Origin of the sequence: Jeotgalibacillus salarius, from assembly GCF_004405125.1 — a bacterium.
GTDB lineage: Bacteria > Bacillota > Bacilli > Bacillales > Jeotgalibacillaceae > Jeotgalibacillus > Jeotgalibacillus salarius.
On the sequence record NZ_SORX01000004.1, the window covers coordinates 346,029 to 402,112 of the forward strand.

Consider the following 56,084-nt stretch of genomic DNA (forward strand, 5'->3'; position numbering starts at 1 on the left):
GACAGGGGAAAATAAGCCTGCAATGAAAAATTACTGGAAAACAGCCCCTGCCGGTGGAGAATTTGACCCGACTAAAAGCTGGGAAGAAATATTTGGAGAAAAACAGTTTCCAGACATTGTGAGGCAACTTGAACTGTCTCACCTCAGCTGGCTTGGTCCACATAATCCACTATATGAAGAAAATAGTATATACGATCATCAGATCGAGAAGTTTCTTGGTAAGATGGGCTATCACTTAAAAGTAACACAGATTAAATACCGTCCGCATCTTCGTTTTACAAGAAACTTAAAATTAAATATAGTATGGGAAAACAGCGGTACGGCACCATTTTATTTTAAGTGGCCGCTTGAGGTAATAATAATAGATGTTGAAGGCAATATTGTTCACCGGACAAATGTCGATACAGACATCAGAAAGTGGCTGCCGGGTGAAACAGCTGAAACGTATATGATCAATCTGCCCGCTCATCTGAGTAAGGGTGATTATTCTGTCCTGATCGCAATCAATGACCCATCAACCGGTGAGCCGGGGGTTGAACTCGAAATGGTTACGAACAGAGATGACAAGCGTTATAAAATAGCAGATTTTTCAATCAAGTGAGCTGTCTCTCTCCTGTAAATCCACCAGTGAAGAACAAATTGAAGAGGTGAAAATCATGGCACACACTATCCGCTATGCATAAAGCAGGGCGGTAAAGGGGAAATGAGAATGATTGGTCAAAAAATCAAGGTACTCAGGCAGAATAAGGGTTACTCCATATCACAGCTTGCAGTAAAAGCCCGGGTATCCAAATCCTATTTATCTAACCTTGAAAATAATAAAAAGAATAACCCTTCAATCATTGTCTTATCAAGAATTGCTACAACACTTGATTCAACAGTAGATGAACTGATTGCCGGAGAAGATTTGGAAAAAGCAATGATCGACGACGAATGGATTGAGCTGCTACAAAAGGGAGTTAACAGTGGTATGTCTAAAAAAGAATTTACTGAATTTCAAATCTACCTGCAGTACCGGCGTGATCAGGTTTGATAACAAGACAAAGCTCCGGTATAAACTGGAGTTCTTTTTAATTCTTTCTTGAAAAATCCTTTTTATGTTATATAATAATAAATAATTAAATAAACTGTTATATAACAAAAGGAGGCGCAATATGATTAATAAAGCAGGTTTGCAAGTGGATTCAGTCTTGTATGAGTTTATGGAGAAGGAAGTTTTGCCAGGTGCGAATGTGGAAAGTGAGTTTTTCTGGAAGGGATTCAGTGATCTTGTTCATGCGTTCACGCCTGAAAATCGCCGGCTGTTACATAAGCGGGAGACATTGCAGCAGAAAATCGATGACTGGCACAAGCACCATGATTGGCAGGGTGAACGGGCGGCATATGAAGCGTTTTTAGAAGAAATTGGCTACCTTGAAGAGAAAGTGGATGACTTTGAGATCCAAACACAAAACGTTGATCCGGAAATCGCTCGCCAGGCTGGTCCACAACTAGTCGTACCTGTGAACAATGCACGATACGCTATTAATGCAGCGAATGCGCGATGGGGCAGTCTGTATGATGCGCTCTATGGGACAGATGTGATCAGTGAAGATGATGGAGCTGAAAAAGGCACTTCTTATAATCCAAAACGCGGGGAACAGGTCATCGCTTATGCGAAGAAGTTTCTGGATGATGCTGTACCACTGGAAGAGGGGTCTCATGCGGATGTCACCCGCTATTTTGTTGAAAACGGAAAGCTTATTGCTGAAACACCGCGGGGAAAGACGGGTTTGAAAGATCAGGAAACATTCTCAGGACATCAGGGATCAGCGAATCATCCGACATCTGTTCTATTACAGCACAATGATCTGCATATTGATATTAGAATCGATTCGTCACATCCGATCGGGCAAACTGATCAGGCCGGTGTAAAGGATGTGTGCATGGAAGCAGCAGTTACCACTATTATGGACTGTGAAGATTCAGTCACTGCTGTTGATGCTGAAGACAAAGTGCTGGTTTACAGAAATTGGCTTGGCCTGATGAAAGGAACACTGTCTGAGCAGTTTATGAAAGGTGGAAAAGCGATTAACCGGACGCTGTCGGATGATCGTTTTTACACAGGCAGGGATGGTCAGGACCTCAGACTGAAAGGGCGATCACTGCTTTTAATCAGAAACGTAGGGCATTTGATGACCAACGGGATGCTGCTTGATCGTGATGGGAATGAAGTGCCTGAAGGAATTGCTGATGCTGTCATTACCAGTTTAATTGCGACTCATGATTTAAATGGGAATCAGTCACGTTCTAATTCTGAAGAAGGTTCTATTTACATTGTTAAACCAAAAATGCACGGCTCTGAAGAAGTTACTTTCTCCAATCTGCTATTTAATGCGGTGGAAGATCTTCTTAAGCTTGAACGTCATACGATTAAGATCGGTGTCATGGATGAAGAACGCAGAACGTCTCTCAATCTTAAAAATTGCATTCACGCTGTTAAAAACAGAATTGTATTTATCAACACGGGCTTTCTTGATCGTACTGGAGATGAGATGCATACGTCTATGCACGCAGGTGCGATGATTCGAAAAGGTGAGATGAAGCAGTCATTGTGGCTGAATGCATACGAAAAATCCAATGTGGATCATGGACTGTCGTGCGGACTTCCCGGAAAAGCACAGATTGGTAAGGGAATGTGGGCAATGCCTGACATGATGAAAGACATGATGGAACAGAAAACAGGTCATATTCAAGCAGGCGGAAACACAGCGTGGGTGCCATCACCGACTGCAGCAGCCCTTCATGCGATCCATTATCACCAGCACGGCGTTAAATCTATCCAGCAGGAACTGCGCTCACATATCACGAACCGTCTATCAGACCTGCTTACCATTCCATTAGCGAATCAAAAATGGTCACAGGAAGAAATTGAACAGGAACTTGAAAACAATGCTCAGGGACTGCTTGGCTATGTCGTGCGCTGGGTTGAACATGGTGTTGGGTGCTCAAAAGTGCCTGATATTCATGACATCGGCCTGATGGAAGACCGCGCGACACTGCGCATCTCAAGCCAGCACATCACTAACTGGCTCCAGCATGGCGTCGTTACAGAACAGCAGGTCATGCAGGTATTAGAAAAAATGGCTAAAGTCGTAGACCAGCAAAATGCAGAAGATCCAAATTACCAGCCAATGAGTAAAAACTACGAAGACTCAATCGCCTTCCAGGCAGCAAAAGAACTCATATTCGAAGGCACTAAACAACCAAGCGGCTACACAGAACCAATCCTGCACAAAAGACGTCTGGAGTACAAAGAAAAAATGCTGACAATTAAAAAATAAGATTTAAAACTGTAGCCATTCTCAATGGAGGATTTTATTTTCCGTACGCATCTTCATTAAAGGTAACAACTAGAGTGTAAATACATTACTATCACCTTCACAGTTTATAGCAAGTAATCTTCATCATTAACTTACTATGGTGTAAGATCATTAATTTATAATCCACAGCGTTGATTGCAGCGGAAGGCGGCGACTCCAGCGCGATAAGCGTGACAGCTGAGACCCCACAGGCGCGAGCGCCGAGGAGGCTCAGCGCACGCCGCGCGGAAAGCGTCCGCCTGGAGCGAAGATCAAACGCCAACGTCTTAAATTAAACCATTTAATCAATTTCAAAAAAATTTAAATTTTCTGTTATAAAACAGTTGCAAAATAAAATAAACTGTTATATATTAATATCAATCAAAGGAAAACAAAACCATTTTGGAGGGATGACAAATGCAAACACAAATGACAGGCACAACCAATCAGGAACTGATCGAAAAGTGGGTAACTCAGCAGCTGATGAACGGTAAAACCAACCGTGATATGGATGGCACGCTATTCGTTTACGGAAACGAAGCACACCGCCTTCATCACCACCCGACAGGCGAAATTGAAATTGTACCGGAACAGATTTCTGACGTAGTTGTATTCAGAAAGTTTGACGAGCCGGTTGAACTGAATCACTGCAGAGCTTGTGGGATGGAGTATGATACGTTCAAGGATGCAATTGAATGCTGTTCTGATGTAGATTAATTTTTTTGGACACTGTGTTATATAACAAATTAAAAATATATGTATTGTAATAATACAAAGGGGATGGAAAAAAATGACAAATAAACAAAATCAAATCGAAGAAATTCAACAAAACTGGCAGGGGGAGCGCTGGGAAGGGGTTCAGCGCCCTTATTCTCCGGAAGATGTCATTAAACTGAGAGGATCAGTTGTAATAGAACAGACGCTTGCAAGAATGGGAGCGGAGCGACTTTGGAGCCTGATCAAGGAAGAGGATTATATTAACGCACTCGGCGCTTTGACTGGTAACCAGGCAATGCAGCAGGTGAAAGCGGGATTAAAAGCTATTTATCTGAGTGGCTGGCAGGTTGCAGCAGATGCGAATCTTTCAGGTCATATGTATCCTGACCAAAGCTTATATCCGGCAAACAGCGTACCACAGGTTGTAAAAAGAATTAACCAGACCCTTCAGCGTGCAGATCAGATTCAGCAGGCTGAAGGAAAGGGCGATACATATTGGTTCGCCCCAATCGTAGCAGATATGGAGGCTGGCTTTGGGGGTAACCTGAACGTGTTTGAATTAACAAAAGCAATGATTGAAGCAGGAGCAGGCGGTGTTCATCTTGAAGATCAGCTTTCTTCAGAAAAGAAGTGCGGACATTTAGGTGGAAAGGTATTGCTTCCTACACAAACGGCAGTAAAAAATCTGGTTTCAGCAAGACTTGCAGCTGATGTAATGGGTGTGCCAACGGTGATTATTGCCCGTACGGATGCAAATGCAGCGAACCTGATTACAAGCGATGTTGATCCATATGATCATCAGTTTATTACGGGCGAGAGAACACCAGAAGGATTCTTCCGCACAAACGACGGTCTGGACCAGGCGATTGCAAGAGGGCTTGCGTATGCTCCTTATGCGGATCTGATCTGGTGTGAGACATCTGAACCGAATCTTGATGAAGCGCGCCGTTTTGCTGAAGCGATTCATGAGAAGTTTCCTGGTAAATTGCTTGCGTATAACTGCTCACCTTCATTTAACTGGAAGAAAAAGCTGGATGATGAAACGATTGAGACGTTCCAGCAGGAGCTTGGGAAAATGGGTTACAAATTCCAGTTCGTTACACTTGCAGGTTTCCATTCGCTGAACTACGGTATGTTTGAACTTGCACGCGGCTATAAAGCACGTGGCATGGGGGCTTACTCTGAACTTCAGCAGGCGGAATTTGATGCAGAAGAGAATGGATATACAGCAACACGTCACCAGCGCGAAGTTGGTACAGGTTACTTTGATGAAGTATCTATGGTGATCTCAGGCGGGACTTCATCAACAACTGCTCTGTCCGGTTCAACTGAAGCTGAACAGTTCCAGAAAGCATAAGAAGAGGGTTAAAGACCTATATGAAAAAAGACGTCCTGTACACTGGGGCGTCTTTTTTTGCAATCATAGATAAATGTGAGAAATATTTGAAAAAACACTTTTTTAAGCATATCGACACGCTTAACTTTTGTGTAATGGTGGTATGATAAAAGTACTATGTCAGATAGACGGAGGTTAATGATATGAAACAGCGATATGAAAACAGTATACATCCATTTATTACGATGATGGACAGGATATCTGACATTGTATTAATACTTGAAATTATGCCAGGGCCTGAGTTTATCTATGAATTTGTGAATGAACAGGGGAAAAAGATTCTCGGACTGGATGATACGATTCTTGGGAAGCAATTTGATGATATTTACGATAAAGATCGGGCAGATTATATAAGAGACAAATATATCGAAGTCATGAACACGAAAGCACATACACATTTCGAGCTCACTGGAGTAGACGGATGGATAGGGGAAACGACGCTTAATCCAATTTTAAATGAAGCGAATGAAGTCACCCACGTACTTTCGATTACTCGAGATGTGACAGAGCGGAAAGCGCTGGAGGAGAACCTCGCAAAAACGTCTGCTGAGCTTGGGCTTGTATGGGATCATGCGTCAGATGCAATTTTCTTTATGAATGATGATGGTTCAATTTACAGAGTGAACAGAGCGTTTGAAGAAATGCTTGGTTATGAAGAAAAGGAAGTTAAGGGTGTGCTGATCCCGCCTTTCTTTACGGCACATAACCAGCAAAAACACGAAGCTTTTTTATCAAAATTATTCAGCGGGCAGGCATTTGAGAATATGGAACGTCAGCGGCTGTGTAAAGATGGAAGCGTGATTGAGGTGCTGGCGTCTTATCGTCCGGTTCAATTCAATCAGCGATCGTACGCCATTGTGATGTATAAGGATATTACTCATTTAAAAGAAGTGGAGAGACAGTCGAGGGAGCGGGAAGAGCGTTTTAAGTCATTGTTTGATGCCAACCCTGATATCATCTGGTCAATTAATAAATATGGTCAGGTGGAAGATGTAAATGCATCTGTTACTGATATTTTAGGTTTTACAAAAGAAGAAATTTTACAGATGAACAGGCACCTTTTAGCGAATAATACAGATTCGCAGGCACTTAAGTATGAGGATGCTGTGAAAAGAACGCTTGAAGGAGAGTCTGTTGAGTATACAGCAGATGTTTTTCATAAATCAGGTAAGAAAGTAGAGCTGAAAGTTAAAACGCTTCCGATTAGAGTGAATGGAGATACGATTGGAATTTACGAAGTTGGTCAGGATGTGACGCTGCGTAATAAAGCACAAAGGGCATTGAAGAGAATGGCTTTCAGCGACAGTCTGACGGGACTCCCGAATCGCCGGTATATTACTGAAAAAATTGATGAAGCGATCTCTGCTGCAAAAGAGAATCGTACGCAGTTTGCTTTACTCTATATCGATATGGATCATTTTAAGGAAATTAATGATTCTCTGGGACATGATGCCGGTGATGATTTGCTTAAACTATTCGCCAATCGCATACGAAATGAAATGGACGCTGATCAGCTGGTTGCCCGCATTGGCGGTGATGAATTCCTTGTGTTATTACCTGAAATCGCAGATGAAGAGGATGCCATTAATAAAGGTGGAGAAGTTTTAACCTCTTTGAGAAAACCCTACAGAATCAGCGGACAGCAGTTGGATATTACATCAAGTATGGGCATTTCAATTTATCCGATTCACGGTAAAAACAAACGCGAGTTAATCAAACAGGCTGATGAGGCGCTATATAGTGCGAAAGATAATGGGAAGAACATGTTTAGACTTTTTGAAAAATAAGTACATCCCAGTGCTTATTTTTTTTAGGCTGTTTTGTTCCGGGGATGATGAGGGTATGAATAATAGACAGAGAGGAAGTGCCTGAAGTGACGGAATTACATAGCGGAAAATTGTATTGGCCGGAAACAGCAGAAAGAACAGTAGAATTTCCTGTTTTAAAAGAAGATATTTCATGTGATGTTGTCATTGTTGGTGGTGGCATGGCAGGGGCGCTTTGTGCTGAAGAATTGTCGCACACCCAATTAAAGGTTGCAGTGATCGATAAAGGTGAAGTTGGTAAAGGGAGTTCCTCGGCAAATACCGGACTGCTTCAATATTCTAATGACAAAATGCTTCATGAATTTATAGAAGAAATAGGGGAAGAAAAAGCGGTGGCTTTTTACAAGCTGTGTCTGGAAGCGGTTGAAGAGCTGCAGAAGGTAGCAGGAACATTGCCCGGGAAAGTGGACTTTGTCAGAAGACCGAGCCTTTATTATGCTTCTGACGAAGGAGATATTGAAAAGCTGAAGAAAGAATATGAAGCGCTGACTGAACATGGATTTGAAGTGGAATATCTTGATCGTGACCAGATTGAAGAGCTCTACGGGTTCAGTAAACCTGCAGCACTGATGACACATGGAGATGCAGAAGTTAATCCTTACCGTCTCATCAGGTCTTTATTTGAAAGTGCTGAGGCGCGTGGTGTGAGTATTTTTGAACATACATCACTGGAACATGTCCAGGCAACCGATGAAGGAAAGCACCTTTTTTATACAACGGAAGGGAGCATTACAGCTGAAAAGGTGATTTACTGTACTGGATATGAAGCGATGCCGCTTGCTGAAAAATTCGGCGGTGAATTAAATCGTACTTATGCAATTACCACGAGTCCGGTTGAAGATCTTGAATCATGGATTTACAGAGCAATGATCTGGGAAACGAAGCGTCCATATTTTTATATGAGAACGACTGAAGACGGCCGGATTATCGCAGGAGGTCTTGATGAGGATAAGATGGATGCTGATGTGAGTGATGAAAAGTTACATGACCGTGGTGAAAGGCTTATAAAAAGAATTAAAGAACACTTCCCTGACTACGAGTTCAGTGCAGAATACGTGTGGGCTGCAGCGTTTGGTGAATCAGAAGATGGTCTGCCATTTATAGGGGAGGACCCGAAGGAAAAAGGGATATACTATTGCCTTGGTTTTGGCGGGAACGGGACAGTGTACAGTAAACTTGGTGCTAAAATGCTGTGCGAAATGTTTCATGATGCACATAACCCTGAAGAGGCAGCAATTGTCGATCCTGGAAGGTCATAAATTGATAGAAGCGCTGCCCTCAAATAGAGGACAGCGCTTCTTTTAGGCTTGAGCAGCTTCGGCAACGACTTCGGCAGAGGCGACTTCATCATCTACCTTGGATGGACGCAGGCCGATGACAGTGACCATAATCAAGAAGGCAGCTGAGATTAGAATAATGACAGAAGGCGATGCCACGTCATACAGAAATCCAAATAACATAAGACCGATTGGTGAAATACCAGATGCAACCATTTCAAGTAATCCGAATACTCTTCCACGGTAATGCTCCGGCGTTGTTTTCTGCATGAGGACCATAATTGGCGTGTTGATGACGATCATAGCAGCCCCGAATAAAAAGTTAAGCGCCATATAATAGATCACAAAACCGGGTGACCCGAGTGGTATTAGTAATGGGAGAGCCAGCAGTGCAAACAGAAATCCTATGCTTAGCATGCCAAATCGCATCGTTCGGATCGGTTTTTGAAACTCTTTACGTGTGGAGATATAAATAGATAGTACAAGTGTACCAACGCCGATCATGGCTTCCACTAAACCAAGCTGGTTAGAAGTGGCACCAAGTACTTCGATAATGATATAAGGCAGTCCTACTATGGCGGCCATGAAAAAGAAGTTAATCCAGAGGGCGACAAGCATGATTGGCAGCAGGACTCGGTGTCCCTTCACATAAGCAGCTCCAGCTTTCAGGCTGGCGATCAGCGGTTCGTCTTTTTGGATGTCTGCAGCATTGGACTCTTTTTTATAGAGTGAAAAATCAATATTCATTTCGCAGATTAAAGCAGTTGCATATGCGATCGCGTGAATAAGAAAGAAAGCTTCAATGGATAAGAATCCGTACATGACTCCTCCGAGTACAGGACCTAAAATGCCTGCAAGAGAAGTGGATGACTGAGTAAGTGAAACTGCACGCTGGATCCGTGCATCATCTACAAAGTTTGGGATGGCAGCTGTTATTCCTATGCCTGCAAAGGTGGAAAATATTGCGAGCAATGCAGCTGTGATATAAATGATTGGCAGATTTAATCCGAATGAGAGTGTGTAAAAAAACACCAGCAGCATTGTTAAAGTCATTAAAGCATGTGCAACAATGACTATCTGTTTCCGTGGCAGACGATCAACAACATGGCCGGCAATTGGCGAAAGGATAATTCTTGGAACCATCGAACATAAAATCGTTAGCGCAAAACTTGAAGCGGAACCTGTTAACGTTAAAACAAAAAAGCTGATACCGAACATGTAAATATGCGCACCGATTGTTCCGATAAACTCGCCGCCTGTGAAGAAAAACATATTCCGGGTGGCTTTTTGCAGTCGCTGCTGGTCAGTCATACAAACCCCTCTTTTCAAAAGTTTAATTTAATTAAACAAATCATAGCATGCTTTTTCTTGGCAATCAACAAAAAGTTTAATATAATTAAACAAAAAGATCGACAAGAGGGTGAACAGCATGAGCAGTCTGGGTGAACGCATACGAAAGTTACGTAAAGAAAAGAAAATGACCCTTGTGGATGTTGCCGGAGAGGCAATGTCTAAAGGGATGCTGAGTCTGATTGAAAATGGGCGGTCCAACCCATCGATGGAAAGCCTTCAGCATATTGCAAAGCAGCTTGGTGTGAATGTGCAGGTGCTGCTGACTGAAGAATCAAGCGAAGAGATGAAGAAGAAACTTGTGGAGATAGAAGAAGAGATACGGAAGGCTTACAATGCCGTTTCGTTAGAGGAATATGAACGTCTAAATAAAGCGATTCAAAATGAGCTGGAGGAGACCCTTAAAAGAGATCTTCCGAAAACTTATGAGACAGCGAGGTTACGTGAGCTGGCCGGGAGAATTTATCAAAACAGACAGCAGATCGAAAAAGGGATGGAGTACCTGCAGATTGCAATGAATGATTACCAGGCACTCGGACTCAATCACAACGTTTATAAAGTGCAACTCAGAATGGTGATGGAGCACTTCAGAGCACACAAATATGAATATGCGCTTGAACAGTTGATCGCATATAAATATGAATATGAAAAGAAGGAGTTGCTTGCTGATCCACTTGTCCAAATCGAGTCAGATCACTTGGAAGCTGCCCTTTTATCTGCAGTAGGGAAATATACAGAGGCAGAAAACCTACTTGAAGAGATTATCTCCTTTTCAAAAAGGAAGAATATTTATTATCTGATGGATGATATCTACCGTCTGGCTTCTTTTCATGCATTATTAAATGGGGATGAAGAAAAAAGACAGTATACGCTTAAGAAATCGAGGCAGTTTGCTGAGTTTACAGAGCACCATGACGGTCTATACAGCAGTATATTTGTTGAAATTCATTATAGAAACTTCTATCTAAAGAAACATGAAGAAGCCCTCAAAATGACTGAAGAGCTTAAGAAGGCTGAGCAGTTCAGTGCAACAGAAGACGGTGGATATTTTCATTTGGAATGTGGAAGTGCGCTTTATGGTCTTGGGAAATATGAAGAAGCGTATGAAGAACTTATACAGTTTAAAGATACAGGGTTTGCCCACCATCCATTCGATTTGTCTATGATGGCAACAGCAGATGCTTATCTGGCACTTTGTCTGATCGAAAAAGGTGACCCGGAAGCGGCACTTGCATCTGCAGAAAAAGCAAAAGCAGCTGTAGCTGATTTACCGGAAACACCATACCGCCATTTTATTCAGGAAACATGGGAAAAAACGATAGAGTTAATGAGTGACAAATTATAAGATGATTATCATAATGAATAGCGGGAATACATGCAGAGGGCACTCTCGGGGTTTATACAGTGCTGCTCTGCTTTTAAATTGTGGGAAAATAGTGAATTTGTCACGTGCATGTCGTACAGCATCAAAATTTAAAAGGTGATATTTAGAGGGTTTAAGTGTATAATTACCTATGTGCATGATAGAAATATACATGACATATGAAGGGTGTAAAAAATGTATCTCACAACGAAAGAATTAGCAGCCTATCTGGAAATGTCTGAACAGCTGATTTTGCAGCTGATCTATGAAAATAAAATTAAAGCTGTCTATGATGGCCAGCAATATATAGTGAATAAAGAGCAATTTAATCAGCACTTGAAACAAGTGGAGAAGATGAAACAACTGCTTGAGGAATGGAAAATTGAACCGATTCCTGAAAGCTATGATGTAAAAGATGAAGACTGAGAGAAATGGAGGTGCCCAGATGATTCATTTTACTAGAAAACTTAAAGAAAAGCTGGAAACGGCAAATTTGGACTTGTTGTGGCCGGGGTTCAGACTGACTGCGTATGCGATCTATAGTCAGGAGTATGTTTATTTATTTAATCATCCAGTTTGCCAGGGAGAGGACGAGCCGCTGATTTTTGAATGGGATAAGCGCTTTGTGGGAAATACGCTGATCCTGTTTGAAGACGTGCCAACGGCGATTGTCAATGTGGAAAAACCAGATTCTCTGGAAGATACGTACCCTGTATTAGTGCATGAGCTTTTCCATGGTTATCAAACATTAATGAACGAAAAAAGGTTCCCTGATGAATTGCTGGGCGTACAGTATCCTCTTCTTGAAGAGAACATCGGTCTTCGTTTGGAAGAGCGCACTGCACTTCGTTCAACGCTGGATGCCTCTTCAATTGATGAAAAGCGTGCACATTTAAAACGCTTTATTACTTTAAGAGAAAAAAGAAAAGAATTACTCGGAGAATCTCTCGAATATGAAAACCTGATTGAAACGATAGAAGGCCCGGCCTGGTATGTTGAAATGAAGGCGTATGCATCACTTCATCAACAAAGAGATGCAGAAAACTGTTATAAAGAAAAGCTTCTACATCACGAGGAAGCCGGTCTGCATTTACGAAAAAGCTGTTATAGCTCAGGTCTGGCACTATGTTTACTGCTTGATGAGATATTTCCTGAGTGGAAGCAGAAGTATTTCTATGAAGATTGCACGCTGTATGACTGTTTAAAAGAAAAGGCTGGTCTGTGTGATGAGGTGCTCAATAATTCCGAGGGGGATATGAGTAACGAAGCAGCGAGGATTTATCAGCTTGTCCAGGAATCCAGACAGAAAACCATTCAGTCTTTTTCAGATTTTGATGGTTACCAGCTGACAATTGAAGGACCAATGAGGGCTGTATTCTTTGATCCGATGAATATGGTGAATGTCGATCATCAGCTGCTGCATCAGTATTTTGTAACGATGCAGATCCAGGAACAGGAGTACTTGATTAACCAGCCTGCATTGACTCATTATACAGAGTCAGTTTTGCATGCTGATAAATTACAGTTGAACCTGAATAAAAAGCCTGTCATGAATCAGGGAATAGTCAACATCCCGGGGATAGGCGATTTTAAAGGGGATTACAGTGAAGAAGGGAAGCAGTTGAAATTGCTTCTCTCATAATAAAACAAGCTGTCGGGTTCTGATCCCCGACAGCTTGTTTTATTTAATCCTCAGCAGCATCTTTTTTTACAAACTCATGTCCGCCTACAAATTTGTAATCATCCGGGTGACCGAATGCATCAGGAAGTTCCTCAAGGTATTCGTTGGCATCATCTACAGGTGCATAGCCGAGCGGGTTATCAGGATCTACGGTGAAGAAGCTCTGTTTATTATTTGAAATCCCGTAAATCGTCACCACTTCACTGATTTCAGCCGTAATGGATTTACGCACAAGCTGATCCAGATCTGCATAACTCAGCCAAATCATTAAATGCTCTCTCGAATCGGGCTGTTCCACACATCCGCAAATACGCAGGTTCACAACTTCCATGTTGAATTTATCGTGATAAAGCTTACCGAGATCCTCGTTATATACTTTACTCAGTCCATAAAAAGTGTCTGGACGCGTTTCAGTTGATGTATCATAAGGCGCACCATCTGAAGGAAGGAAGCCGACCGCATGAATACTGCTCGCATAAACCACTCTTTTCACACCGTGCTGTCTGGCAGCTTCATAAATGTGATAAGTCCCTCTGATATTGGCATCCAGAATATCTTCAAATTCATTTTCCACCGGTAATCCGCCAAAGTGCAAAACAGTTTCTATATCATGCTCTTTGAAAATACTTTCGATTGCCTCATAATTATTTAGATCTGCTTTAATAAACGGCAGTTCTTTCGGAAGTTCTTCAGAAGTAGAACGGTTTGTCAGCACTAAGTCGAAATCATCCTTTAATGAATGTGCCAGAACGGTCCCAAGTCCGCCTGAAGCACCTGTTAATAATACTTTACCCATCTTCTCTCACTGCCTTTCTGTATCAAGTCATGCTTGTACCTTTCCCTTTTTTAAACAATACAACCCGAATTTAAAAAAATATTATTTGTAAGCGTTATCAAATTAAATATTCAGCAAATAAGGGTGACATAGCAGTGTGAACATTGTATACTTGTCATTAAAATCTTTCCAGAAAAGACAAGTGTTTTTATGAAAAGGACATTTGTGTTTTTTATGAAATTAATAACTGGTAAAAGAAGTTTATTTATCAAAATGATTAAAGCCCATCATTCTAATATGCACAGCTGATGATCGAAGTGTAAGGGTATGACTCCTGCGGCAGGAAGGGACGTGTGAGGCTTATGGCGAAGCCTGCTGGCTCACCGCCCGGCCGCGGAAAGCGTCCCCCTGAAGCGGAGATCATCAGCTAATCTAACAGAGCTAAAACAAAAAGGAGTTTTGCCTTCATGAAAGTTGTAAAATTTGGCGGCAGTTCAGTCGCAAGTGCAGTACAGTATAAAAAAGTCGCCTCTATTCTGGCAGCAGATCCTGATCGCAAAGCAGTCATTGTCTCAGCACCTGGTAAAAGACATGAAGGAGATACCAAAACAACTGATTTATTAATCCGCCTTGCTGAAAGCGTTGGCAAACGTGACTTTGATGAATCTGCTTTTCAGGCAGTACTTGGCAGGTACCATGAAATCATTGAAGATCTGGAGCTTGATTCATCTTTAATGACTGAAGTTGAAGGTCACCTGCATGAAGTCATTTCGATGTACAGGCAGTCAAAAGATCGCTTGCTTGATGGTTTAAAAGCGAGTGGTGAAGACCTTAACGCTAAAGTAATGACTTCCTACTTAACATCACTTGGCAGAAAAGCGACTTATATTTCTCCTAAACAGGCTGGCATGATCGTCACGGATGAACCGGGGAATGCACAGATTTTACCGGAAGCCTATCCGGAAATTGCAAAACTGCGTGAAGTTGAAGGAATCCTTGTCATACCGGGATTTTTCGGCTATTCCTATGAAGGGAATATTGTCACTTTTCCGCGTGGCGGGTCTGATATAACAGGATCCATTATTGCTGCGGGCCTTGATGCGACTGAATATGAGAATTTTACTGATGTGGACTCGATCTATTGTGTCAGTCCGAAAATGGTGGATCAGCCACGCGAACTGAAGGAACTGACTTACCGTGAAATGCGTGAGCTTGCATACTCTGGCTTCTCAGTGTTTCACGATGAGGCCCTGCAGCCTGTTGTGCACAAAAAAATTCCGGTCTGCGTGAAGAATACGAATCGTCCGGAAGCAAAAGGCACAAGAATTGTTGACAGCCGTGAGCTGGACGGGCATCCTGTCATCGGAATCGCCAGCGATGAAGGATTCAGCAGTATTAACATGACAAAATATCTGATGAACAGAGAGCTCGGTTTCGGGCGGAAATTGCTTGCGATTTTAGAAGACGAAGGCGTTTCTTATGAACATACGCCATCAGGAATTGATAACATGTCAGTGATCCTGCGTTCACACCAGCTCTACAACGGTCAGGAAGCGCGCGTGCTGAATCGTATACGCGAAGAACTTCAGGTTGAGGATCTTTACGTTGAGCGTGATCTGGCAATGATTATGGTGGTAGGAGAAGGCATGAATCAGACAATCGGTATTGCATCAAAAGCAACACAGGCTTTGGCTGAAGCTGGTGCGAATATCAAGATGATTAACCAGGGTTCAAGCGAGGTCAGTATGATGTTCGGCGTGAATGTAGCTGATGTTGAAAAAGCGGTACGCAGTTTATATCATATTTATTTTCCGGCTGAGGTCAGTCAGGAGGCGTAGAAGGAAGGTTCGACGAAAAGCTGTTGTTGTTCGGCATTAGAGGTGTCATGTTCGATACTCCATCAGCCATGTTCGGCGTATAACCTGTTAACTTCGACGCTTAGCAGCACAACTTCGCTTTATAGCTGAAATGACTACTTCTGATAAACGATAAAAAGGAAACTGGTGCCCTACTAAACGGCACCAGTTTCCTTTTTTGAATTTAAATTTCATTATTCAGCCGGTAAAGCCCAAACTGACACGCTGCCTGCCTGAACTGGGAATGTTCCATAGCCCTCATCATCAATCACAACGGGCTCATCAATCGAGTTTGTGAAATCTGTCCACTCTTCTCCGGCACGATGTTCACCTACGAACATTCGCTTGTCGCCATCGTCTCCAACTGTTACGACAACCGCACAGCCTGAACCTTCAATTTCTTCAACACCGCGTCGCACCCAGCCGACTGTAGCCGGGTGATCAAAATAATCATCCTGCTCACCGTATGCGCGATGGAAACGTGCAAAAATCAATGGGTCAATGGCTTCCCGCTTATCTTCAATCGGATTCTCACCATCAATGCCGAAGTAGTCTCCATAGAATACACATGGATATCCGTCTGCACGAAGTAGTACAAGTGCATAGGCACTCTGCTTAAACCAATCCTGTACCCATGACTCAAGTGACTCACCAGGCTGGGAATCATGGTTATCAACAAATGTCACAGCATTCATCGGATATTCGCCGACAAGTGTTCTTTCAAACAGAGTTGAAAGATCCGCATCACGGCCTTCTTCTGAAATGCGGTGAAGCTTGTAATGCAGCTGGACATCGAACAAATCAAGCTGATAATCAGTTTCTTCAAGGAAGCTTCCGCATGCCTCAATGTCTTCGTTCCAGTACTCACCGACCATATAGAAGTTGCCGTCGCGGTGCTCCTTCACCTGTCTGATAAACTCATCAATAAATTCATGACTAATATGTTTAATTGCATCAAGGCGGTAGCCATCAGCATCCAGTGTATCTGACATCCATTTACCCCAATTGATCATCTCATCACGTACTTCAGGGTGATTGTAATCAATGTTTGCGAACATCAGGTAATCATAATTTCCAAACTCATCATCGACCTGATCATTCCAGTCTTTTCCTTCGCCGACAATTTTGAAAAAGCCTGTCCGTTCTTCTCTGGCATCATAATCGGTACCGTTAAAATGATTGAAGTTCCACTTAAAGTCAGAGTACTTGTCATCGCGGCCAGGAAATGTGAACTTAGTCCAGGCATCGATCTCAAACGGCTCAGAAATCTCTTCAAGACGATTTTCAGAATCTACTTCAATCACCTCAAACGTTTCTGTTTCGTCAGCTCCGGCTTTGTGATTCATTACCACATCTACATATACCTGAATGTCATGATCATGACAGGACTGAATCGCTTCATGCAATTCATCTTTCGTACCGTACTTTGTTCTGACATCACCTTTTTGGTCAAACTCTCCAAGGTCGTACAGATCGTACACACCATATCCGTTATCATCAGGTGATTCACCCTTTGTTACCGGAGGAATCCAGACTGCATCAATTCCGCTTGCTTTTAATTCTGGTGCTGCATCTTTCAGTCTCTTCCAGTGATCCCCGTCTGCAGCTACGTGCCATTCAAAGAATTGAAGCATTGTGTGATTTCTTTCCACGTGAATTCCTCCTCTAAATAAATATGGTATTTAAATAATGCGGCATCTTTCCGTGTCGGGAGTCTCCGTTCCACACTTCAAGGTTTCGCTGGTTTGATTTTATAAAGGTAAAGCCGCAACTTAATAGAGTGATTATAGAGCAAAAAAGTGTATCAGACAATTTTGACTCGATTTTGTTTCGTTAACCGAAAAAATGTGTGGCACTATCTTTTTCTTCCTGTAAAATAATAGTTACATATTTCACAAGGGAGTACACATCATGTTAAAACGATTCTTTTCTTACTACAAACCACATAAAAAGCTGTTTGCCGCTGACTTCAGTTGTGCGGTGTTCGTTGGTCTTCTCGAGCTTGGTTTTCCGCTTGCTGTATCATGGTTTATCGATACGCTGCTGCCGGAGGGGAATTGGCAGGCAATCACCTGGGTCAGTTTTTTACTCCTTTTTCTCTATCTCACAAGTACCTCTCTTCAGTACGTTGTAAACTACTGGGGTCATAAACTAGGAATTAATATTGAGACTGATATGCGTCAGGAGCTGTTTGAACACGTGCAGCGACAGTCGTTTTCATTCTTTGATAATACGAAGACCGGCCATATTATGAGCAGGATCACAAACGACCTGTTTGATATCGGTGAAATGGCGCATCACGGACCTGAGGATTTGTTTATTGCCATCATGACATTTATCGGGGCGTTCTGGATTATGCTGACGATTAATGTGAAGCTTGCGCTGATTGCGATTATCGTTGTACCGTTCCTGATCTGGCTCATTACCTATGCCAATATCAAAATGAATACAGCATGGAAAGCGATGTATGGCAATATTGCTGAAGTAAATGCCCGTGTGGAAGACAGTGTCTCAGGTGCCCGCGTTGTTCAGTCATTTACAAATGAAAAGCATGAAATTAAACGTTTTACGACAGATAACCGCCATTACCGTCAGACGAAGGTCGGTGCCTATAAAGTGATGGCGTTCAGTTTGTCAGGTATGTATATCATGACGCGCCTGATTGTGCTTGTTGTCCTTGTATTCGGGGCATATCTGAGCCTGAATAACGAGCTGACGTATGGAGAGCTTGTTGCATTTGTTTTATACATTAATGTTCTTTTTAAACCAATTGATAAAATCAGTGCGCTGCTTGAAATGTACCCAAAAGGAATGGCCGGTTTCAGACGTTTTACAGACTTGCTTGACCAGGCACCTGTCATCACAGACCGTCCGGATGCAAAAGTGGTTGATCATTTAGAAGGGGAGATTGAATTTGACCATGTATCCTTCAGCTATGATGATCAAAAGGGTGTACTGAGTGACATTTCGCTTAAGCTGAATCGCGGGGAAACCGTTGCATTTGTAGGTCCGTCCGGCGCAGGGAAAACAACGATTTGCTCGCTGATCCCGAGGTTCTATGATGTAAAAGAAGGTGCCATCAAGATTGATGGAATCGATATCCGGGATATGACGAAGGAGTCGCTCAGAAGTCAGATCGGGATTGTCCAGCAGGACGTTTTTCTTTTCACAGGAACGCTGCGTGAAAACATTGCTTACGGAAAACTTGATGCGACAGAGGAAGAGGTCATGGAGGCTGCGAAAAAAGCGAACCTGCAGTCAGTCGTGGACGGGCTTCCGCTTGGTTACAATACTCAGATCGGGGAGCGCGGATTAAAGCTTTCAGGTGGTCAGAAGCAGCGAATTGCGATTGCGAGAATGTTTTTGAAAGATCCTTCTATTTTAATTCTTGATGAGGCAACGTCAGCGCTTGATACAGAAACGGAAGCGATGATTCAGGGGGCCATTGAAGAGCTTGCGAAAGGACGTACAACGCTTGTCATTGCGCACAGACTAGCAACGATCAGAAAAGCAGACCGCGTTGTAGTCGTGACGGAAGAAGGGATCGCAGAAGACGGAACGCACGCCGAGCTGCTTGAAAAGGATGGGATTTTTGCGAATCTGCATAGGGTTCAGTATGAGCAGGTGTGACCGGGGAGTGGTGGTTCGTAGAAAAGTTGAGGATGTTCTTAGAAACACTCGTGGTGTTCGGAGAAAAACATGCATGGTTCTTAGAAAATAATCAATCTTCGTAGAAAAAACAGGGTGGTTCTTAGAAAAGTGTAATAAGACCTACGCCGCCGACCTTGGTCGTGCCACCCAACCCCATCAAAAAACCAGCTGTTGCCCGTGCAACAGCTGGTTTTTCACTTAAAAATGCGGCTTCAAAATCTCTCTCAGCACATTTGCACTGTGAGCAAACTGCTCTTTTTCTTTATCACTTAAATTAAGCTCAATCACTTCACGAACGCCACTGCGATTAATCACGGCAGGGACGCCGATATACACATCATCTTCACCATATTGACCTTCCATCAGAGCAGAAACCGTTAAGATGCTGTTTTCATTGTGCAGAATTGCCCTGGTAATCCGGACTAGACCCATGGCGATTCCGTAATACGTTGCGCCTTTACTGTTAATGATCTGATAGGCAGCATCACGCACATTGACGAAGATATCATCCAGATCCTCCTGCGTATATTGAGGGTGCTTCTTAATCATATCAAGCACGGCGACCCCTCCGACATCAACTGAGCTGTAGACAGGAAGCTCGCTGTCACCATGTTCTCCAATGATATAACCGTGGACGTTTTGCGGTGCCACCTGGAAGTATTCACCGAGCAGGTAACGGAATCGTGCGGTATCTAAAATGGTGCCAGAGCCAATTACGCGCTCTTTTGGAAAACCGCTATACTTCCATACGGCATAGGTTAAGACATCAACCGGATTTGTAGCCACGAGAAAGATCCCGTCAAATCCGCTGTCTACAACCTGTGTGACGATTGAATGGAAGATCTTCAGGTTTTTTTCAACAAGCTGCAGTCTCGTCTCACCCGGCTTTTGGTTAGCCCCGGCACAAATCACAACGAGATCAACATCTTTACAGTCTTCATATGTGCCAAATGAAATATTCAGTGATTGCTGGGCGAATACTTTACCGTGATTTAAATCAAGTACATCACCTTTTGCTTTTTCCTCATTCAGGTCAATCATAATCAGTTCATCAGCAACGCCCTGATTCAGAAGACCGAATGCATAACTTGAGCCAACAAAGCCTGTTCCAATCAATGCTACGCGATTACCTTTTACCATTTTCACAACACACCTTTTCAAGTAGAATGATGTTCTGATTTTATTATAAAGGATATAGCCTTAATTGTGAATAGTTTCACAAAGTATTTTTAGACAGGATATTTCAGGGGGAATCTTTTGTCACGAATCTGGCAAACATTTACTTGAACTCACAAAAGTAGTGGTTAAACTCACAAACCCTATCACTGAACTCACGAATAGCAACCGTGACCTCACAAATCTCCAGCTTGACCCCACAACCCTTCACATGAAAACCCCCTGATCCCACAGCGGGAATCAGGGGCCTCGCAATTATTTCATTTTACCGTTTTTCAACAGCACCATACTGCTTAATCCATCTACCTCTACAGTCTTACCTTTTTCTACATCAAGCACTTCAGTACCTGCTTCTTCACCGTTCACAAGTACTTTCCAAGGTCCTTTACCTGGTAGTGTGACTGAAATAGCGTCTTTGTTGGCGTTATGAACGACAAACAGGTGACGATTCTTTTTCTCCTGTAGCGTATAAGCGATTGTATTGGCAGGGGAGTCAGCGAACGTTAGACGATCCTCAATCTCTTCTGCATTCGTTAATCTGAAAGCATCATAGTTCTGACGAAGATCAATTAAGCCTGCCATATATTGCACTTCATCGTTAAATGCAGCACGGCGTTCCCAGTCAAGCTGGTTCACGCTGTCGGGTGACTGATAGCTGTTATGGTCGCCACCTTTTGTGCGCATAAATTCCTGACCTGCATGTATAAATGAAATTCCCTGAGACGTCAGTACGATTGAGGAACCGAGCTTATGCATAGATTTCATTTCATCAATTGTTGCATCAGGGTTTGTTTTCTCAAGCTTATCCCACAGTGTCAGATTATCATGAGCTTCAACGTATTGTACGACCTGATCAGGGTCACGGTATGTCGCAAAGCTGTCGTCATAGGCAAGTCCGCCTGCTACACTTTGGCGCATGATCTCTTCCATACCCTGTTTACCATTGATAAAGCCCGGGTCAGTATCTTCCCACACGCTTCCTTTTGCGCCATCACGCATTGTGTCATTAAAATGTGCAACGCGGTCCATGTCTTCAGCATTCTTCTGATTTGCTTTCAGTTCAGCATCAAGCGGGGTATTCAGATCCCATCCTTCTCCAAGCACAATGATTGAAGGGTCGATTTCATCAAGAGCCCCGCGGACTTCATTCATTGTGTCCGTGTCATGAATGCCCATTAAGTCAAAGCGAAAGCCATCCATTTCATATTCTTCAGCCCAGTATGAAACGGAGTCCACGATAAATTTCTGCATCATTTTACGCTCAGAAGCTGTATCATTTCCGACACCGGTACCGTTAGCAAGTGAACCATCCTCGTTGTAGCGGAAGTAATAGCCTGGTACAAGCTGATGGAAATTCGATTCATTCACAGCATACATATGGTTATAGACAACGTCCATAATCACACCAAGGTCCTCGTCATGCAGCGTCTGAATCATTTCCTTCAGTTCAGTCACTCTAACTTCAGGATCATATGGGTCAGTTGAGTATGAACCTTCCGGCGTATTATAGTTTTTCGGGTCATATCCCCAGTTGAACTGAGGCGTATCCAGGTTTGTTTCATCTACTGTACGGTAATCATAGATTGGCAGGAACTGAACGTGTGAGACACCAAGGTTCAAAATGTGGTCCAGTCCGGTTGCATAGCCTCCAGGACCAGTCGTTCCTTTTTCAGTTACACCAAGGTATTTCCCTTTGTTGTCAATCCCGCTCTCAGGCTGGATTGACAGATCTCTTACATGCAGTTCATAGATTGTTGCATCTTCAGGGTTTTCTCCTTTAGAAAACGTCTCCCAGTCTTCAGGGTTTGTACGGTCAAGGTTCAGAACAGCACCTTTATTTCCATTTACTGAAGTAGATCGTACATAAGGATCAACCGCTTCACGCCACTCATCACCAATCTTTACTTTATACGTGTAAAGCTGGTTGTGAAGGTCGCCTTCTACTGACGCTGTCCACGTTCCTTTTTCACCAGCATCCATGACAATTTCTTCACCTTCAGCGGCATCCCACGAGTCATAAAGAACAAGTCGTGCTTCGCTTGCAGTCGGTGCCCAGAGGCGGAAATCAGTTTGTTCCTCTGTATACGTGTTACCTAAATCATCACCATCATAAAAGTACATTTCATCGAATGATTCTGAACGGACTACTTTACCGATCTGAACAGTCGCATCACCGAAAAAGTCTGTTTCGATGGTATAAGTTTGTGTAAGATCAATCTCTTCAACCGTTTCGATTGTCACTTTGTTCGTCACAGGATCTGTGCCGTCAAAAGGACGGATATCTGCAATTGTCAGTCCATTTAACGTAATGCCTGGATCCTCAGACGCCGTATCGATCGGCAGGTTCGTCGTTAACGTGATTTCATTTACTTCATCAATCGTAGCGCTCACAATACGGGGCGTTGAATCGATATATTTCGAATCATAATAAATGCCATTATCGCTTTGTACAATCCAGACTTCAGCAGTACCGTCTTCATTGATTTTTGTAATGTAGCGGTCGCCAAACTCCTGATCAGCCCAGGCATTTTCACCTTCCGTTTTCTTGACGATAAAGCCGACTTTATTAAATAGCTCATCGCTTGAAACGGTAAAATTCGCAGTTAAGCCAAAATCATCTTCATCTGTAAACTGGACTTCCTGACCATCACTATTTTCAGGCCAGGCCCATAAGTTCCAGCCCTCATAGTTTCCGTCAAATCGGTAGTAATGCAGCGTTACATCTACTTCGTTGAATTCAGGGAATTCACGGTATTCACCGTCCGGCGGGGAAGTGTAGACTGTGTCATCACCCGATTTAATCCAGACTTCAGCAACACCTGCTTCAGTCTCAGCCCAGCGGTCACCACCGTCTTTTTCCCAAGTATCAGTTCTTACAATAAAGCCGATTCGATTATGTGAACCTTCAAGATCAACGGTCGCGATCTTTCCAAAATCATCTTCACCTGTAAATTCGTGGACTGCACCATCTCCGCCTTCAGGCCAGACCCACAGATTCCAGTCCTGAGTGGAGTCAGGCGCTTCCTCATAATGAACAATCAGTGTTGAATATGTATTGCTTTCTGCCTGTGCAGTGTTTGGGGCAAACGGTTGCACAACTGGCAATAAAGATATGACTAATAAAAATGCTAACCATCCTGCAAGAAACTTTTTGCGATTCACTTACATTCCTCCTAATGTTTGGTATGGTTAGGATTATAAGGTGATAATAGTCTGATTGAAAGCGTTTGCACAAAAGTTGCACAAAACGAATCCATTGCACTAGTGACAAAATTGTGACTATTTGTTCTAAATTGACTGAAAACGGGAACATTTACATAGGGGGAAATTGCATGAAGTGGATTGGTTATTTTATTGTCGGGTTAATTATTGCTACTGGACTGGTTATGAGTGTCGGACCTTATGTAGGCGGCGTCATTGCATTTGCATTTTTATATGCAAACCAAATGATAAAGCCACAGGAGAACAAGAAGCAAAGGGACCGTGTGGCTGAAGCGTACCAGAAATACTTAGATGAAAAAGAAACCGGATCTTAAAGGTGATCAGATTATTTGATCATTGATATTTAGTTCGCACTCATTAAACATGGTGAAGGAAAATACGTAGAAATGAAGGAATCTTATTTCGTCATAATAGAATTCAAACATTTGCTGAAGGAAATAATACCTGTCAAAAACAAAGTATGGAATAAATTTAGTCATTGAAGGAATCATTTCCAAAAATGAAGGATAAATTTTAAGCCGGAAGGAAATGTTGCCTCCAATGAAGGAAATCCAGTACATGAGGTCATTCGAACCGGGTCAACAAAACCTACCACCCTTCATGAAGCCCCTGCACCGTTTTGATAAACTCCTTCGTCGCATAAGGCATATAGCGATTTTTAGCTGAAATCATGCCAAGCACCCATGGAAAAGGTTTAGATAAATTCACCATCCTGACATCAGGAACCGCTACACGTTTGCCGATCTGCTCAGGCATAAGGGTAACCCCGAGGTTCTTTGAGACCATTCCCACAATGAAATCCCACTGTGAACTTTCATATGCAATTTGCGGCGTAAAACCTTCTTCAATACACACTTCAATCGTACGGCTGTTTAACGTAAACTCCCTGCTTAACAGTAAAAACGGGTCCTGTTTCAACTCAATCAGATCAATCATATCCCTGTTTGCCAATGGATGTGACTTATGTACAAGCAGTTTGATTTCCTGGTGGACAAATTCAATGACGTTGAATTTATTTTCATCTACCGGAAGCAGCACAAAGCCAAGATCCACTTCGCCTTCAAGCACTTTTTCTTCAACCCGCTGCGCACCAACCTCAGTCAGTGAAATCGTTACATCAGGAAATTGCTCCTGGAATGCTGCAATGATACGTGGGAAAAATAATGTGCTGATCACAGGCGGGAGGCCAATTGTAATCCGTCCTTTTTTGACGTTCATCGTGTCATAAAGAGAAATCGATAAGTCCTCAATACTATTCACTACTTTCTGTGCCTGCATTAAGACGATTTCTCCGGCATCAGTTAATGAAATTCTCTTTGCTGAGCGATCAATCAATGTAACCTCTAATTCTTCCTCCAGATTTTTCACCATCTTACTCAGTGTTGGCTGGGTGACATGAAGTGTCTGAGCAGCTTTTGTATAGCTTCTTTGCCTTGCCACTTCGATAAAATATTGTAGCTGTCGAATATCCATTTTTAATCTCCTATAACTTTTATCTATGGTTATTATAATTATTATTCATTTTACCTATTAAAGAGATCAAGGTAAACTGAAAAACGTAAAACAGTCATAATTTTGCCACAATTTATGTGGCTTTATTTTTCGGAATAAAAGTAAGCGTTTACAAAAAGGAGTGGGAGTGTTGAAGGCAATCTATCAAAATTTTGAGGAAGCAGTGAAAGGTGTTCAGGATGGTGCTGTCATAATGGTTGGCGGTTTCGGTCTTGTCGGGATTCCTGAAAATTTAATACTGGCACTTGAACAATCAGGTGTGAAAGATTTGACAGTCATTTCAAATAATTGTGGTGTAGATGACTGGGGACTCGGGAGATTATTAAAAAATAAGCAAATTAAAAAGATGGTTGGTTCTTATGTCGGTGAGAATAAAGAGTTTGAAAGACAGGTATTGGCTGGAGAGCTGGAAGTTGAACTCACACCGCAGGGTACACTGGCTGAAAAAATCCGTGCAGGTGGAGCGGGAATTCCCGCATTCTTTACACCGGCTGGCGTCGGGACACCGATTGCTGAAGGGAAGGAAGTTCGCACATTTAACGGAAAAGAGTATGTGCTTGAAGAGGCGCTGACGGCTGATTTCAGCTTTATCAGAGCGCTGAAAGGTGATCGGGCAGGGAACCTCATTTACAACAAAACGGCTCGTAATTTCAACCCGATGATTGCTGCAGCCGGTCGTATCACGGTGGCTGAAGTGGAAGAGGTTGTGGAGATTGGTGACATTGACCCGGACACAGTTCATACACCAGGTATTTATGTGCAGGGAGTCATTCAGGGCAAACAGGAAAAGCGCATTGAACGAGTAACGACGAGATAAGGAGGGATCTACATGGCAGTTGAACTTGATAAAAAAGCAGTACGTGAAAAGATTGCGAAGCGTGCAGAAAAAGAAATTCAGGATGGGTCTTACGTCAATCTTGGAATCGGCATGCCGACGCTGATTGCCAATCACATTTCTGATAACAAGGAGGTTGTGCTGCAGTCGGAAAATGGACTGCTTGGTATAGGGGAATATCCGACAGAAGCAGAGCTAGATCCTGACCTAATCAATGCCGGTAAAGAGACGGTAACCGCGATCAAAGGGTCATCTTATTTTGACAGTGCAGAATCATTTGCCATGATTCGAGGAGGTCACATTGATATTGCGATATTAGGCGGTATGGAAGTGGCTGAAAATGGTGACCTTGCCAACTGGATGATTCCGGGCAAAATGATCAAAGGGATGGGCGGCGCAATGGACCTTGTGCATGGTGCGAAAAAGACCGTTGTCATCATGGAACATGTCAATAAAGCCGGAGAATCAAAAGTTCTGACGGAATGTACATTGCCATTGACCGGAAAAGGGGTAGTCAACCGGCTGATCACAGACCGTGCTGTCATTGATGTGACTGAAACTGGACTCGTGCTGATAGAAACAGCTGAAGGATGGAGTGCCGAAGAAGTGAAAGCCTGCACAGAGGCGACGCTGACTATTCATGAATCTTTTAAGGAAGAGGCTTTTTAAAGAGGATGATGTTTTCACATGAAAAGGGGGATGGAAAATGTTAAGCATGATTGGATTGATTGTCGGTCTTACGCTACTGATTGTGTTCACAATGAGGGGGATGAACCTGCTTGTGGCAGCACCACTATGTGCATTGTTCGTTGCTGTGATGAGCGGTCTGCCATTGTTTCCGCAAATGGTTGCTGAAGGAGAAATTAACTTTTTAACTAGCTATATGGGCGGTTTCACGGGCTTCATTATGTCGTGGTTCCCAATGTTCCTGCTTGGCGCGATCTTTGGGAAAGTAATGGAAGACAGCGGGGCTGCTGACAGTGTGTCGAAATGGATTGTCAGCAAGCTTGGTTTGAAATATGCAGTACTCGCGATTGTCGCCGCCTGTGCGGTACTTACATACGGAGGCGTAAGTTTATTTGTAGTAGCATTCTCTGTGTATCCGATGGCATTGAGCTTATTCAAAGAAGCGGATCTGCCAAGACGTTTTATTCCGGCGGCTCTCGCATTCGGTTCAGTTACATTTACAATGACGTCTGCAGGTTCACCTGAAATTCAGAACTGGATTCCAATGGATTATATGGATACCTCTCAGTATGCAGGCTGGGAAGTGAGTATTCTTGTTGCGGTATTCATGATGATTTTTGGTTACTGGTGGTTGAAGAAGATGATTAACAAAGCAGTTGGAAAAGGTGAGCGGTTTGAGGCTCGCGAAAACGATCCGACTGTTGAAGATCGTGCATTACCGAATCCGGTGATGGGCTTAATCCCACTTCTTGTCGTGCTGGCAATCAGTTTTATTTTCCATCATGATTTGGGAACATCAGCGCTGATTATCGCGCTGCTAGGCGGTATTATCTCGACGTATTTACTGAACAGAAAATTCTTCACAAATGTCAGTCATGCTTTATCTGAAGGAACAGTTGGCGCATTAATCGCGATTGGTAATACAGCTGCAGTTGTAGGCTTTGGCGGAGTGGCAAAAGCGGTTCCGGCATTTACAACGGCTGTAGATGCGATGGCGAGTATCCCGGGGAGTCCGCTTATTGGCGGTGCTGTCGCGGTCAGCGTCATTGCAGGTATGACAGGTTCTGCTTCAGGTGGTCAGACGATCGCGCTGCCGCTGCTTGCACCTGGATACATTGATGCAGGTGTGAACCAGGAAGCATTGCACCGTACAGTAGCCATTTCTTCAGGTGCGCTCGATTCATTGCCACATAACGGGTATGTGGTTACAACGATCCGTGGTATTTGTGGTGAAACGCATAAGGATGCATACGGTCCGGTAGCGGCTGTATCAGTGATTGTACCGCTGATTGGACTTGCAATTGCGATTGCATTGTTCTCATTCGGTTTAGGAATTTAATGGCTGGAGGTAATTGTGATGGTCAAAGATAAAGTTGTTTATATTACCGGCGCGGCAAGCGGCATTGGTTATGAAATTGCAGTCGCTTTTGCGAAAGCCGGCGCTAAAATTGTATTAACAGATATGAATAGAGAAGCTGTTTTAAAAGCAGCAGAAGATTTACAGGACCAGGGGTTTGAAAGCCTTGGTCTCGTATGCGACGTCACACAAGAGAAGCAGCTGACAAATACGATCAATCAGACAGTTGATCACTTTGGCAGACTGGATGTCTTAATTAATAATGCCGGCATGCAGCATGTTTCAGCGATTGAAGACTTTCCAACTGAAAAGTTTGAGCTGCTGACGAAAATCATGCTCACAGCACCATTTGTTGCAACGAAGCATGTCTTCCCGATCATGAAGAAGCAGGGTGGAGGACGCATCATTAATATGTCTTCTATCAATGGACTGGTCGGTTTTGCCGGCAAAGCAGCGTATAATAGTGCAAAACACGGTGTGATTGGACTGACGAAAGTCGCGGCCCTGGAAGGTGCGGAGTATGGCATTACAGTAAATGCGATGTGCCCGGGATACGTTGATACACCACTTGTGCGTAACCAGCTTGAAGACCTGGCAAAAAACCGAGGTGTTTCTCTGGAAAAAGTCATTGAAGAAGTGATCTACCCGCTTGTCCCGCAAAAACGCCTGCTGGATGTCCAGGAGATCTCAGATTATACAATGTTCCTTGCCAGTGACCAGGCAAAAGGCATTACGGGTCAGGCCGTGGCACTGGATGGAGGATATACTGCTCAATAATAAAAAGAGGAGGACATCAAGATCGCGTCTGCGCTGGACTAAAGCAATTAAGAAGATAGGTAAAAAGTAACTTAACTTTTAAATGGTTTGCTCAACTTGCAAATGCAGTGGCTGAACTCACAAAGTCGCCCACTGGACTCACGAAAAGTCCCCATGAACTTACAAGCAGCTCTAAACAAAATAGCTATGTTAAAGTCCAATATTGTTTTAGCACAGCTGGTGGTTGCAGCGGAAGGGGGACGACTCCAGCAGGATTAGCGTGACAGGTGAGACCCCGCAAGCGCCCCGTGCTGAGGAGGCTCACCTCACGCCCTGCGGAAAGCGTTCCCCCTGCAGCGGAAATCAACAGCCAGCTTTAACATAGCCAAAAAAATAAAAAGCCCTTAATGCGCTCCACAACCTGGTGAAGAGCATTAAGGGCTTTTCTGATTTCTAGATATAAGCATAAAACCTCACTAAATCTGCAATTCCCTGTTCATTATCTGAAACAGGTGACTGAAAAAGCCCGATGACTAAATCCATAAATTCTCCCCGAAACAGAAACGCAAAGATTAATATCATACTAATGAAAATAGCAGTAAGAAAAAATATGTAGACAGACCATTTTCCGGCAAGCTGAATCATCAATCTCCCTCCTGAAATCCATTTATATGTAATAGACGTTAAAAAAGGGAAAAAGTTTCATATTTTCTGAATAAAGTTTTTATTTATTTTTTTGGGTTAATCTAATAGGATGATAGTAGATGAACGGAATGAGGGAAGGTTATGACTTCAGTTGTGCTGCCGGCGGCTGTGATCGCAGCAGTAATCGGTATAATGGCAATACTAAATGATTTAAAGAAGAAGAAACACTCCTATGCCGGCAAGGTAATGCTGGTCCTGTTCTGGATTTACGTCACAGCAGTTGTGCACGTCACACTCGGTTCTTTTTATTTTCCACCGGATATTGGTTCACCGGTCAGAGTACAGCTTGAACCATTATATTTTCTGGACGAGTGGGCGACTTATCGAAACCATCAAAGCATTTCATTTTTTCAGAATGCCAGCTTAACAGTTTACAATTTTATTATGTTTATGCCTTATGGCTTTTTCCTGGCCGCGCTATTTAAAAAAGGATTTTTTAAAGCAACGCTGATTCTTTTTTTCTCTAGCCTCTTAATTGAAACAACTCAGCTTGCACTATCGTACGTGGGCATTGTATGGATGAGAGGCTTCAATGTAGATGATCTGATCATGAATACGGCTGGAGGATTGCTCGTTTTTATTGTAACGTGGCTAATATTAATGATTTGGGGTAAAAAGTAAAGAGGTGCAACCTGCATCTCTTTATTTTTTTGATGTGATTTGCAGGAACATCAGCATTGCGATAGTCTGTCATGTAAGGAACAGCTTGTAAATGGATGTATGAACGATTGACGGAAATTCAGTCTTTTACGGTTCTGCAGATAGTAGGAGGGATTAGATGAATGTGACTTACCATCCGCTTGGAGATCAGGCGGTGCTGATCCATTTCAAACAGGAAGTCAGTCAGCAGGTGCTTGCTGATGTTCAATTTTTGAAACAGGAGATACAGAAAGAACAGCCGGTATGGATGTTTGAAGCAGTACCGGGCTATGCTTCTATTGCTGTTCATTACGATTTATCCAGACTGCTTCATCAAGAGAACCCTTATCAGTATGTTGTTTCTTATTTAGAAGAAAGAGCAGAAGCTGCAAAAAGTGGTGGAAAGCCTAAACAGCGAACAGTAAAGATTCCAGTCTGCTATGGCGGGGAATTGGGTCCGGATATTGAAGAGGTCGCTGAACATGCAGGCCTCTCTTCAGAAGAAGTCATTAAGCGTCATCAAAATGGTGACTATACTGTCTATATGCTTGGATTTGCGCCGGGATTTCCGTATATCGGAGGACTTGATCCTTCAATTGCAGCGCCGCGTAAAGATAATCCAAGAGCAGCAATCCCTGCAGGCTCAGTTGGCATTGCAGGTGAACAGACAGGCGTCTATTCGATTGAAACGCCAGGAGGCTGGCAGATTATCGGCAGGACCCCCGAAAAACTGTTTGATTTAGATAGAGAAGAATCATTCCTGCTGCGTGCAGGTGACAAAATAGAGTTTTATTCGATTACACAAAAAGAATTTGAGGAGTGGCAGCGATGATTAAAGTAATGGACCCAGGGCTGCTGTCTTCAATTCAGGATGACGGACGCAGAGGACATCAGGAGTCGGGAATGATTATCTCAGGTGTGATGGATACATTCTCATTGCGAATTGCAAATTTGCTCGTCGGCAATGAAGAAAATGAAGCAGTGCTTGAGCTGACGTTAACCGGACCTACTATTGAATTTCAGGAGGATCAACTGATTTCAATCTGTGGAGCTGACTTTTCTGCAGTAATCGATGATCAGCCTGCACCACTCTGGCGCCCTGTAGCCGTTAAAAAAGGAAGCACCTTACATATGAAGTTTTCCAAAATTGGCTGCAGGGGCGTTATTGCCGTAGCGGGCGGTTTTCAAGTGCCGGAAGTACTTGGCAGTAAATCTACTTATTTAAGAGCGCAAATCGGCGGCTTTGAAGGTCGCAGTCTTGAAAAAGGAGATTTGCTTAAGATTGGAAAGCGCAGTGCAAAATCAGAGGAGCTTCTTAGGAAAGTAGCCAAACATCCTGTTAAATGGTCTGTTTCGAACACCTACACTGACAAAGTTTACAATCAAACTGCGCTGAGAGTGATCCCGGGGAAACAGTATCAGGATTTTACTGATGAAAGCAAAGGACACCTGTTTCAGCAGGAATATAAAATCTCCAAGCAGTCTGACAGGATGGGTTTCAGGCTTGATGGAGAGAAACTCGAATGCTCAACTGAGGGGGATATGCTGTCTGAAGGTGTTGCATTTGGCACAATTCAGGTGCCAGCAGACGGACAGCCAATCGTCCTTTTAGCAGACAGACAGACGCTCGGAGGCTACCCGAAATTCGGACAAATCGCCTCAGTAGATCTTCCTGCGCTGATTCAGAAGAAGCCGGGTGAAGGGATCAGGTTTGAAGAAACGACTGTACAGGAAGCCCAGGCCCTGTTTAAAGAGCGGGAAAAAGAGTGGCAGGAACTGAAGTGGATGATCGAAACAAAACTGGAGGGATTAGATGCTTAGAATAGATCTGAACTGCGATATGGGTGAAAGCTTCGGCGCATATAAAATGGGAAACGACGCGGAAGTGCTACAGTATATTACTTCTGCAAACATTGCCTGCGGCTATCATGCAGGCGATCCTTCAGTAATGAGAAAAACGGTTAAACTGGCGCTTGATAATGGAACTGCAATAGGCGCACATCCAGGTTTCCCTGACCTTGAAGGATTCGGCCGGCGCAATCTCAATGTTTCTGAAGAGGAAGCTTATGATCTGACACTATATCAGATCGGTGCGCTTTACGGTTTCGTGAAGGCGCAGGGAGGCAGCTTACAGCACGTGAAGCCGCATGGTGCTTTATATAATGCAGCAGCAAAAAATGCAAAGCTTGCGGACGCGATTGCAAAAGCGGTTTATGACCTGGATCCGGAGCTGATTCTGTTTGGTCTGTCCGGTGGTGAGTTAATTCGTGCAGGTAAGCATGTGGGTCTACAGACTGCTTCAGAAGTATTCGCGGACCGGACTTACCAGCCGGATGGCACATTAACCCCACGTTCACAGGCAAATGCCCTGATTGAAGATGATGAGTTGGCTGTATCACAGGTGGTGCGTATGGTGAAAGATGGTATTGTGCGTGATGTGGATGGTAAAGACATCGGGATCGAGGCGGATACAGTCTGTATTCATGGTGATGGAAAGCATGCGCTGGCTTTTGCAGAAAAGATAAATCGCAGGTTGAGAGAAGAAAATATTGAAATGACAAATTTCATGGGTCAGAGGTGAAGCAGTGTTCAAAACAATAGCCGGTTGGATTTTGGCTGCAGTACTTGGTGCTATGGCATTCGTGTTCTGGGCTGAAGCAAAAGAAGCGGAAATGAACATTACAGAGCTTGAAGAATTTGATAGGTCTACTTATTTTAGTGCAACATATCTCGAAATAGAGAGATATGAATTGACATATGATTACATGCTTGAGGAGAAGGAGAGTTTCGAATGGCCAAACGCGGCTAACATACTGGATTCCTTTGTTAAATTTCCTATCGATTTTAATGAAAAAGAAGTTGTTTCTATGAATAAGTTGAAAAGTGATTTTCTTGAATCACTGGTTGGTTTCGATAAAGCCTTAACTGACGATGAGCGTAATGAATATGCAGAAAGTTATCGCCAAAAACTCGATGAATATAAAGCACACTTTAACTCACTTGCTGAAGAATATGGTTATTGTGCTTATGTAACAAATGAATTTGAATGTCAGGGAAATTTATAAAGAATCTTTTTAAATATAGGAACGACATCTTAGTCAGTGATGCCTTTAAGCTACAAAGAGTGCCGGCTTAAGGCATCCTGAGCTTCTAAAACATCATGAAAGGAACATAACAGCTATGAAAAAACCAGAATCTAACCGCAGTATACTGCTCGGTGCTGCTTTTCTGATGGCGACATCTGCCGTTGGACCGGGCTTTTTAACTCAGACAACTACTTTTACCCAGACGCTCGCTGCAAGCTTTGGGTTTGTCATATTAATTTCTATTATTGTTGATATCGGTGTACAAATGAATATCTGGCGTATCATCACAGTTTCCGGTAAACGCGCTCAGGAAATCGCAAATGAAGTGCTTCCGGGGCTTGGCATTGTCTTAGCTGCACTTGTTGTACTTGGTGGACTGGCGTTCAATATTGGTAATATCGGGGGAGCAGGGCTTGGAACAAATGTACTGTTCGGTGTTTCGCCTGAGATGGGTGCTTTATTCAGCGGGCTGATTGCCATTGGGATCTTCCTTGTCCGGGAAGCAGCGCGGATCATGGACCGCTTTATTCAGGTGCTGGGCTTTCTGATGATTGGACTGACTGTGTTTGTCATGTTCCAGTCACAGCCGCCAATTGGAGAAGCGATCACCCGTTCATTTATTCCAGAAACAGTAGATTTCCTGGCAATTGTTACACTTGTCGGCGGAACAGTCGGCGGTTACATTACATTTGCGGGCGGACACAGACTGCTTGATGCAGGATTGATTGGTAAAAAGAATATACCTGAAGTAAATAAAAGTGCAGTATCAGCAATCGGGATCGCATCTATTATGCGTATCTTTCTCTTCCTTGCAACTCTTGGAATCGTAGCGCAAGGGCTTGAGATCAACCCGGATAATCCGCCTGCGTCTGTCTTCCAGCTCGCAGCAGGTAATATCGGGTATAAGATCTTTGGCGTGGTAATGTGGTCTGCAGCGATCAGTTCAGTAGTCGGAGCTGCTTATACATCAGTATCCTTTATCAAGACGTTCAGTCCGTTGTTTGCGAAATATGAAAAGTTTCTGATTGTGGGATTTATTGCAGTATCGACGGTGATTTTCGCATCAATTGGGCAGCCGGTTACACTGCTTATACTCGCGGGTGCGCTAAACGGTTTGATCCTGCCGATTTCACTTGGTGTAATCCTTCTTGCGGCACATAACAAGAAAATTGTCGGTGATTATAACCATCCGGTATGGCTAACTGCATTTGGTGTGCTGATCGTTGTTGTCATGGCTTACCTTGGCGGTTATACAATGATTAATCAGCTGCCTGAATTGTTTTCATAGATAACAAACAAAAAACAGGATGAGTGTTCATCCTGTTTTTTGTTTGCTGGAGACAGCAGGCGTTCAAATCATTATTGAGGTAGGTTAATGAATCAGGGCAGTGAATCAAACATCCAATGCTATGATTCAATTAAACAATCAATTCGCCCGCTAAAAGCCGAGGCGTTTCATTATTCAGTCGAGGTGTCCGCTGAACCATTCCAGCAGCTCTTTGTTCACGATGTCCTGAGATGAAAAAGGAACATAAATCAATTCCTGTTTTTTAAATGTGCTTTGGATTTTTTCTAAATGTGGTTTTTCATGCTTTTTACGCTCCTGCATAAACGCTCCGTCAACATCCTCAGGAAGCACCTTGTTCACAATCAGCGTTTTCACATGAAGATCATACTGATCCAGGAGCTGAAGCGCTTTTTCAGTTTCGAGAATTGGCAGCCTCTCAGGATTCAGCACAAATATAAAGCCTGTCTCTTTTGGGTCAAGAAGCAGTTCTCTTGCCCGCGAAAAGCGGTCCTGACGGGTTCTGAGTACATCATAAATCGGATCCTCAACCGGCTCTCCGTCATTTAAAAGGGCAGCATAGTTTTCGTTCGTTTTACGGCGTTTCTCGAGCAGTCCTTCAATCCAGATACCCATTAATTCTGGAAGTGTAAGCAGTCTGATTGTATGACCGGTTGGAGCTGTATCAAAAACGATCTTATCAAACTTCTCACGTTCTTCCAGTACAATCGAAATCAGTTTATCGAATAAAGCAGCCTCATCAGCACCTGGTGAAGACTTTGCCGTATCAAGCTGTCTGTGAACTTCTTCCATCATGCCAGCGTGAACCACACCTTTAATATTCGCTTTCACGCCTTTTATATAATTCGCTGTTTCAATTTCAGGATCGATCTCAAGCGCATATAAATTTGGGGCAATTTCTGTATTCTTCCCGCCGATTTTCCGGTCAAAAATATCACCGACATTGTGTGCAGGGTCAGTTGATACAAGTAGTGTGCGGTATCCCTGCTTAGCCGATTTCCATGCGATCGCAGCAGCAGAAGTGGACTTACCAACGCCACCTTTACCGCCGACAAACAAAATATTATTCTTTAAAATATCCATCAAAAGACTCCTTTATCAGCAGCAGCGGATGCCTGAGAGCGGAGATTTCTCCATTCCCATCCGTAAATGCCAGTCGTGAAATTTCTCAATCATATGCGGATACAGCTCCAGTGTGTAGTAATAAACAGGGTTTGGGATTCCGATCATTTCAGAATAAAGCATGAGTAAAAACAGGTCGTCTTCATTCCTGAGCTCACGGGCAATCTCTTGACGGTGCGGCATACTCAGCACTTCTTCATAATAAGCAACCAGCTTCTTCATTTTATCCAGCATTTGTACCGCCTCCCTCCGCTTTTCTTTTTGTTCAGCTATGGCTCGCAGGGGCTAGTGCGCTTCCCTCAGCTCATTTCGATAAGTCAACATCAGCTCACTTGCGTTCACTGTGTTTCCTTTATCTTAAACGCTTCAGTCCACCGCATACGCCCCTAAACGCTCGCCTCCGCTTTTCTTATTTTAAAACAAAGAACAGGAAAGAGACAACGCTCCTTCCTGCCATATGATTATTCTTTAGGATCAATTGGTGTCTGGTTTTTAGACATGAGTGCAGATACTGCAGTCAGACAGATCCATAGTGCAAACCCAAGGATTAAAGCACCAAATACGAACAGCAGTGTACTTGACTGTTCATTCCACCATGCCCACTGTGTGAACACCTGACTAATCATCGCATAGAGCGTCATGAACATTAAGAAGATCATTGGAATCAGCGTAATCAAGTAGCTTCTGCCAAGTCTCTTCAGCCAGATTGAAATGAGCAATAAGTTAATGCCGGCTAATAACTGATTGGAAGTACCAAACAGAGGCCATAGCAGGTACCCACCTGAACCAAAGCCGTTTGGACCTTCAGGAATTAATACAAGTGCAGCACTTGAAACGACTGCAATTGTTGTAGCAACATGCGTTTTTTCAAGTGCAGGCACTTTGTACTCCGTACCAAGCTCAGAAATGATATAACGCATCAGACGAACGGATGTATCAAGCGTTGTTGCTGCAAAGCTGACAACGATGATCGAAACGATTGTTGCTGCAACTTCCGGTGGAATACCAAGGCCGCCTGCAAGCTGCCCGGCACCCTGAACGAAGTTTCCAAGACCGCCGCCACTCGCAGCACCAAAGCTGCTATAAGCCTCTTTAAAAGCGTCAGCATTAGGGAAGAATGTGATAACAGCAATAATAGAAATTAAAGCAAGCACACCTTCACCAACAGCGCCTGCATAACCAACGAAGCGGGCATCCGTTTCTTTATTCAACTGTTTTGATGACGTACCTGAAGATACAAGTCCGTGGAAACCGGAAATCGCCCCGCAGGCAATCGTGATAAATAGTAGCGGGAACCAGGAAACATCATTTGCATCAGGGTTTGTAATAGGAGCTGTAATCTCAGGATTCGTGAAAAGAAGACCAAGATACAGAATACCAAGCCCTACTATAAGCTGATGTGAGTTAATGAAATCACGCGGCTGAAGCAGTTTCCAAACAGGAAGCGTCGAGGCGATATATACATAAATCATTAGGATAATGATCCAGATAAAGAATGCACTTGAAATCGCACCCAGCCCAAAGATGCCGGCCCCTTCTTCACCACCCATATATCGGACAAGATCGATTTGAAGAATTTGGTATTCAGCAGCCAGAACAGCTACAAAATACATGACCGCAAGTGCAACCAATGAAGGCACCAGCATTTTCGCATTACGTTTGTATACTGCGTGTCCAATCCAGATCGCAAGCGGGATCTGAATAAATACTGGTAATACGCTTGATGGGAAACTGATAAACAGGTTCGCAATTACCCATGCAAATACTGCATTTACCATTAGTACAAGAATTAAAATAATGAATAAGAACAAAATCTTTGCACGCTGTCCAACTAATTTATTGGCGAGCGTTCCCATAGACTGACCTTTGTTTCTGACAGACACTACGAGCGTACCGAAGTCGTGAACCCCTGCAGCAAATACAGTTCCAAAAACCACCCAAAGTACAGCAGGCAGCCAGCCCCAGTATACGGCAATGGCAGGTCCCAAAATTGGTGCAGCTCCTGCTACTGACGTAAAGTGGTGTCCCCAGAGCACGAACTTATTCGTCGGCACAAAATCGACGCCATCTTTGTAGCGGTGTGCAGGTGTGACATAGTTTGGATCGAGTCTGTAAATTTTTTCGGCAACAAATTTAGAATAAAATCTGTATCCAAGCACGAAAATGAACAGCCCGATCGCCGCTAAAGCGATTGCATTCATCCAGTTCTCCCCCTTAATCATGTGATACGACATCTTGTGTTAATTGTATGTAAGCACTTACAATGTCATGTACCATAATAGATTATTGAGTGAATTGTGTAAATATTTAAACAACAAATATTTTAGATTACCGAAGAAAATTATTGGTTGATTTGCAATAGATTGACTGCTACTGGAATATCTCAAATGACATGAACAGCTCTTCAAGCGTTCCGTCTACAGCTTTATACTTCCATGCACTTCTTATGCCCGGACCTTCACCGCCAAACTGAAATAAGTTCTCTGTAGAGGTATATTGAATCGCATAGCTGTTAGTTTCATATACGCCCTCATCGACTTTTATACGCGCAGTGAACACGATTTCTCTATCTGCAAAAGAGGAGAACGTGTCAAACGCATCTGACCTGCGGACTTTGGTATTCTGCATGGCGGTTTTCAAAGATTCAATCTCACTTTCAGTTAAATCACGCGGTCCTGGTACTCCTACATCAATTCCATCAGGATAACTGACCATCACGGTTGCTTCTTCAATTTCCTGCACCGAAACACCTTCAAATATGTCTTCAGCGACTTCATATGTACGAAAAAAGAAAAACCAGATGACAGCCAAAACAATGATTGCAGCAGCTATGAGTATAATTTTTTTCATCAATTTCCTCCTAGAAATGATTAATAAATCCGCCTTCTGAATGTATCGTCTGACCAGTTACCCACTGAGCCTGTTCACTGACAAGGAATGACGCAAGGTTGGCAACATCTGCCGGTTGGCCAATCCTTCCCTGAGGAGAACGTTTCAATAGTACTTCTTTCAGATCTGCGTTCATCCAGCCTGTATCTGTAGGTCCGGGATTAATGATATTGATCGTGATTTTTCTTTCAGCAAGGACAGGGGAGATCGTATAGACGAGCGTATCCATTGTTGATTTTGTTAAAGCGTAGGAAAGCTCATTTGGCATTGGTCCCTGTGCCCAGCCGGTTGTCATGCAGATCACTCTTCCAAAATCATACTCAAAGTGCTGCAGAAACTTTTGCGTCAGTAATGTAACTGCACGCGTATTAACAGCATAGTGCTGATCAAGCTGTTCAGTTGTTACGGTTTCAATTGTGTCGTTAATAGAGACAGCAGCATTGTTGATGAGTGTATCCGGGTACCGCCCAAAGACTGAATAACAATACGAAAACAGTTCATTTATAGATTGTGTGTCAGCTATATTCAGTTCAATCATTTCAGCCTGGATGTTTTTTTCCCGGCATAATTTTAAAATGTCATCTGCATCTTCACTTCTTTCGTGCGAAGAAACTTCCCGGTCATAAGCGTGCCAGTAGGTGAACAGCACATCTATACCATCTGCTGCTAATCTTTCAGCAAGTGCAGCACCAATGCCTATTTTTCTTCCAACCCCGGTAACAAGGGCGAGTCTATTCGTCATTGAAATCCCTGCTTTCTGTGTTTACTATTTAGTGATTAGAAATATATTTGTGTAAAGCCCTTACCGCCGTCCATGCAAAAACCGTTCGTCTGCCATATAGAACATTTGCTAAGAAACTGAATTTAAACCATAGAGTTATTATACAGTGTTAAAGACAGAATTTTTAATTATTCATTCAACTTCTCTGATATAGTAGTGGTAGAACTTTTTGAAAGGAACGATCCTGATGAGCAATTCAACTGAACAAACAAGAATGGATAAATTGAAATCACGCGAGAAGATCTTTCTTGGACTGCTGATAGGCGGTGCGCTTGGACTGAATTTCCGCCTGATGAATGTACTGATGATTGATGATATTACGATGGAAACAGTGAGTAATATGGAACTGGGTATATATATTCTGTTTTTTGTGGTCGCAGTAATAGGTATGCTGTGGATAAGAAAGCAAAAACGAATTGAAATAGAAAAAAATCCGGAGCTTGCGAAGAAACAATGACTGCCTTTCCTGCACTTGAAACAGACAGACTCATATTAAGAGCATTAACAAATGATGATACGCAGTTTATCTATGAGCATTTCTCCGATCCGATTGTCTGCAGGTATTTACTTGACGAGGAAGTCTACACCGAACTTGAAGAAGCTGAAAACTTCATTTTGTACAATTCCTATCACCCTAAGAAAAATCATAATCGTTGGGCAATCACAAAAAAAGATAGTGGGGCGCCCATCGGAACTTGTGGATTCCATGCATGGGACCGCTATAATAATATCGCAGAAATCGGCTATGACCTTTCGTACAAGGAGTGGGGGAAGGGTTATGCAAAAGAAGCCGTGGCTGAAATGCTCAGACATGGGTTTAAAAGCATGAATCTGAACCGTATTGAGGCATACGCTGCCAAAGGCAATTGTGCTTCAATGGAACTGTTGCAAAAACTGGGCTTTAAGTGTGAAGGTTTAGTAAGAGATAAGCACCTTTTTCGTGGGAATTATTATGACCATTACAGTTATTCACTTTTGAAAAGAGAATGGATAGAACACAGTTGAGTATGCTCATGATGTTAATTAGTCTGGTTCTTACAGAATCGGACTAATTGGCGTATCGAAAAAACTGCCCGACTGGTCTTAATGATTGGACTGATGGGGTAAACATCTACTAGTAGCAAAATTTTGTTGGGAGTGATCTGATTGACAGTGGATATTAAAAGGTTAAATAGAAAAAAAGTCATTATTATAGGCGGGGACGGATTTTGTGGCTGGCCGACAACCCTTCATTTATCAAGGCAGGGGTATGAGGTTGTGATTGTAGATAACCTGTCCCGCAGAAATATTGACAATGAACTTGAAGTAGAATCCCTTACACCAATCAAACCGCTCGGAGAACGAATAAAAGTCTGGCAAGAGCTGACAGGTCATAAAATTCGTCACATTAATATCAATATTGCAGAAGACTATGAGCAACTTCTTCAAGTGCTGAATGATGAGAAACCGGGGACCATCATCCATTTTGCAGAACAGCGCTCGGCCCCTTACTCCATGAAATCTCCACGACATAAGCGTTACACAGTTAACAACAATATCAATGGCACACATAATCTGCTGTGCGCGATTTCAGAATCAGAACTAGACATTCACCTTGTACACCTTGGAACGATGGGTGTTTACGGTTACGGAACGGCAGGTGTGAAAATCCCAGAAGGCTACCTTGAAGTTGAAGTGATAACTGACAAGGGTGAACGTGTGGAACAGGAGATTCTTTACCCGACCAATCCGGGCTCTGTTTACCATATGACAAAGTCTCAGGATCAGCTGTTGTTCCAGTATTATAACAAAAACGATCAGATGAGAATCACGGATCTGCACCAGGGAATTGTATGGGGGACAAACACTGAAGAAACAAAATTAGATGAACGGCTGATCAACCGGTTTGACTACGACGGTGACTATGGTACTGTACTGAACCGCTTCTTAATGCAGGCGGCGCTTGATTACCCAATTACCGTGCATGGAACAGGGGGTCAGACACGTGCGTTTATCCATATTCAGGACACTGTGCGCTGTATTCAGCTGGCAATTGAAAATCCACCGCAAAAAGAGGATCGGGTCATGATTTTTAACCAGATGACTGAAACCCATCGTATCGAGGATCTTGCTAAGATGGTACGTGAATTAACTGAAGGGGAAATTGCATACGTGCAAAACCCGCGTAAAGAAGCTGCTGAAAATGAATTACACGTTAAAAATGACCTGTTTCTATCAAAAGGCTTGAAACCGACAACTTTGAATCAGGGGCTTCTCAGAGAAGTATCGGAAGTAGCAAAGCGTTATGCACACAGAGCAGATTTATCTAAAATTCCTGCGCGAAGTGTCTGGACAAAAGATCAGCAGCCTGGTGTACCTGAAGAACGTGAAGCTGCAATCGAGAAAAGCAGACTATAAGGAGATATTCGATGAGAATAGCAATTATTACGGAAACCTTTCTGCCATCAACGGACGGTGTAGTCACCAGGCTATGCGCATCTATTCGCTGGCTCAGAAATGAAGGACATGAAGTGATGGTGATCGCTCCGGACCTTGGTGTAAAAGAGTATGAAGGAGCAATCGTTGCAGGGATCCCTGCTTACAAACTCTTTGTGTATAAGGAAACAAGAAAGTTTTCTTTTTACTCTAAGAAAATAAAAACTTTCTTAGAAGAATTCAACCCCGATATTGTACATGCAGTAAATCCATCATTTCTGGGTGTGACAGGTGTTTATTACACTAAGAAGCTGAAGCTGCCACTTATGGCATCCTACCACACGCATGTACCGAAATATGCTGATTATTATAACGTTTCGTTCCTGAAACCCGCAATGTGGACATACTTCAAAACAATCCACAATCGTGCAGCTCTCAATCTGTGTACTTCAAAAGCTGTACTTGGAGAGTTAAGTGAAAAAGGTTTTAAAAACATTCATTTATGGAAAAGAGGCGTGGATACGAAGCAATTTCATCCTGACTTTTACAGCGATGATATGCGTGAGCGTCTGACGAACGGACAACCGGATAAAACACTGCTGCTATTTGTCGGCAGACTTGCAGCTGAAAAAGAGATTGAGCGTATCAGACCACTCCTGGACCATTCTGATGACTTTTGTCTTGCGATTGTTGGAGATGGACCGAATAGAGCGTTACTTGAAGAAGAATTCGCTCATACAAATACGATTTTCACAGGATTTATGCACGGGGATGAGCTGGCGCAGGCGTATGCCTCTGCAGATGTTTTTGCATTTCCCTCAACGACTGAAACGCTCGGTCTGGTGCTGATGGAAGCGATGGCTGCCGGATTGCCAGTGTTAGCTGCAAACAGCGGCCCTACTGCTGAACAGATTGTGAATGGAGAAACAGGTATACTGTTTGATCCGGAAGTTCCCGCCAGTTTGCTAAGAGCAGCCGATCAGCTGAAAGCGAAAGAAAAGCGTGATGAAATGGGACAGCGTGCACATACAGATATCCAGTCAGTCGGCTGGGACGATTCTGCAGCACAGCTGATGGATTATTATCAGGAGACGCTACGGCTTCACTATGGAGAGTCCTCAGAGGAACAGTCAGGCAGGTGATAGGATGAAGAAGCGCGGATCAAAGCAATTTGCTTCTTACAGCGTCATTGGATTAAGCTGTGCATTGCTTGATATCGGTGTACTAAATGGACTGTTGATCGCTTTCCCTACAAGAGAAGCAGGGCTCTTAACAGTCTATAATACACTTGCTTACACAGCCGCAATTCTAAACAGTTATTATTGGAATTCAAAGTACACATTTAACGTGAATAAGAATAAAAAACAGTTTGCAGCTTTTATCATTCAGGCAACTGTCAGCCTTTTTATTGCCAATGGTGTTTTCGTTGGCGGCGTGTGGCTGCTTGATCAGCTGAATCTTTTCCCTAACTGGCTTGAAGCAAATTCAGCAAAAGGATTATCTATGCTATTATCCTCACTAGCCAGCTTCTTTTTTATGAAATGGTTTGTGTTCAGACGATAGAATCTTTAAGAACCGCTGTTGATTGATTAAAACGCAATGTCATTAAAAAAGCAATGTGCCGGTTAGATGGAGGCACATTGCTTTTTTAGTAACAAATTACGGCTTAAATATAAATCAACAGCGGTGCAGAAAGACTATCGGTTAAAAAACTTTTCAGTAAAAAATGGCTGGTCTTCCTCATTGAAATCTACGCCAACACCAAGGTGGCCGTACTCAGGCTTCAATATATTTTCGCGGTGACCGAGCGAGTTCATTAAGCCTTCGTGGGCAAATATTGCACTGTACTGTCCGTAGGCAAGATTTTCACCTGCAACAGTATAACTGATACCATCCGCATTCATCCGGTCAAATGGAGATTCGCCGGCCTGATTTGTGTGAGAGAAAAATCGATTCTCTGCCATATCCACACTATGCTTGCGGGCAGTTTCACTGACTGCTTCGTTCCACTCAAGTGTATTTAAGCCGTGTGCGACTCTCGCAGCATTTGTGAGATCGAACAGTTGGAGCTTAAAGCCTTCCTCCAGTTCGGCTGAAGGCGCTGCATAAAGTTTGTCCCGATTGTCTTCAAGATCTTCTGAAATCACCTGAAGTGCAGTGACGGTATTCTCCTCATGATGATCATAAAAAACGGTAATATAAGCTCCGTCGAAAGAAAATAAATCGTACTCGCCTTCATCCTGCAGCTCGTAACGCACCATTCCTTTTCTAAGTGAAGTGAGTGGATCGCCCAGCTCAGCGCGAACTTCATCACGTGTACTGCCCATCTGAAGAGACAAAGAAGAGGTAATGAGATCCTGATTTGTAAATAAACCATTTACCTTATCTTCTTCATTATATGACGTCATAAAGAAATTTTGATATTGCTCGTGATAAGCATGCCATTCAACGCCGAATTCATTAAATGAACTGCGTGTGGCTTGTCCTGCAGATGCTTCCACATCAGCCTTTGACTGTCCGAGTTCTATATTATGAACTGCAAACAGCTTCTCAGTCGGGACACTCAGTTCAGGACGCTCAACCGCAGCAGTTTCATTTTCGATTGTTTCTGTAGACAGGTCCGGTGCGTCCTGGATCACATCATTTATATCAATAATAAAATCAGTCAGTGACTGAAGTAATGATTCCCATGCATGTTGAATTGTTCCATCCTCAACAGCGGCAGACGCCTGATCAGTCACATCACTGATAAAAGACAGATTTACCGAGTCAGGAATATATTCCTCCCACATCGGTTTTGAGAGAAAAAGGCCAAGGACGATGACAATCAGCAGAAGTATTTTTCTCAAAGCGCATTTCCCCCTTTATCTTAAATCTATTTTACATGATGGAAGGGTTGTGGTGAAAGTCAGAAGGGTATTGGAGAGGCAGTTATGTGACAATTCAAAGTACTAATAGCTACCCTTTCACAAATAGCTGCAAACAAAATGATGGGGAAGTCAATATACGTGGGAAAATTTCTTGAGAGGTAGCCTGTGGAATTTGTCAGTTCAAAATGAATTTCGTGAGTTAAGTGACATTTGACCTGCACATCTGCGGGATCTACTCTAATATCCGAACATAAAAACCGCACCCTCTAAAGGATGCGGGACTACATTATTTCGCTTCTTCAAATGCAGGATCATGGAAAGGATGGGCAACCCAGCCTTCTTTTTCAATAAACAGTCTGACTGCCACGACTTCACGCTCATCAGTCAGCGTAAAGAAGTGAGGGGTATTAACCGGTACGGAAATCACATCGCCAGGAGAAAGATTAACGTCAAAATAACCTTTCTCTTCACTTTTAATAATGAAAATTCCTGAACCGGCTGTGATCGCGCGTACTTCATCTTCAGTGTGTGTATGCACCTGCTCGAATTTTTTCAGCAGATCTTCAAGACCAGGTGTTTGCTCATTCAGAGAGATTACGTCCCAGTTATGGTAGTCGCGGCGCTCAGCCAATGAACGAATCTCACTATCAAATACTGAAAGGACGGTTTCTTTATCTTCATCAGACAGCCCCGTCACCCCCTGAAGTGCTTCCGGAAGTTTCGCAGTATCCCACTTTTCATATAATACGCCCTGATCTGACAGGAATGCCTGAACCTGTTCTTCGCCTCTAATCGTTTCCTGTGTATCTCTGATTGTAATCGTCGCCATTTTTATCTTCCTCCCTGCGTTTGTGTACGTAATGTCAGGTGACTCTCAAATAAAAATTCAAATGCTTCAAGGTGCTTTTTTGCTTCAAATGCATTTCGTCCCCAGGCAGTGATGCCATGGTTTCTGATCAGCACACCATAAATGTTTTTCCCGATTTGTTCTCCTAAAAGATCTGCCAGATCAGGAATATGAGAAGGGTTTTCAATAATCGGCACACGCAAAACTGCGTCTTCTTCCCACAGGTTAAATGCTTTAATCAATTCCTGACCCTGAAAAGTGATTTCACCCTGTTCAGCATAAATATCAGAAATGACATTATTGCTGACAGTATGAACATGAAGCGAGCAGCCTGCGTCTGTCAGCTCATATACCTTCTGATGAAGCAATGTTTCGGCAGAGGGTTTTAGAGATGTCTGTTCAACAGGATGGCTGTTTTCGTCTACTAATAGAAAGTCCTCATCTGTCCGTTCGTACTTATCCTTGCCGCTTGCTGTGACAAGAAACTCAAGCGGTTCATCAGATACTTTAATTGAAAGGTTACCGCTTGTTCCGGGAAACCAGCCTCGTGCACCGAGCGCGTCCTTTATATTAGCAAGCTCATGCCAGCGTTTCTTAAGGTCGACGGTCGTCATCTGTGAATAACCTCCTTAGGCTGTTCGAGGTAGCTGACTACCTCATCAAAATGTGTAAAACGCTGATAAGGCAGGTTCAGTTCGCGGCATTTCTCTTCAAGATAATCGCCGCATACAAAGACAAGATCAGCAAGTTTTGCAGCTTCGAGATCTGTCACTGAGTCTCCAATCACAATTTTTTTAACCTGATCATCTGCAAGTTTTCTGATGATACTCGGCTTACAGCACCCGCAATCGTTTGTGCAATGTGTGTCGCAGCTATGAGGCCATGTGACCTCAATCTTATCTCCCGAAAAATCACTGCCATTACAGTAAAGGTAATCATCCATGTTATAAGGTTTTAAAATAGGCTCAACGAAAAAGTCGATTCCGCCGCTGACAATGTTTAGCGGAATACTTTCCTGACTGGTGTATTTGACAAAATCGCCAAATCCACCCCGGATTTCTGCAGTTTCGACAACGTAGCGGACGATCTCATCTTTCAATGCAGAAGGGAGGGTGGCGAACATATTTCCGACCCCTTCACGAATCGATATTTCCCGGGAAAGAATCTGATCTTTTATCGGTTCCCATCCCGGCGGATCAAAGTGCTGCATAATTGAAATGATATTGTCGGATTTTGTAATGGTGCCATCAAAATCGCAAAAAATCATTTTTGACATCTCATCACCCCCAGAGTGCCAGCGCTTTTTCAAGTTCAGGCGATTTTGCTGCTGCGTCTTCCAGTGTGCCTCCAGCCTGAACTTCAGCAATTGCATCACGGAATGCTTTTGCTCCGGCTTCTGCTCCGCCAGGATGACCGTGAATGCCGCCGCCTGCATTAATGATTGAATCCTTTCCAAAATCTTTAATCAACTGAGGGACAAGTCCAGGATGAATGCCGGCTGATGGAACCGGGAATGCACGCTTCAGTCGGCTTTCAGAAGTAAGCGCATTTTTAATTGCCAGTGTTTCACTTTTTTCCATGGCCACGCTGCCGTAAGGAGAAGGGAAGAGTACAAAGTCTGCTCCAGCCAAACGAAGCAATTTGCCAAGCAACACCTGATTTGAGATCCCATAAAGCGGTGAAGCAGTCAGGGCGCCTGATACTGCTGGATGCGCCATGATCGGCACGTCGATATATGGATCTTCCGCAAGACTCTGCAGCGTATCCAGCCCATATGCGAAAACGTTAAAAAGGAGTGCATTCGCGCCGAGCGATACAGCTTTTCTTGCTTTGTCCCTTAATTCAAACGTTCTGCCTGACAGATTCACTGCGTATAATGTACGGTGACCAGAACGCTCATATTCCTCATTTAATACTTTTACACCACGTCTGATTCTGTCCTCAAAAGGAGTGAGCGGATTATCAAACAGGATTTCATCGTCTTTTACAAGATCCACACCACCGGCTGCCTGAGCACGAAGCTGCTGTTCAAAAAGGTCTGTACCGCGACCAATCATTCCTTTGAAAATACTCATTAACAGCGGCCGGTCATGTACACCAAGCTTTGTTCTGATCGAATCAACCCCAAATTGAGGACCCGGAAATTGCTTTTCAAGCGCTTCATCCAGCTCAATATCAACCAGCTTCACTTCACCATCGAGAGACAGCTTACCAAATATCGTCGTCAGGATTGCCGGAATATCAGCACTGAAATTTGCTGCCGGATAAGCAATCTTAATCAGTCCGGCTTTACGCTCACCCAGGTGACTTGCGGCAGCAGAAGGGGAAGTTTCTTCAACAGATATGACTTCACCCTTATGTTTTTTGAGTTGCTCCTGATCAACCACAGGGAGGTCTGTCCACGAACCGACCGTAAGCCCAAGTGCAATTGACTCTGCCTTTTTTTCTAAATTCCCTTTTGCATCATGCACAAGGTATGTAGCTGTAATATGTGACATTGAAAACATCCTTTCGAAAATAAAAATAAAAAATCCGCTCCCAAAGAGGAAGCGGACATCAAAATGTACGTTCTTCCTCTTATCCTTCAGCTGTCGCTGTGAGAATTAGCACCTTGAATCAGCATTCGCTGAAACAGGTTGCCGGGTTTCATCGGGCTCGCCCCTCCACCTGCTCTTTATAAGAGTTTCATACGTATGTAGTTGGATTTAAAATCATGTACCGAATTATGGCAGACAATCTCAAAAGCGTCAAGCAGTTTTTTCAGAAAATTATATTGTTGATTTTTGAATTTGTGATTATAGAATATGACGTGTTTGATAGTCTGGCGGGTGATTTACGCTTCAGGGGGACGCTTTCCGCGCGGCCGGCGATGAGCCTTCTCGTCGCTGCGCGCTTGCGGGGTCTCTCCTGTCCGGCTTCTCGCGCTGGAGTCGCCCCCTTCCGCTTCAATCATCCGCTGTGCAGGTATTAAGATTTTTTTAACAAACTGAAAAGTGTGAGAGATAATTGATCAACTAACCATATATACTTTTAAAAATAACTAAGCTGTTGACCGGAGTGGAAGGCGGCGACTCCGGGACGATTAGAGGGAAGCTGAGACCCCGCAAGGCGAAGCCTGAGGAGGCTCAGCAAGCTCCGTCCGGAAAGCGTCCGCCTGAAACGCAGGTCAACAGCGGTTACTGGAAGCCTCCAAAAAATAATTTTGAAAAACCCGTTGACAAACCGTCACTCTATTCCGTAAACTTGCAATTATGAATTCGAAATAACCAGAAACAACCAACTACATATACCACTCTTATCGAGAGTTGGCTGAGGGAATTGGCCCTATGAAGCCCGGCAACCGGCCCGCTGTATACATTCAGCAGGGACACGGTGCTACATCCAACAGACGTAATGGTCTGAGAGATAAGAGGTCGAATCAGTCTAATTCTGCCTCTTTCTATCTTAGAAAGGGGCTTTTTATTGTTTAAAAAGGAGCGTGAAACAATGGGTAAGGCAGAACGGTTGAAAAAAGCACGGCCGCCGGTACAGAAAAACACACACGATGGCAGACTCCCGCCAGGTCAGACGCTGACAGAAAAATTTCCGATTCTGCATGAAGGTGAGGTACCTGAATACGATCTCACCACATGGGATTTCACGCTGTTTGGTGAAGGGGCAACGAAAAGGACATTCACATATAACGAGCTCATGCAGCTGCCACAGACGACGGTTGTAAAAGATATTCACTGCGTCACAAGGTGGTCGCGATTTGATAATGCTTTTACCGGTGTCACAATCAGAGATTTGTTAAAGGATTTTGAGATCCCTGAAGGCACGAAGCACGTCATGATTTATGGTGATCATGACTATGACACGAACTTACCCCTTGAGGATCTGCTGAAAGCTGACATTTTGCTTGCACATTCCTTTGAAGGGAAGCCGCTGACTGCAAAGCACGGCTATCCATTCAGACTGGTCGTGCCGCACCTGTATTTCTGGAAGAGTGTCAAGTGGATCAGAGGAATCGAGTTTTTACAGGAAGACCGCCCAGGGTTCTGGGAGCGTAACGGATTCCATAACTACGGCGAAGTGTTCAGAGAAGAACGTTTTTCAGGAGAGGATTTGGATATTCCTGAAGATGAGTGGCATAAAAAAGACTTTGATTAAAGGAGAGAAACTTCAATGACAAATGTACGTGAGCATGTGTATGAACAATTTACTGAGCAGAGTGTCCTCGTGTATTTAGAGAGAAAAGGATTGATTTCTGATAGAGAGCAGGTGACATGCAGGGAAGTTGGAGATGGAAATCTTAACTATGTGTTTATCGTAAAAGATCTCCAAACGGGTAAATCACTTGTCGTTAAGCAGGCGCTTCCATATGCAAAGGTTGTTGGTGAAAGCTGGCCGCTGTCACTGGACCGTGCGCGCATTGAACGCCAGGCATTGCAGGAGGCTGCGAAATATGTGCCAGCGCTTGTGCCGGAAGTATTCGACTTTGATGATGATTATGCAGTGACGGTGATGGAGGACCTTTCAGACCATGTGATTTTGCGTAAAGGACTGCTTGAAGGAAACCAGTATCCTCACATTGCAAATGATATCGGGACTTATCTTGCGGAGAACTTATTCAACAGTTCTGATGAAGCGCTTGGACCGGTGGAGAAGAAAAAGCTTGCCCGGCAGTTTGTGAATCCTGACTTATGCGATATTACTGAAAAACTGGTTTTCACAGATCCATATAAAAAGTCTGATTCCAACTCATACTCGGAAAACCTTCAGGAAACAGTGGAGTCACTGTGGCATGACGAACGTTTAGTCTTTGAAGTCACAAAATTGAAAAAACAATTCCTGACTGAAGGTGAGGCGCTGCTGCATGGTGATCTTCATACAGGAAGTGTGTTTGTGACAGCAGAATCAACAAAAGTGATTGATCCGGAATTTGCATTTTATGGCCCATCCGGTTTTGATATTGGTGCATTCATTGCGAACTTAACGCTTAATTATATTGCGCAGCAGGAAAGAGCAGATGAAGCAAACCGCAGTGAGATCAGTGAATATCTGCTTGAGGCAATTGAACAGACGTGGGCAGTGTTCGAAAAGCGCTACCGTGAGCTTCTTTTAGAAAAAGGCTTTGAAGAAAGACAGCAGACAGCGCAGTACGCAGATTTTGTGCTGGAAAAGATATGGCAGGATACGCTCGGCTTTGCAGGATGTAAAACAATCCGCCGTATTATCGGGCTTGCGCATGTGGAGGATATTGATGGAATTGAAGATGCAGCTGGCAGATTGCAGGCACAGCAACGTGCGATTGAAACAGGCAGATCACTGATTTTCAATCGGACAGTATGGCGCTCACCAAAGAGTCTGACTGCTTACCTGAAGGGGCTGGCGAAATGACGAACTTTATTAAACCGGTTATCTGGGAAAGCGATGCGATCCGGCTGTTAAATCAGCAGAAGCTTCCCGGTGAAGTTGAATATATTTTTCTGAAGACGATTGAAGATGTGTGGGACAGTATCTCGGAGTTGAAGGTAAGAGGAGCGCCTGCAATCGGTATTACAGCAGCTTTCGGTCTTGCTTTATGGGCGAAAAAAAGTGGATTGAATAACCTGGAGATCCTGAAGTCAGAACTGGGTGTAAAGGCAGAATATCTGAATTCATCACGCCCGACTGCAGTCAACCTTTCGTGGGCACTGCAAAGATTATTGAAGGCAGCTGAAGAGGAAGCATCTGCTGAAAAAGTGATTGAACGGCTTGAAACAGAAGCAATTCTGATTCAGCAGCAGGATGAAGAAACGTGTAAGCGGATTGGGGAGTATGGTTTTTCTCTGCTGCCGGATAATGCGAACGTTCTAACACACTGCAACACTGGAGCAATTGCCACGTCAAAGTACGGAACTGCACTAGGCGCATTTTATATCGCAAAAGAACGCGGAGCCGATCTACACGTTTATGCAACTGAAACCAGACCTGTTCTGCAAGGCGCAAGACTCACTGCCTGGGAACTCCAGCAGGCAGAGATTGATGTCACGTTAATTACTGATAATATGGCTGCCCATGTGCTTAAAACCAAGAAAATCGATGCGGTTTTAGTAGGTGCAGACCGCATTACTGCGAACGGAGATACAGCAAATAAAATCGGTACATACGGCATTGCGATTTTGGCAAAAGCACACGGCATTCCGTTTTATGTAGCTGCACCGCTATCAACGATTGACCTTCATACAGCGACTGGTGATGACATCGTGATAGAAGAAAGACATGCAGAAGAGGTCACTCATATTGGCGGCAAACGGATCGCACCGGAAGACATCAACGTATTCAACCCGGCATTTGACGTAACGCCAAGTGGTTTAATCTCAGGAATCGTGACTGAAAAAGGAATAGTCACTGGAGACTATCACACAAAACTCAAGGAATTATTTGAAGGTTTAACGGTTTAAAGATATGACCTTATTAAAGTTGATCAAAATTCCTGCACAGCAGATGGTTGGAGCGTAAGGCGGCGACTCCGGGACGATTAGTTGGAAGCTGAGACCCCACAGGCGAAGCCGAGGAGACTCAGCAACAACCGTTCGGAAAGCGTCCGCCTGAAGCTCCAATCATCTGCCACTGTATAGAACACCAATATACATTAAAACTTTACCAAATTAACTTTTTAAAGGAGTGCAGAAAATGAAAAAAGGACTTACTTTACTTTTACTCGTACTAACATTAATCCTTGCAGCATGTACAGACCAGCAGCCATCTTCACAGTCTGAAGAAGAAGCGTCAGAGGAAACTGCAACAGAGGAAGCAACTGAAGAAGCCACAGAAGAGACATCGGCGGAACAGACGTCACAGGCAAGTGATGCAGATATTCCGGCAGCAGTTGATAAACCTTTGAAAATCGCTGCAATTATGGAATTCTCAACAGGAACATTTGCATCTCAGTATGTAAGCGGACTTGAAGCACAGGTTGCAAAGTTCGGAGGAGAAGTACAAATTTACAATGCCAACAACGATTTATCACAGATGGCGAATCACCTTCAAACGGCTATCAATCAGGACGTGGATGGTATTCTGATTGACCATGGCCGCGCGGAGGCATTGAATCAGGGTGTTGAGGAAGCACTTGAAAAAGGCATCCCTGTAGTCACATTTGATAACGATATTACAGTCGACGGCGTGACAGCGATCAGTCAGGATGATTACAGTCTTGCATGGGGCACGCTGAAACAGCTTGCACAGGACATCGATGGAGAAGGAAACATTGTGTATGTATGGGCTGGCGGCTTCACACCGCTTGAAAGACGTAACGTCATTTATGAAGCATTTTTAGAGCACTATCCGAACGTTGAAGAAATTGCGCGCTTTGGAAGTGTGAGTAATAACACAGCGCTTGATTCACAAAATCAGATGGAAGCTGTGCTGAAGAAATATCCTGAAGAAGGATCAATTGATGCGGTATTCGCACCTTACGACGAATTTGCAAAAGGTGTGACGCGTGCGATTCAGCAGGCAGGACGCGATGAAATTAAAGTATACGGAATTGATTTAAGTGATGAGGATCTTCAGATTATGCAGGCAGAAAACAGTCCATGGGTGACAACTGCTGCAACAGATCCTGCTGAAGTAGCTGGTGTACAGGTACGCTTCCTGTATCAGAAGATCGCTGGTGAAGAAACACCGTCTATTTATGCACTTGATCCATCAGTTGTGAATGTAAGTGATCTTCCGGATGAGTCGGTTACAATGGCTGATGTTGGTCAGCACATTGAAGGCTGGGGCTCTCCAAATGCTGCGCGTTCACCTTGGATGGATGCATTGGAGGCGAAAAACGGACAATGAGTTTACTTCAGGTTCAACAACTCACTAAGTCATTTGGTCCAGTCAATGTGCTAAAACAAGTGGACTTCTCAGTTGAGCCTGGTGAAGTCCACGCGCTGCTCGGCGTAAATGGGGCCGGTAAAAGTACACTCGTCAAAATTCTTTCCGGGGATTATGAAAAAGATGGCGGCAATATTGAAGTGGATGGGGAAGAAGTTCATTTTTCTTCTCCGTCTGAAGCACAGGAAAAGGGGATCGCGATCGTCGTACAGGAAGTTGATACGGGTTTGATTCCTAATTTATCAGTTGCTGAAAATGTCACATTGGACTTAACAGTGAGCGGGAAAAACAGCCGTCCAATCAGCTGGAAAAAGCGAAAGCAGATCGCGGCTGATCGTCTGGAAAAGGTTCAGACACCGATCCCGTTAAATTCTCTTGTTGAAGACTGTACACTGTCTCAAAAACAGATGATTCTTCTTGCCCGGGCAGTTGCATCAGATGCAAAGATCATTATTTTCGATGAACCGACTGCTCCTTTAAGTGATCATGAAACGAAACAGCTGTTTCACGTCATTGAAGAATTGAAAGCCCAGGGAATCGGAATTATCTATATTTCCCATCGCATGCAGGAAATCAACCGGATCGCTGACCGCATGACGATTATGAGAGATGGCAAAGCAGTGGCCGTCTATGAAACGGGCAGTGTGTCCACAGAAGAAGTCATTAAAACAATGCTCGGGAAACAGCTTCATAAAGCAGATTATCAACATAGGGGCTTTAGTGAAGAAACCATTTTGAAGATAGAAGATTTACAGGTGCCAGATACAGGGAAACAAATAAATCTGTCAGTGAGAGCAGGTGAAATTGTTGGTGTGGCAGGCCTCGTTGGTGCAGGGAAATCCGAAACTGCAAATGCCATTTTTGGTGTGACGAACGCAAAAGGAAAGTGGTCTGTAAGCGACCGTAATGTGAAGATTAAGAGCCCGCGTCATGCTGTGAACGCAGGGCTGTCATTTATTCCTGAAGAGCGCCGCAAAAGCGGTGTGCTGATCGACTCAAGCGTACAGGAAAACCTGTCACTGCCGGCGCTGCAAAACTTTTCAACAGCTGGGTGGATTAATCGCAAAAAGGAACATCAGTCAGCTCTTCAGCAAATCCAGGAGCTTGGCATTATTACTTCATCACCAAAAGCGCTACTGAAGCACCTCAGCGGGGGTAATCAGCAGAAAGTCTCGATTGGCAAATGGCTGAATCATGACAGCAGTGTTTTCATTTTTGATGAGCCGACAAAAGGAATTGATGTAGGTGCGAAAAATGATGTTTTCCGCCTGATCACTCATTTAGCGGATCAGGGAAAAGGAATTTTATATTTTTCGAGTGAATTTGATGAACTGCTCCAGATCGCCGACCGCATTCTGGTGATGGCAGATGGGGAAATTACGGATGAAATGCAGAACCAGGAAGCAACAGAAGCGCGTCTGATGACAGCAGCTACAGGAGGGAATGCAGTTGAAACAGCTAAATATCAGCGATTATCCGCAGCAGGCAGATCGTAAGGAGCGGATCGTCAATTTTTTCATGAAATTTGGCACACTCCTGGCTCTGGGATTGATCATCGTCATTTTCAGTCTGACGAATGAACAGTTTTTAACATACGGCAATATTACGGATATTTTGCGGTCCATCTCGATTGTGACACTTGTGGCGATCGGTGTGACATTTTCTATGATCGTTGGAGGATTCGACTTGTCGGTTGGTTCCACCGTCAGCCTTGCTACAGTAGCGAGCGGGGCACTTTTAGTCTGGTACAGCCAGGAGCTTTTAGTCGTCCTGCTTGTGCCGCTCGTGCTTGGTGCTTTAATTGGTCTGATCAACGCGTTTATCGTGGTGAAAATCAGAATTCCTGATTTGATCGGAACGCTGGCAGTCATGTATATCATTAATGGCGTCCATCTGACTTATACAAAAGGGTATTCCATTTACGGCAACATGCCAATGCCTGATGGAAGCGGCACGGCACCTGGAATCTTTATCCCTGCCTTTCAATTTATCGGTCAGGGAAGGCTGTTTAATATTCCGTTTCCGGTCATTTTGATGGTTGTAATCGTTGCACTTGTACATTTATTTTTAAATTACACGCGTGCCGGCAGACTGTTCTACATGACCGGCGGGAATAAAGAAGCGGCCCGTCTTTCCGGGGTGCCAGTTAACAGATACCGTACTTATGCATATGTCCTCAGTGGCGTATTCGCAGCATTGGCAGGGATTGTACTCGCTGCCCGCATTGGAACGGGTCAGGTGTCAGCTGGTGATCCGTTATTAATGGACGGAGTCGCAGCGGCGCTGATCGGTTATTCAGTTTTTGGTGCAGGAAAGCCGAATGTGATCGGAACATTTATCGGTGCTATCATTATCGGCATTCTGCTCAACGGTCTGACAATGATGAACGTGCCTTATTATGCACAGGATATTATTAAAGGCGGGATTCTAGTTGGAGCGCTGGCGCTGACATACTTCAGAAAGAAAGAATAGAGTAGACAGCTGCCGCGAGATCTGATGTCGTGAGGCGGGTTAGGCGTTCAATTACAGTTAGCGGTGATTTAATTAATTGGACGGATGATTCAATTGTGTTCGCCTATGAATCAAATCCAGTTATAAAAAGCGGTGATGATTCAATTATCACTAGAGGTGAACCGATTATCTACGGGGCTGAACCATATATCTTCAACGCTGCACCAATTATTGAATCCGCCTTACATTCACCCTAAACAAAAGAACGCTCATGCTACGGCATGAGCGTTCTTTTCAGGTTGTTGAATTTCATAAGCCGTGCCGGATCATTCCTTCGCTTTCCG

General features: G+C 43.6%; 52 protein-coding genes and 2 riboswitches (1 of these 54 only partly in view). Of the genes, 35 read left to right on the forward strand and 17 right to left on the reverse strand.

Features of this window, described 5'->3' with window-relative positions; all coding sequences use genetic code 11:
* From E2626_RS09145 to E2626_RS09175, 7 genes are all read left to right on the forward strand, one after another.
* Nucleotides 1–601, forward strand: partial view of a DUF4832 domain-containing protein gene (locus E2626_RS09145; RefSeq protein WP_134381439.1) — the final stretch only. The gene continues 785 nt to the left of window position 1, outside the view; the window shows 601 of its 1,386 coding nt (coding positions 786–1,386); the start codon falls outside the window, past its left edge; its stop codon occupies nucleotides 599–601.
* Nucleotides 602–709: 108 nt separating this feature from the next.
* Nucleotides 710–1,033, forward strand: a complete 324-nt coding sequence (locus E2626_RS09150) for a helix-turn-helix domain-containing protein (protein WP_134381440.1) — start codon at nucleotides 710–712, stop codon at nucleotides 1,031–1,033.
* A gap of 121 nt (nucleotides 1,034–1,154) precedes the next feature.
* Nucleotides 1,155–3,323 (forward strand): malate synthase G, encoded by a 2,169-nt coding sequence (locus E2626_RS09155; RefSeq protein ID WP_134381441.1) that lies wholly within the window; start codon nucleotides 1,155–1,157, stop codon nucleotides 3,321–3,323.
* A 435-nt stretch (nucleotides 3,324–3,758) separates the two neighbouring features.
* Complete coding sequence (locus E2626_RS09160; protein ID WP_134381442.1) at nucleotides 3,759–4,058, forward strand: hypothetical protein; 300 nt, start codon at nucleotides 3,759–3,761, stop codon at nucleotides 4,056–4,058.
* A gap of 73 nt (nucleotides 4,059–4,131) precedes the next feature.
* A complete protein-coding gene (gene aceA, locus E2626_RS09165; protein ID WP_134381443.1) occupies nucleotides 4,132–5,415 on the forward strand; it encodes an isocitrate lyase in 1,284 nt (427 codons plus the stop codon).
* Between the two features lie 182 nt (nucleotides 5,416–5,597).
* Nucleotides 5,598–7,241, forward strand: a complete 1,644-nt coding sequence (locus E2626_RS09170) for a diguanylate cyclase domain-containing protein (protein ID WP_134381444.1) — start codon at nucleotides 5,598–5,600, stop codon at nucleotides 7,239–7,241.
* 86 nt (nucleotides 7,242–7,327) lie between these two features.
* Nucleotides 7,328–8,539 carry an NAD(P)/FAD-dependent oxidoreductase gene (locus tag E2626_RS09175; RefSeq protein ID WP_244094285.1) on the forward strand — a complete coding sequence of 404 codons (1,212 nt, stop codon included), beginning with the start codon at nucleotides 7,328–7,330 and terminating at the stop codon, nucleotides 8,537–8,539.
* Between the two features lie 42 nt (nucleotides 8,540–8,581).
* Here E2626_RS09175 and E2626_RS09180 read toward each other — a convergent pair whose 3' ends face one another.
* Complete coding sequence (locus E2626_RS09180; protein ID WP_134381446.1) at nucleotides 8,582–9,868, reverse strand: MFS transporter; 1,287 nt, start codon at nucleotides 9,866–9,868, stop codon at nucleotides 8,582–8,584.
* Nucleotides 9,869–9,986: 118 nt separating this feature from the next.
* Between E2626_RS09180 and E2626_RS09185 the strand changes: the two genes are divergently transcribed.
* The 3 genes from E2626_RS09185 (at nucleotide 9,987) to E2626_RS09195 (ending at nucleotide 12,912) form a co-directional block, all read left to right on the forward strand.
* Nucleotides 9,987–11,252 (forward strand): helix-turn-helix domain-containing protein, encoded by a 1,266-nt coding sequence (locus E2626_RS09185; RefSeq protein ID WP_134381447.1) that lies wholly within the window; start codon nucleotides 9,987–9,989, stop codon nucleotides 11,250–11,252.
* A gap of 213 nt (nucleotides 11,253–11,465) precedes the next feature.
* Nucleotides 11,466–11,696 (forward strand): excisionase family DNA-binding protein, encoded by a 231-nt coding sequence (locus E2626_RS09190; RefSeq protein ID WP_134381448.1) that lies wholly within the window; start codon nucleotides 11,466–11,468, stop codon nucleotides 11,694–11,696.
* 19 nt (nucleotides 11,697–11,715) lie between these two features.
* Nucleotides 11,716–12,912, forward strand: a complete 1,197-nt coding sequence (locus tag E2626_RS09195) for a peptide ABC transporter permease (protein WP_134381449.1) — start codon at nucleotides 11,716–11,718, stop codon at nucleotides 12,910–12,912.
* Nucleotides 12,913–12,955: 43 nt separating this feature from the next.
* Here the strand turns inward: E2626_RS09195 and E2626_RS09200 are convergent, their stop codons facing one another.
* Nucleotides 12,956–13,747, reverse strand: coding sequence for an NAD-dependent epimerase/dehydratase family protein (locus tag E2626_RS09200; RefSeq protein ID WP_134381450.1), 792 nt, complete (start codon nucleotides 13,745–13,747; stop codon nucleotides 12,956–12,958).
* Nucleotides 13,748–14,193: 446 nt separating this feature from the next.
* On the opposite strand from E2626_RS09200, the gene E2626_RS09205 reads away from it, so the two are divergent.
* A complete protein-coding gene (locus E2626_RS09205) occupies nucleotides 14,194–15,564 on the forward strand; it encodes an aspartate kinase (protein ID WP_134381451.1) in 1,371 nt (456 codons plus the stop codon).
* A gap of 212 nt (nucleotides 15,565–15,776) precedes the next feature.
* Here the strand turns inward: E2626_RS09205 and E2626_RS09210 are convergent, their stop codons facing one another.
* The gene (locus tag E2626_RS09210) at nucleotides 15,777–17,234 is read right to left on the reverse strand and encodes an alpha-amylase (RefSeq protein WP_134381452.1); all 1,458 of its coding nucleotides are present in this window, start codon (nucleotides 17,232–17,234) and stop codon (nucleotides 15,777–15,779) included.
* A 259-nt stretch (nucleotides 17,235–17,493) separates the two neighbouring features.
* Here E2626_RS09210 and E2626_RS09215 point away from each other — a divergent pair, with 259 nt between their 5' ends.
* Nucleotides 17,494–19,212 carry an ABC transporter ATP-binding protein gene (locus E2626_RS09215; protein ID WP_134381453.1) on the forward strand — a complete coding sequence of 573 codons (1,719 nt, stop codon included), beginning with the start codon at nucleotides 17,494–17,496 and terminating at the stop codon, nucleotides 19,210–19,212.
* A 219-nt stretch (nucleotides 19,213–19,431) separates the two neighbouring features.
* Here E2626_RS09215 and E2626_RS09220 read toward each other — a convergent pair whose 3' ends face one another.
* Together E2626_RS09220 and pulA are read right to left on the reverse strand one after the other, a co-directional pair.
* Nucleotides 19,432–20,373: an L-lactate dehydrogenase gene (locus E2626_RS09220; protein WP_134381454.1), complete on the reverse strand. Its 942-nt coding sequence runs from the start codon at nucleotides 20,371–20,373 to the stop codon at nucleotides 19,432–19,434.
* A 291-nt stretch (nucleotides 20,374–20,664) separates the two neighbouring features.
* Complete coding sequence (gene pulA / locus E2626_RS09225) at nucleotides 20,665–23,571, reverse strand: type I pullulanase (RefSeq protein WP_208528133.1); 2,907 nt, start codon at nucleotides 23,569–23,571, stop codon at nucleotides 20,665–20,667.
* Between the two features lie 170 nt (nucleotides 23,572–23,741).
* Here pulA and E2626_RS09235 point away from each other — a divergent pair, with 170 nt between their 5' ends.
* A complete protein-coding gene (locus tag E2626_RS09235) occupies nucleotides 23,742–23,945 on the forward strand; it encodes a hypothetical protein (protein WP_134381455.1) in 204 nt (67 codons plus the stop codon).
* A 274-nt stretch (nucleotides 23,946–24,219) separates the two neighbouring features.
* Here E2626_RS09235 and E2626_RS09240 read toward each other — a convergent pair whose 3' ends face one another.
* Nucleotides 24,220–25,104: a LysR family transcriptional regulator gene (locus E2626_RS09240; protein ID WP_134381456.1), complete on the reverse strand. Its 885-nt coding sequence runs from the start codon at nucleotides 25,102–25,104 to the stop codon at nucleotides 24,220–24,222.
* Between the two features lie 169 nt (nucleotides 25,105–25,273).
* Between E2626_RS09240 and E2626_RS09245 the strand changes: the two genes are divergently transcribed.
* The 4 genes from E2626_RS09245 to E2626_RS09260 are packed head-to-tail and all read left to right on the forward strand — an operon-like array spanning nucleotide 25,274 to nucleotide 28,799.
* Nucleotides 25,274–25,960, forward strand: coding sequence for a CoA transferase subunit A (locus E2626_RS09245; protein ID WP_134381457.1), 687 nt, complete (start codon nucleotides 25,274–25,276; stop codon nucleotides 25,958–25,960).
* 12 nt (nucleotides 25,961–25,972) lie between these two features.
* Complete coding sequence (locus tag E2626_RS09250) at nucleotides 25,973–26,647, forward strand: CoA transferase subunit B (RefSeq protein ID WP_134381458.1); 675 nt, start codon at nucleotides 25,973–25,975, stop codon at nucleotides 26,645–26,647.
* Nucleotides 26,648–26,684: 37 nt separating this feature from the next.
* Nucleotides 26,685–28,004, forward strand: a complete 1,320-nt coding sequence (locus E2626_RS09255) for a GntP family permease (RefSeq protein ID WP_134381459.1) — start codon at nucleotides 26,685–26,687, stop codon at nucleotides 28,002–28,004.
* Between the two features lie 18 nt (nucleotides 28,005–28,022).
* Nucleotides 28,023–28,799, forward strand: a complete 777-nt coding sequence (locus tag E2626_RS09260; RefSeq protein WP_134381460.1) for a 3-hydroxybutyrate dehydrogenase — start codon at nucleotides 28,023–28,025, stop codon at nucleotides 28,797–28,799.
* A gap of 432 nt (nucleotides 28,800–29,231) precedes the next feature.
* Here E2626_RS09260 and E2626_RS09265 read toward each other — a convergent pair whose 3' ends face one another.
* Nucleotides 29,232–29,423, reverse strand: a complete 192-nt coding sequence (locus E2626_RS09265; RefSeq protein ID WP_134381461.1) for a hypothetical protein — start codon at nucleotides 29,421–29,423, stop codon at nucleotides 29,232–29,234.
* Between the two features lie 141 nt (nucleotides 29,424–29,564).
* Here E2626_RS09265 and E2626_RS09270 point away from each other — a divergent pair, with 141 nt between their 5' ends.
* The 6 genes from E2626_RS09270 to E2626_RS09295 all read left to right on the forward strand — a co-directional run bounded on the left by E2626_RS09270 (nucleotide 29,565) and on the right by E2626_RS09295 (nucleotide 34,496).
* Nucleotides 29,565–30,104, forward strand: a complete 540-nt coding sequence (locus tag E2626_RS09270) for a VanZ family protein (RefSeq protein WP_134381462.1) — start codon at nucleotides 29,565–29,567, stop codon at nucleotides 30,102–30,104.
* 157 nt (nucleotides 30,105–30,261) lie between these two features.
* Nucleotides 30,262–30,954, forward strand: coding sequence for a 5-oxoprolinase subunit PxpB (gene pxpB, locus E2626_RS09275; protein WP_134381463.1), 693 nt, complete (start codon nucleotides 30,262–30,264; stop codon nucleotides 30,952–30,954).
* Nucleotides 30,951–31,943, forward strand: a complete 993-nt coding sequence (locus E2626_RS09280) for a 5-oxoprolinase subunit C family protein (RefSeq protein WP_134381464.1) — start codon at nucleotides 30,951–30,953, stop codon at nucleotides 31,941–31,943. Before pxpB ends, E2626_RS09280 begins: the two co-directional genes overlap by 4 nt.
* On the forward strand, nucleotides 31,936–32,703 hold the full coding sequence (locus E2626_RS09285; protein WP_134381465.1) for a 5-oxoprolinase subunit PxpA: 768 nt from the start codon (nucleotides 31,936–31,938) through the stop codon (nucleotides 32,701–32,703). Before E2626_RS09280 ends, E2626_RS09285 begins: the two co-directional genes overlap by 8 nt.
* A 4-nt stretch (nucleotides 32,704–32,707) precedes the next feature.
* Complete coding sequence (locus E2626_RS09290) at nucleotides 32,708–33,187, forward strand: hypothetical protein (protein WP_134381466.1); 480 nt, start codon at nucleotides 32,708–32,710, stop codon at nucleotides 33,185–33,187.
* Nucleotides 33,188–33,302: 115 nt separating this feature from the next.
* Nucleotides 33,303–34,496, forward strand: a complete 1,194-nt coding sequence (locus E2626_RS09295; RefSeq protein ID WP_134381467.1) for an NRAMP family divalent metal transporter — start codon at nucleotides 33,303–33,305, stop codon at nucleotides 34,494–34,496.
* A 174-nt stretch (nucleotides 34,497–34,670) separates the two neighbouring features.
* Here the strand turns inward: E2626_RS09295 and E2626_RS09300 are convergent, their stop codons facing one another.
* From E2626_RS09300 to E2626_RS09320, 5 genes are all read right to left on the reverse strand, one after another.
* Nucleotides 34,671–35,597 (reverse strand): ArsA family ATPase, encoded by a 927-nt coding sequence (locus E2626_RS09300; protein ID WP_134381468.1) that lies wholly within the window; start codon nucleotides 35,595–35,597, stop codon nucleotides 34,671–34,673.
* Between the two features lie 15 nt (nucleotides 35,598–35,612).
* The gene (locus tag E2626_RS09305) at nucleotides 35,613–35,870 is read right to left on the reverse strand and encodes a cory-CC-star protein (protein ID WP_134381469.1); all 258 of its coding nucleotides are present in this window, start codon (nucleotides 35,868–35,870) and stop codon (nucleotides 35,613–35,615) included.
* Nucleotides 35,871–36,097: 227 nt separating this feature from the next.
* A complete protein-coding gene (locus E2626_RS09310) occupies nucleotides 36,098–37,837 on the reverse strand; it encodes a carbon starvation CstA family protein (RefSeq protein ID WP_134381470.1) in 1,740 nt (579 codons plus the stop codon).
* 169 nt (nucleotides 37,838–38,006) lie between these two features.
* Nucleotides 38,007–38,486, reverse strand: coding sequence for a hypothetical protein (locus tag E2626_RS09315; RefSeq protein WP_134381471.1), 480 nt, complete (start codon nucleotides 38,484–38,486; stop codon nucleotides 38,007–38,009).
* A gap of 10 nt (nucleotides 38,487–38,496) precedes the next feature.
* Entirely contained in the window at nucleotides 38,497–39,267 is a 771-nt protein-coding gene (locus E2626_RS09320) for an SDR family oxidoreductase (RefSeq protein ID WP_134381472.1), read from the reverse strand.
* Nucleotides 39,268–39,493: 226 nt separating this feature from the next.
* Between E2626_RS09320 and E2626_RS09325 the strand changes: the two genes are divergently transcribed.
* From E2626_RS09325 to E2626_RS09345, 5 genes are all read left to right on the forward strand, one after another.
* Nucleotides 39,494–39,763 (forward strand): hypothetical protein, encoded by a 270-nt coding sequence (locus E2626_RS09325; RefSeq protein ID WP_134381473.1) that lies wholly within the window; start codon nucleotides 39,494–39,496, stop codon nucleotides 39,761–39,763.
* Nucleotides 39,760–40,311 carry a GNAT family N-acetyltransferase gene (locus E2626_RS09330; protein WP_134381474.1) on the forward strand — a complete coding sequence of 184 codons (552 nt, stop codon included), beginning with the start codon at nucleotides 39,760–39,762 and terminating at the stop codon, nucleotides 40,309–40,311. Before E2626_RS09325 ends, E2626_RS09330 begins: the two co-directional genes overlap by 4 nt.
* A 147-nt stretch (nucleotides 40,312–40,458) precedes the next feature.
* Complete coding sequence (locus E2626_RS09335; protein WP_134381509.1) at nucleotides 40,459–41,703, forward strand: NAD-dependent epimerase/dehydratase family protein; 1,245 nt, start codon at nucleotides 40,459–40,461, stop codon at nucleotides 41,701–41,703.
* Nucleotides 41,704–41,714: 11 nt separating this feature from the next.
* Complete coding sequence (locus E2626_RS09340) at nucleotides 41,715–42,863, forward strand: glycosyltransferase family 4 protein (RefSeq protein WP_134381475.1); 1,149 nt, start codon at nucleotides 41,715–41,717, stop codon at nucleotides 42,861–42,863.
* A gap of 4 nt (nucleotides 42,864–42,867) precedes the next feature.
* Nucleotides 42,868–43,284, forward strand: a complete 417-nt coding sequence (locus E2626_RS09345; RefSeq protein ID WP_134381476.1) for a GtrA family protein — start codon at nucleotides 42,868–42,870, stop codon at nucleotides 43,282–43,284.
* A gap of 134 nt (nucleotides 43,285–43,418) precedes the next feature.
* On the opposite strand, the gene E2626_RS09350 is transcribed toward E2626_RS09345, so the two are convergent.
* The 5 genes from E2626_RS09350 to E2626_RS09370 form a co-directional block, all read right to left on the reverse strand.
* On the reverse strand, nucleotides 43,419–44,570 hold the full coding sequence (locus tag E2626_RS09350) for a CAP domain-containing protein (RefSeq protein WP_244094286.1): 1,152 nt from the start codon (nucleotides 44,568–44,570) through the stop codon (nucleotides 43,419–43,421).
* A gap of 307 nt (nucleotides 44,571–44,877) precedes the next feature.
* The gene (locus E2626_RS09355; protein WP_134381477.1) at nucleotides 44,878–45,420 is read right to left on the reverse strand and encodes a cupin domain-containing protein; all 543 of its coding nucleotides are present in this window, start codon (nucleotides 45,418–45,420) and stop codon (nucleotides 44,878–44,880) included.
* Nucleotides 45,421–45,422: 2 nt separating this feature from the next.
* Nucleotides 45,423–46,052, reverse strand: coding sequence for a methylthioribulose 1-phosphate dehydratase (locus E2626_RS09360; protein WP_134381478.1), 630 nt, complete (start codon nucleotides 46,050–46,052; stop codon nucleotides 45,423–45,425).
* On the reverse strand, nucleotides 46,049–46,714 hold the full coding sequence (locus E2626_RS09365) for a 2-hydroxy-3-keto-5-methylthiopentenyl-1-phosphate phosphatase (RefSeq protein ID WP_134381479.1): 666 nt from the start codon (nucleotides 46,712–46,714) through the stop codon (nucleotides 46,049–46,051). Before E2626_RS09365 ends, E2626_RS09360 begins: the two co-directional genes overlap by 4 nt.
* Nucleotides 46,715–46,718: 4 nt before the next feature.
* On the reverse strand, nucleotides 46,719–47,936 hold the full coding sequence (locus E2626_RS09370; RefSeq protein ID WP_134381480.1) for a 2,3-diketo-5-methylthiopentyl-1-phosphate enolase: 1,218 nt from the start codon (nucleotides 47,934–47,936) through the stop codon (nucleotides 46,719–46,721).
* 76 nt (nucleotides 47,937–48,012) lie between these two features.
* Nucleotides 48,013–48,121, reverse strand: a riboswitch (SAM riboswitch).
* Between the two features lie 30 nt (nucleotides 48,122–48,151).
* On the opposite strand from E2626_RS09370, the gene E2626_RS09375 reads away from it, so the two are divergent.
* The 7 genes from E2626_RS09375 (at nucleotide 48,152) to E2626_RS09405 (ending at nucleotide 55,761) form a co-directional block, all read left to right on the forward strand.
* Entirely contained in the window at nucleotides 48,152–48,409 is a 258-nt protein-coding gene (locus tag E2626_RS09375; RefSeq protein WP_166786784.1) for a hypothetical protein, read from the forward strand.
* 321 nt (nucleotides 48,410–48,730) lie between these two features.
* A riboswitch (SAM riboswitch) is annotated at nucleotides 48,731–48,850 on the forward strand.
* Nucleotides 48,851–48,924: 74 nt separating this feature from the next.
* On the forward strand, nucleotides 48,925–49,587 hold the full coding sequence (locus tag E2626_RS09380; protein ID WP_134381482.1) for a sulfite oxidase-like oxidoreductase: 663 nt from the start codon (nucleotides 48,925–48,927) through the stop codon (nucleotides 49,585–49,587).
* A 15-nt stretch (nucleotides 49,588–49,602) separates the two neighbouring features.
* Nucleotides 49,603–50,817 carry an S-methyl-5-thioribose kinase gene (gene mtnK / locus E2626_RS09385; RefSeq protein ID WP_134381483.1) on the forward strand — a complete coding sequence of 405 codons (1,215 nt, stop codon included), beginning with the start codon at nucleotides 49,603–49,605 and terminating at the stop codon, nucleotides 50,815–50,817.
* Nucleotides 50,814–51,863 (forward strand): S-methyl-5-thioribose-1-phosphate isomerase, encoded by a 1,050-nt coding sequence (gene mtnA / locus E2626_RS09390; RefSeq protein ID WP_134381484.1) that lies wholly within the window; start codon nucleotides 50,814–50,816, stop codon nucleotides 51,861–51,863. The genes mtnK and mtnA overlap by 4 nt, the downstream gene beginning before the upstream one ends.
* Before the next feature lie 232 nt (nucleotides 51,864–52,095).
* The gene (locus tag E2626_RS09395; RefSeq protein ID WP_134381485.1) at nucleotides 52,096–53,250 is read left to right on the forward strand and encodes a sugar ABC transporter substrate-binding protein; all 1,155 of its coding nucleotides are present in this window, start codon (nucleotides 52,096–52,098) and stop codon (nucleotides 53,248–53,250) included.
* Nucleotides 53,247–54,785 carry a sugar ABC transporter ATP-binding protein gene (locus E2626_RS09400; RefSeq protein WP_134381486.1) on the forward strand — a complete coding sequence of 513 codons (1,539 nt, stop codon included), beginning with the start codon at nucleotides 53,247–53,249 and terminating at the stop codon, nucleotides 54,783–54,785. Before E2626_RS09395 ends, E2626_RS09400 begins: the two co-directional genes overlap by 4 nt.
* A 22-nt stretch (nucleotides 54,786–54,807) precedes the next feature.
* Nucleotides 54,808–55,761: an ABC transporter permease gene (locus E2626_RS09405; protein ID WP_244094288.1), complete on the forward strand. Its 954-nt coding sequence runs from the start codon at nucleotides 54,808–54,810 to the stop codon at nucleotides 55,759–55,761.
* The last annotated feature ends 323 nt before the right edge of the window (nucleotides 55,762–56,084 follow it).

What these genes read in the sequence shown, in the direction of transcription:
- E2626_RS09150 (WP_134381440.1), top strand. Translation starts at nt 710, where the DNA reads ATGATTGGTCAAAAAATCAAGGTACTCAGGCAGAATAAGGGTTACTCC.
- E2626_RS09155 (WP_134381441.1), top strand. Translation starts at nt 1,155, where the DNA reads ATGATTAATAAAGCAGGTTTGCAAGTGGATTCAGTCTTGTATGAGTTT.
- E2626_RS09160 (WP_134381442.1), top strand. Translation starts at nt 3,759, where the DNA reads ATGCAAACACAAATGACAGGCACAACCAATCAGGAACTGATCGAAAAG.
- aceA (WP_134381443.1), top strand. Translation starts at nt 4,132, where the DNA reads ATGACAAATAAACAAAATCAAATCGAAGAAATTCAACAAAACTGGCAG.
- E2626_RS09170 (WP_134381444.1), top strand. Translation starts at nt 5,598, where the DNA reads ATGAAACAGCGATATGAAAACAGTATACATCCATTTATTACGATGATG.
- E2626_RS09180 (WP_134381446.1), bottom strand. Translation starts at nt 9,868, where the DNA reads ATGACTGACCAGCAGCGACTGCAAAAAGCCACCCGGAATATGTTTTTC.
- E2626_RS09185 (WP_134381447.1), top strand. Translation starts at nt 9,987, where the DNA reads ATGAGCAGTCTGGGTGAACGCATACGAAAGTTACGTAAAGAAAAGAAA.
- E2626_RS09190 (WP_134381448.1), top strand. Translation starts at nt 11,466, where the DNA reads ATGTATCTCACAACGAAAGAATTAGCAGCCTATCTGGAAATGTCTGAA.
- E2626_RS09195 (WP_134381449.1), top strand. Translation starts at nt 11,716, where the DNA reads ATGATTCATTTTACTAGAAAACTTAAAGAAAAGCTGGAAACGGCAAAT.
- E2626_RS09200 (WP_134381450.1), bottom strand. Translation starts at nt 13,747, where the DNA reads ATGGGTAAAGTATTATTAACAGGTGCTTCAGGCGGACTTGGGACCGTT.
- E2626_RS09205 (WP_134381451.1), top strand. Translation starts at nt 14,194, where the DNA reads ATGAAAGTTGTAAAATTTGGCGGCAGTTCAGTCGCAAGTGCAGTACAG.
- E2626_RS09215 (WP_134381453.1), top strand. Translation starts at nt 17,494, where the DNA reads ATGTTAAAACGATTCTTTTCTTACTACAAACCACATAAAAAGCTGTTT.
- E2626_RS09220 (WP_134381454.1), bottom strand. Translation starts at nt 20,373, where the DNA reads ATGGTAAAAGGTAATCGCGTAGCATTGATTGGAACAGGCTTTGTTGGC.
- E2626_RS09235 (WP_134381455.1), top strand. Translation starts at nt 23,742, where the DNA reads ATGAAGTGGATTGGTTATTTTATTGTCGGGTTAATTATTGCTACTGGA.
- E2626_RS09240 (WP_134381456.1), bottom strand. Translation starts at nt 25,104, where the DNA reads ATGGATATTCGACAGCTACAATATTTTATCGAAGTGGCAAGGCAAAGA.
- E2626_RS09250 (WP_134381458.1), top strand. Translation starts at nt 25,973, where the DNA reads ATGGCAGTTGAACTTGATAAAAAAGCAGTACGTGAAAAGATTGCGAAG.
- E2626_RS09255 (WP_134381459.1), top strand. Translation starts at nt 26,685, where the DNA reads ATGTTAAGCATGATTGGATTGATTGTCGGTCTTACGCTACTGATTGTG.
- E2626_RS09260 (WP_134381460.1), top strand. Translation starts at nt 28,023, where the DNA reads ATGGTCAAAGATAAAGTTGTTTATATTACCGGCGCGGCAAGCGGCATT.
- E2626_RS09265 (WP_134381461.1), bottom strand. Translation starts at nt 29,423, where the DNA reads ATGATTCAGCTTGCCGGAAAATGGTCTGTCTACATATTTTTTCTTACT.
- E2626_RS09270 (WP_134381462.1), top strand. Translation starts at nt 29,565, where the DNA reads ATGACTTCAGTTGTGCTGCCGGCGGCTGTGATCGCAGCAGTAATCGGT.
- pxpB (WP_134381463.1), top strand. Translation starts at nt 30,262, where the DNA reads ATGAATGTGACTTACCATCCGCTTGGAGATCAGGCGGTGCTGATCCAT.
- E2626_RS09280 (WP_134381464.1), top strand. Translation starts at nt 30,951, where the DNA reads ATGATTAAAGTAATGGACCCAGGGCTGCTGTCTTCAATTCAGGATGAC.
- E2626_RS09285 (WP_134381465.1), top strand. Translation starts at nt 31,936, where the DNA reads ATGCTTAGAATAGATCTGAACTGCGATATGGGTGAAAGCTTCGGCGCA.
- E2626_RS09295 (WP_134381467.1), top strand. Translation starts at nt 33,303, where the DNA reads ATGAAAAAACCAGAATCTAACCGCAGTATACTGCTCGGTGCTGCTTTT.
- E2626_RS09300 (WP_134381468.1), bottom strand. Translation starts at nt 35,597, where the DNA reads ATGGATATTTTAAAGAATAATATTTTGTTTGTCGGCGGTAAAGGTGGC.
- E2626_RS09305 (WP_134381469.1), bottom strand. Translation starts at nt 35,870, where the DNA reads ATGCTGGATAAAATGAAGAAGCTGGTTGCTTATTATGAAGAAGTGCTG.
- E2626_RS09310 (WP_134381470.1), bottom strand. Translation starts at nt 37,837, where the DNA reads ATGAATGCAATCGCTTTAGCGGCGATCGGGCTGTTCATTTTCGTGCTT.
- E2626_RS09315 (WP_134381471.1), bottom strand. Translation starts at nt 38,486, where the DNA reads ATGAAAAAAATTATACTCATAGCTGCTGCAATCATTGTTTTGGCTGTC.
- E2626_RS09320 (WP_134381472.1), bottom strand. Translation starts at nt 39,267, where the DNA reads ATGACGAATAGACTCGCCCTTGTTACCGGGGTTGGAAGAAAAATAGGC.
- E2626_RS09325 (WP_134381473.1), top strand. Translation starts at nt 39,494, where the DNA reads ATGAGCAATTCAACTGAACAAACAAGAATGGATAAATTGAAATCACGC.
- E2626_RS09330 (WP_134381474.1), top strand. Translation starts at nt 39,760, where the DNA reads ATGACTGCCTTTCCTGCACTTGAAACAGACAGACTCATATTAAGAGCA.
- E2626_RS09340 (WP_134381475.1), top strand. Translation starts at nt 41,715, where the DNA reads ATGAGAATAGCAATTATTACGGAAACCTTTCTGCCATCAACGGACGGT.
- E2626_RS09345 (WP_134381476.1), top strand. Translation starts at nt 42,868, where the DNA reads ATGAAGAAGCGCGGATCAAAGCAATTTGCTTCTTACAGCGTCATTGGA.
- E2626_RS09355 (WP_134381477.1), bottom strand. Translation starts at nt 45,420, where the DNA reads ATGGCGACGATTACAATCAGAGATACACAGGAAACGATTAGAGGCGAA.
- E2626_RS09360 (WP_134381478.1), bottom strand. Translation starts at nt 46,052, where the DNA reads ATGACGACCGTCGACCTTAAGAAACGCTGGCATGAGCTTGCTAATATA.
- E2626_RS09365 (WP_134381479.1), bottom strand. Translation starts at nt 46,714, where the DNA reads ATGTCAAAAATGATTTTTTGCGATTTTGATGGCACCATTACAAAATCC.
- E2626_RS09370 (WP_134381480.1), bottom strand. Translation starts at nt 47,936, where the DNA reads ATGTCACATATTACAGCTACATACCTTGTGCATGATGCAAAAGGGAAT.
- E2626_RS09375 (WP_166786784.1), top strand. Translation starts at nt 48,152, where the DNA reads ATGTACCGAATTATGGCAGACAATCTCAAAAGCGTCAAGCAGTTTTTT.
- E2626_RS09380 (WP_134381482.1), top strand. Translation starts at nt 48,925, where the DNA reads ATGGGTAAGGCAGAACGGTTGAAAAAAGCACGGCCGCCGGTACAGAAA.
- mtnK (WP_134381483.1), top strand. Translation starts at nt 49,603, where the DNA reads ATGACAAATGTACGTGAGCATGTGTATGAACAATTTACTGAGCAGAGT.
- mtnA (WP_134381484.1), top strand. Translation starts at nt 50,814, where the DNA reads ATGACGAACTTTATTAAACCGGTTATCTGGGAAAGCGATGCGATCCGG.
- E2626_RS09395 (WP_134381485.1), top strand. Translation starts at nt 52,096, where the DNA reads ATGAAAAAAGGACTTACTTTACTTTTACTCGTACTAACATTAATCCTT.
- E2626_RS09400 (WP_134381486.1), top strand. Translation starts at nt 53,247, where the DNA reads ATGAGTTTACTTCAGGTTCAACAACTCACTAAGTCATTTGGTCCAGTC.
- E2626_RS09405 (WP_244094288.1), top strand. Translation starts at nt 54,808, where the DNA reads ATGAAATTTGGCACACTCCTGGCTCTGGGATTGATCATCGTCATTTTC.